Genomic DNA, 54682 nt, shown 5'->3' on the forward strand with positions numbered 1-54682 from the left:
CGTGTTCTGTGTTTCGTGGCTGACGGCCACCACCGCGTGGTCTTCCAGCTCAAGAATATCGCGCTGTAAGGTTTGCAGCAGATTTTCGCCATCAGACTCAACAAAGGCGTCGATCTCCTGCACGTTATCCAGTTCAGCTAGCAGATAAAGATTATCGCGCCCCAGCTTTCCCCACGATGCCAGCAGCGGATTATTAATCGACTGTTTACCGTCATCGTTGAACAGCGTTTCTGCCTGTGAGGGATCGCGAAAGAGCAGACGAGTTTCCTCAACCGAGTCGCCGTCAAAACGATGTAAGCGGCGGCTGCGAGCTTTTAGCTTCGCCAGAAACTTATAGTCCTGAATGTCACTCCAGTAATGGCGGCAAGGGTTGGTAAATAGCAGATGCACGTCAATGTGCCGCGCCAGTGCGTTCAACGCCTGTAGATAGATGGGAGGTAACGCCGAGATACCACAGATAAAAACGCGTGGCGGCAGGCCTTTCGGACAGGTTTTTGCCTGCTCTAACGCATTAATAAAGCGTTGATACAGAATCGCATGGTGCCATTCGGGCTGCGCCAGTTCACGCGTGTAGTCCACCAACGCACGCCACAGCGCGGACTGCCACAGTTGGTTCCCGCCGAGATCGTCAACCTGTTTCCCTTCTTGCCATGCCTTGATCCACTCGGGGCGATAAATCAGGTATTGATCGAAAAGATCCGCTACGCGCCCGGCAAGCTGATGCAGCTTACGCTGGTTATCATCATCCTGCAGATAGTGGTTAAGTGCCGAAAAATCAGGTTGTTCCAGTAAATCGGGCAGCAAATGCATGAGCTTCCACGTCATCGCATCCTTGCTGAAGGCGCTTTCTTTTGGAATATCAGGCAGCACGTGGCGACACATATTCCACAAGAAAACACCGGGCAGCGGGAATTGGATATTGGCGGCAATACCGAAGTGCCCAGCCAATTCAATTTGCAACCACTGCGCCATCCCCGGACTTTGCACCAAAATCACTTCCTGCTGGAAGGGATCGGCAAGCGGCTGACGTTTTATCAACTCAACCATCAGTCTTTTCAAGATATCCAACTGATTGGAGTGATAGATTCTAAACATTCTGGCTCCTGCTCGCCGCGGCTTACGATTGATAATTCATAGTTTACCCAAGCACGCCGACTAAACAGGCGGCGTTCGGCAAAACCAACGGTTTAGTGTAGCCTGATAGCGACGTGGCGTCATGACTCTTGCCGTTACCTGACGGCATTCTGGGCTCTGTAACTGCTCTGACACACTAAACTGCCAGTGTTTACTCAAAAGAGACGCCGCATTATCAAGAGCGAACGGATGATATGGTACACCCGCTTCATAGGCCTCCAACTGCTGTATCGCAAACCGCCAGGCCTGACGCTGCTGCCACTGATGCTGAAATGACTGCTGTAAAATCTGGTGATATTGCAGCAACCCCATCAGCGACACGGCAAACAGCAGCGCCGCCACCAGCGTCTCCGGCAGGCTAAAACCGGATTGGTGACTCACGATTCCCTTGTTCACTGCGCTATTCCGTTGCATCACAGCGAGTCACCTCCTTATCAGGACAAAAATCCAGCCAGCCGTTACCCAAGGGTTGAATAGCGATCTGGCCCGACGACAGCGTCAAAAATGACACCCGCTGGTACAGCCTCAGCGGTCGTGCCGAAGCAGGGAGTATCCCTTCACCGCGCAGTACGCCTTGCCCACCATCCGAGGCCGCCCGCAGGCACACCACGAGCTGTTCTGCCGACAGTTGCTGACACTGCCAGCTTTCTGTTAGTGCACGCCAACGCAGCCCTCTTCCCCAGTTCAGCGAGGACAGTGCCTGATTGAACGCCCGCAGATAATGTCGTTCATCGTTTCCCACCTGAATGGCAGTATCAAGCTGACGTTGCAAACCAGACATCAACAACAGGCCGATAACGGCAATCAGCAACACCATAGGCAGCGTTCCGCTTCCCTTTTGCAATCCTTGCTTCATTGGTTACGTCCCAGTATCAGGCGGACGATATGTTGCTTAACCGCAGGGCGTTTCGCCCAGTATCCCGCCAGTTGCAATTCATACAGCGCCACATCATTTTGCGCAGTCAAACGCTGTAACCGGAACAGCGTAAGGACGACTTCCTGCGGATCAAACAGCTTTTCCCATCGGTCTCCCTGACAATTGTGCGCCCCGCTCTGAATTTCCAGTGACCGAGCACGCAGGCGATAGCCAAAAGATTCCGCATCCTGCTGTTCCCCGCCATCCCAAGCCCCATTCCGGTTCAGATCGTAAGAGACATTCAGACAGCTGTTTTCTGCCTCGCCCGGATAATTCCCCATACTGATCGCCTTGCCCTGACAGGCACCCGCACAAAAACCAGCCCGGCGGATGTCTTTCTCAATCCCCATCGCGACCTGACTAAACAACTGCTCCAGCCGAAAAAGCTGTGCACTGTCCTGACTTTGGCTGCGCAACAGAGGGTAGAGCTGCGCCGCCGACAGCATAATCAAACTACCTAAACTCAGCGCTAACAGGATTTCCGGCAACGTGAAGCCGCGTTGCTTACACCTCGGTCCTGGTTGTCTCAACATCATGGCTATCAACATAGGGGAATCGCCAGAACAACTTGCGATTCGCTGCACAGACGCATACGTCCCCTCACCGAGATGATCAGACGCAGCTGGCCCGCAGAATTCGACAGCGAGATGTGCCCAGCCTGAGCGGCGTTACGCAAGCCAAAGAACGTAAAAACGTTACTGGTGGATTTTACCAGCACGACCTCCTGCGCACGGCGAACGAACTGCCCAGGATGGTTCTCACGGCACGTTTCCTCCGCCTGTTTCTCATTCTGACCTGCCACCATGCACCATAGATCTCCCTACGGTATAAGCTTCGCGGTGCGGGTTTCGTTATGCCAGTAGGCATTCGCCTGAACCCGACTCAAAAAATCCAGCAGTTGCTGCGCACTCTGCTCCAGACGAATAGCCTGCTGATATTGAATCCAGCCATGCAGGCCGCCACCTGCCATCAGCGCCACGATCGTCAGCACCACTAAAAGTTCAAGCAAGGTAAACCCCCGCTGTTGTCGATTCCCTGTTTTCATGGCGTCAGGATAGTGAGTCTTATCTGTAAAAACAGCGTGTTAACGGTGTTATACGTAGCGGCTCGCAATGTTTTACTGCAATGATGTAACAACAGAAAAAACGTGCGGGGAGGTGGGGAAAGTACAATGAAAAACGGCGCCTGCTTGTATGGAAGACACCGTCTGATAGGGTATATAGTTAAATCAATGCTCGATACGCATCCAATTCTTTTACCGTCATAGGTAGCCCCTGACGCAGGAGACAATCCAGATACTCGTCCACATCAAATGGAGGCTTTCTGAAGGCTGTGCGCGAAGTTCGAACGGCTTTAAGCACCAGTGCAGAATTGAGATCAAATAAGTCGGCAATGAATTCGTCTGGGTGCATTGCTTCCACCGCAAACTCGGAAAGTGCCGTTGCTGGAAAATCTTTAAGATTCGCAGTGACGATAACTTCTGCATTAGCGCGTATTGCAGCGGCCAATACATGTCGATCATCCGCATCAGGTAAAACCAGAGCAGGGATAAGTTGTTCGAAACCAGTCACATTGGCATCAGGTAATGCCTTATTCATCAAATGCTCAATGTTCCTGAGTTTATCCATCGTTACGTCTGCATTATTTAGCAACAAATTTCGCTGCCACTCTTCCTGAATTAGTGCCGTCCACTTTGGCTGATATAGCCCTGTTAAACCAAGATGCATGAGCAAATCCCGTAGCAAAGATGGATAAATGACACACGCATCAAGTACCACGGGATAGGGGGAGTGATTCATTAGTAAAACCCGAGTTCCTGACTTCGGTCTGTCAGCTCCTGCATGGCTTGCATACTTTCATTTTCACGCTGTTCTTTGTATTGCATCAAATCAGCAAAAAGCACGCGGCGATGACGACCTGTTTTATGGAAAGGAAGATGGCCTTCTTCCAAAAGCTTCACCATATGTGGCCGTGAAACATTCAGAATATTTGCCGCTTCTTGTGTCGTTAACTCAGCCTGCACGGGGACAATCTGGACAGCATTACCCGCCGCCAGTTCACCAAGGATGCTCATCAAAAGCGTGAGTGCTGAGGTAGGCAACTCGATCTGATGGGCAATATCATGCGCATCCTGAATCGAAATTTCCTGTGTTTCCAGCTTCGTAGACAGGCAGGCTGCAAGCTGCCTTTGTCCACGGATAGCGGCCTCCATTTCTTTTGGAGCCGGAAGGCTCAAACTATTTAGAGGAGTATTTTTCATCAAGTATTCCAGCGTTCTTCGGTTCGTAAGTTTCAGAGTAGCGATATCAGATCCAAGGGCTAACACCGTTAAAACCAATATTAATCGAAATAAACGAAAATCGCAATATTCGAAACGATTGATTTTCACACACGGTAGGTTTAGGAAGCGGTAGGCCCGTTGCACGAAGAGAAATAACAAAAAGGGCCGCATGACGCGGCCCTGAAAAAGGTGGGGAAGTTTTAGATGGCTACGGGCGCTTTGATGGCGGGATGCGGATCGTATCCCTCGATTTCAAAATCTTCGAAGCGGTAATCGAACAGCGTATCCGGGCGGCGCTTAATCACCAGTTTAGGCAGCGCGCGCGGCTCACGACTCAGCTGCAACTGCGTCTGTTCCAGATGGTTGTTGTACAGATGCGTGTCGCCGCCGGTCCAGACGAAATCACCGACGTCCAGATCGCACTGCTGCGCCACCATGTGCACCAGCAGCGCATAGCTGGCGATGTTGAACGGCAGGCCAAGGAAGATATCGCACGAGCGCTGATAAAGCTGGCAAGAAAGCTTGCCATCCGCCACATAAAACTGGAAAAACGCGTGGCACGGTGCCAACGCCATTTTGTCCAGCTCACCCACGTTCCAGGCGGACACGATAATGCGGCGAGAATCTGGATCCTGTCTCAACTGGGTCAGAACATTCTTCAACTGGTCGATCTGACGGCCGTCTGCGGCTCCCCACGAACGCCACTGCTTACCGTAAACCGGCCCCAAATCGCCGTTCTCATCTGCCCATTCATCCCAAATACTGACTTTGTTTTCATGCAGATAAGCAACATTGGTATCGCCGTTCAGGAACCAGAGCAGTTCATGGATAATCGAACGCAGGTGGCATTTTTTGGTGGTAACCAGCGGAAACCCGTCCTGCAAGTTGAAACGCATCTGATGGCCGAAAATGGAACGCGTGCCCGTGCCAGTACGGTCGGCCTTCGGCGTGCCCTCTTCAAGCACTTTTTTCATCAGATCCAGATACTGTTTCATACTACCTCACCACAAATATTAAAGAAGGACAGCGGATTATTGCTGTGCGGGCTGACGGCGATAGGCCCAGACCATCATCAGAATACCGGCGATCACCATCGGCAGCGACAGGATTTGCCCCATGCTGAACAGGTCGCCAAACAGACCCAGTTGCGCATCCGGCTGGCGGAAGAATTCGGTGATAATACGGAACGTGCCGTAACCGATCAGGAAAAGCCCAGAGACGCTGCCCATCGGCCGGGACTTACGAATAAAGAGATTCAGAATAATAAACAGTGCCACGCCTTCCAGCATCATTTGATACAGCTGGGAAGGATGACGCGGCAGCATGCCGTACTGATTGAAAATCGCCTGCCACTGCGGATTACTGACGGCCAGCATCATATCTTCGCTGCGCGAACCAGGGAACAGCATGGCCCACGGCGTATCGGTCGTCACGCGTCCCCACAGTTCGCCGTTGATGAAGTTGCCCAAGCGGCCAGCCCCCAGCCCGAAAGGAATCAGAGGGGCAATAAAATCAGCGACCTGAAAGAAATGGCGTTTGGTGCGATGCGCGAACCACAGCATGACGCAGATCACACCCATTAAGCCGCCATGGAACGACATACCGCCATCCCAGACTTTGAAAAGATAGAGCGGGTTTTCAAGAAATGACGGGAAGGCATAAAACAGGACGTAGCCCAAACGCCCGCCGACGAAGACCCCGAGGAACCCCATGTACAGCATGTTTTCGACTTCATCTTTGGTCCAACCGCTACCCGGTTTATTCGCCCGACGCACCGCCAACCACATGGCAAATACAAAACCCACCAGATACATCAGCCCATACCAGTGCAGCGCCAGCGGGCCAATTGAGAAAATCACTGGATCAAACTGAGGAAACGCCAGATAGCTTGTCGTCATCATTCACCACATATTTTATTGTGTTATCCCTGCTTGCGGGATCGTCATTGATAGGCAAAAGGCAGGAGAATGAATCCGTTCCTGCGAACCGCGGTGGCGAATCATAGCATACGCACCCGCGCTCGTTGACCGCTGAGGGGAAAAGTTCTGTAAAACATTGAGTCGCTATTAAACATTTACTCGCAATTAAAGCTCGATGTATCCGTCAATATCACCCACGTCAAATTAGCGCCCGCCGCGAATTAAGCCGCCTAATCCACGCTCTTCCATGAAGATCGCCGCCCACTGCCTGACTTCCGCCGCGCTTTGTGCACCCAGCAATTGCTGCACTAACGCCTGCGACTCAGCCAGCGTAATTTGACGCAGCAGATATTTAATTCGCGCCACGCTGCGCCCGTTCATACTGAGCGAACGATAGCCCAGGCCGGTCAGCAGCAGTGCGCCGAGCGCCTCTCCCGCCATTTCACCGCACACGGAGAGCGGAATATTATGCCGCTCGCACTCGACGGCGATCATATTCAACGCCTGCAACATGGCAGGATGCAGACTGTCATAGAGCGATGCCACGTGGGCATTATTACGATCTACCGCCAGCAGGTACTGCGTCAGATCGTTGGTGCCAACCGAAACAAAATCAATGCGGGAAGCCAGATGAGGGAGCAGGAACAGCATCGACGGTACTTCGATCATGATGCCGATCCGCGGTTTGGGCTGTGGGAAGCCCAGTAATTCTTCGACCTCGCCCGCAGCCTGATCGATCAGGCGACGCGCTTCACTGATTTCATCCAGACTGCTGATCATCGGCAGCAGAATACTGAGGTTGCCACTATGCGCGTTAGCCCGCAGCATCGCGCGCACCTGAATCAGAAAGATTTCAGGTTGATCGAGCGTAATCCTAATACCGCGCCAGCCAAGACACGGGTTCTCTTCGCTAATAGGCAGATAAGGCAACGGCTTATCCGCGCCGATATCCAGCGTGCGCAGCATCACCGTGCGCGTTGGATAAAGCTGCAACATGCTTTGATATTGCGCCATCTGTTCATCTTCGGACGGAAAACCGCTTTGCAGCATAAAAGGAATTTCCGTACGGTACAGACCCACGCCATCAACCTGATTGATAAAACGCTTTTCGTGTTCGGCACTTAACCCCGCATTCAACATGACCTGAATACGTTCGCCGCTTTTCAACACGGCAGGCTGTTCCATTTCGCCTTCGGCCAAACGGGTTAGCTCATTTTCTTCCGTCAGCAGGCGCTGGTATTCCTGTACCAGCACGGGTTCAGGATCGACCAACAGCTCACCGCGATAGCCGTCGATGATCAGCTGACGCTGGTGCAGCAGGCCGGGCTGAATATCCGCGCCCACCAACGTGGGAATGCCCATCGCCCGTACGAGAATCGCCGCATGCGAGTTGGCGGCGCCGTCATACACAACAACGCCCGCCAGCCGCTCTGGCGGTAGTTCCGCCAACAACGTCGCCGTTAATTCGTCCGCCACGAGGATAAAGCGCTCAGGCCATTGCCCCATGATTTGCGCGTTATCATCAAGGTGAAACAGCAGCCGCTGCCCGAGCGCGCGCAGATCGCCCGCCCGTTCACGCAAGTAGGTATCCTGCAAATTGGTAAACTGCGCGGCAAAACGTTCGATCACCAGCTTCACAGCCCACTCGGCGGCATTGCCCGCATCCACTTCCTGAAAGAGTTCACGCTTGAGTCGCGCATCATTCAGCAAGTGTGAGTACAAATCGAAAATCGCCGCGCTCTCTTTCTGCGCGCTGGCGCTAAACCGCTTGCTGAAACGACGAAACTCCGCCGTTGCCTCTTCCAACGCCTGCGTTAAGCGGGAGCGTTCACGCTCGCTGTCCAGACTCGATGCAGGAAAAACCTGCTCCAGAGAAGGCTGGGTACAATCCTGCCAGCCAGGGGCAATCGCCACGCCGGGGGCGGCCACCAGCGCTTTAACGCGAGTCTGACGGTATTGACCGAAGAGCGTTTTGATCTGTGAAAGGGAAAGAATCGCGGCCATCTGCGTGGCCAGCGTCACCATGAACGACTCTTCGTTTTTATCAAACTGACGATGTTCACGCTGTTGCACCACCAGTACGCCGAGCAGATGGCGACGGTGGATAATGGGAACGCCAAGAAAAGAGCGGAAATGTTGCTCTTTCACCGCGGGGATATATTTGAAACTGGGATGCGCGCGAGCATCGGCTAGATTGATAGGCTCGGCACGTTGCCCGACCAGCCCGACAATACCTTGCCCAAACGCCAGCGTCACCGTGCGCCCGCGCGGCTTTTTCAACCCGCGCGTTGCCATCAGGTAATAACATTGACGATCGTGATCGGCCAGATAAATGGAACAGACTTCCGTGTCCATAGCCTGACAGGTCTCATTGACCAGAATGTCCAGCGCATCACTAAGGCGGGCCGTTGCCGCAACGTTTTCGACAATTTCTCGCAAGCGCGTGAGCATAATGTGCCTGAATTACCCTCTTTTTCGCCGGGGACCGGATGGGGTCGCCACCCGAGCCGCAACACTCTCCTGAAGCAGTATCACCGGGTTGATAAATTCCTTCATCACGCGACGATACACATCTCGCTTAAAAGAGACGACCTGACGTACCGGATACCAGTAACTCACCCAACGCCAGCCATCAAATTCCGGCGTGCCGCTGCTTTGCATATTGATATCCGACTCATTACACATCAACTGTAGCAAAAACCATTTCTGCTTTTGGCCGATACAGACCGGTTTTGTATCCCAACGCACCAAACGCTTTGGTAATTTATAGCGTAACCAGTTTCGGGTAGATGCCAGTACGCGCACATCCTTTTTTCTTAACCCGACTTCTTCAAACAGTTCGCGGTACATCGCCTGCTCAGCACTTTCACCGGGGTTAATTCCCCCCTGCGGAAACTGCCAGGAGTGCTGACCATAGCGCCGGGCCCACATCACCTGCCCCTGCCGATTACAGATTACAATACCAACGTTTGGGCGGTAGCCATCATCATCGATCACCGGACTACCTCAATAAACATCAATGCAAAGATGACCTGATTGTTTCACACTCCCGTCAGGCGGTAAACCACTGCTTAGAAAGCATGTGATACTAATAAAAGTAAGATAACCCACAGATAAGATCAAAGTTATAAACATGTGAAGGCTGAAATTCGTAATTTATTCACTTTTTCTGTGGACATCTTTGTGCAGAACCCATGAAGAAGTGAGTAAAACTCATTTTTCACGAAGAAAAAATATTACTGTAAATTAAAAAATAGTGCTTTTTATTCATAAAATTACAGTCCATCTTATTGGTAATATCGCCCCCTTTATTTTTGTTCAAATGGCATACAACACAAGATTGGCGAAAGATCGCACTATGCCGTTTTTATCCACAGGTAATGCCTCAAAGTCAGGCAATAAATAGGCAAAAACAGCAAAATGACCGCGAGTCAAGGCTGTAAATCGAACCAGTAATTCATGTTTATGTGGGTTATCCAAGAAATCTGTGGATAACCTAGTGTAAGATCCTGTTTATTGTCGGTGGCTATACGTGCACAGTTTGCAAAACGATGTGTAGTGATCGCCATCACACTAAAAAAAAGCGCTACGAATCATGCTATTATTGTTTTTCTCCACAGCCTTACAGACTGTGCATGGGTACGCCCTTCCTGTTGTATTTTTTTTGAGCGGAAAAATATCGAGCGATACGCTATGAATTCACCCACGGTTCACACGACTGCGCCGCCACACGAGCAAGCCTTGCTGGAACGCGCGCAATCCCTCGCAGGTTATAATCTCGCGGAATTGGCGGACATCGCTCGCCTGCCCCTTCCCGCTAACCTGAAACGTGACAAAGGCTGGATTGGCGTTCTGCTGGAGCGTTTTCTGGGGGCAAGCGCTGGCAGTAAGCCCGAGCAGGATTTCCCCGACATCGGCGTTGAGCTAAAAACCATTCCGATTGATGAACAGGGTAAACCGCTGGAAACCACCTTCGTCTGCGTCGCGCCGTTGACAGGCAACAGCGGCGTCACGTGGGAAAGCAGCCACGTACGACACAAGCTCGCGCGGGTACTGTGGATTCCGGTGGAAGGATCGCGGCACATTCCACTAGGGGAACGCCGTATTGGTACGCCGCTGATCTGGAGCCCCAGCGAAGAAGAAGAGGAACAACTGCGCTGCGATTGGGAAGAGTTGATGGATCTGATCGTGCTTGGTCAGGTAGAAAGCATCACCGCCCGACATGGCGAAGTGCTACAGCTACGCCCCAAAGCGGCAAATAGCCGGGCCTTAACGGAGGCCATTGGCGAATTTGGTCAGCCGATTCTGACGCTACCTCGCGGGTTCTACCTGAAAAAAACCTTTACCGCGCCGCTGCTGGCTCGCCACTTTATGCAGCTCAGCAACTGAGTTTCATGAGCGCTATGCTTCTTCAGTACGATACTTCGTCGTACACTGATCTTGTTGTGACAAGGGAATATGACCTGGGAAAAGCCTGACGCCGACCCAGAGCAAAAGGGACGCCAGCACATGGACCACATACGAAGTATGACGAGTATATCTTTACGACATCACACTTTCGCTTGCCTACGCACCGAGCTGGCAGAGTATAATATCGTTTACGTTTCGTTTAAGGTGTATTGATATAATGTTTGATTGGATTGTTGATCCGAACGCTTGGTTGGCATTGGGAACGCTGACTATTCTGGAAATCGTTCTTGGGATCGATAACATTATCTTCCTGTCTCTGGTTGTCGCCAAACTGCCTAAAGCCCAACAAAACAAAGCGCGCCGCATCGGGCTGATGGGGGCGATGTTGATGCGTTTGGGACTGCTCGCGTCTATTGCCTGGGTCATGCGTTTGACTGACCCACTGTTTACCGCGTTCAACAACGAAATTTCCACGCGTGACCTGATTCTGTTCTTCGGGGGGCTCTTCCTGATCTGGAAGTCGAGCAAGGAAATTCACGAAACCGTCGAAGGCGGTTCAGAAGACCACACTTCCAAGGTGTATTCGTTCTTTGGCGCGATTGTGCAGATCATGCTGCTGGATATTATCTTCAGCCTGGACTCGGTGATCACCGCCGTTGGCCTGTCTGACCATCTTTTCATTATGATGGCAGCAGTCATTATCGCCGTTGGTGTGATGATGTTCTCCGCGCGCCCTATCGGCGAGTTTGTCGAACGCCATCCGTCCGTCAAAATGCTGGCCTTGTCGTTCCTGATCCTGGTCGGGTTCACCCTGATTCTGGAAAGCTTCGACGTTCACGTACCGAAAGGCTACATCTACTTCGCCATGTTCTTCTCGATGTCCGTCGAGGCGCTGAACCTGCTGCGCAGTAAAAAAGAGAAAACGGCACACTGATCGCCGCATAGCGAGCAATCAAAACGTCAGACGACCTAGTCAGGCGGCAAGCAGCCGCCTGATTACACAAAATTAACGTCCTCAACACGCATTTTTTCCATTATTCCTACGTTATCCCTCACGACCATTTGCTAGACTCACTTAAGTTTTTGCATTTATGAATGGGTTAATACGATGAAAGTACGGATGAAAATGGCAGTGACACTGGCGTTATTATTTACCCTTGCGGGCTGTTCCAGCGACTACGTGATGGCGACAAAAGAGGGGCAAATGCTTCTGACGCAGGGAAAACCCGTGCTGGATAAAGATACCGGTCTGCTCAGCTATATCGATGAGCAGGGTAATCAGAAACAGATCAACAGCGACCAAGTCTCCCAAATCGTGCAGCGCTAACGGCAACGTTAGCCCGCACTCCCCCCATCGGGCGACGTTCTCTGACAAAATCCCACAAAAGGGTAACAGAAGAGACTTCCCCACTCGCCACGGCTTCGTTATAGTCGAATTCAGGTGTGTTCTCCCAAACTCATTGGAATCGCAGAAAATCATGCGGAAATGAGGAGAAATACGCCTGCTATTTTCAGACATAAGGAAGCTGGCAATGCAATATCACCGTATTCCCCATAGTTCTTTAGAAGTGAGCGTGCTGGGTCTTGGTACGATGACCTTTGGCGAACAGAACAGCGAAGCAGACGCTCATGCCCAGTTAGATCACGCCATTGCCGCAGGTGTTAACCTGATTGACACAGCAGAAATGTACGCCGTTCCTCCACGCCCGGAAACACAGGGGTTAACCGAGAGCTATATCGGTTCCTGGCTGAAATCCCGTGGCGGCCGTGAAAAACTGATTGTGGCAAGCAAAGTCTCCGGCCCTGTGCGCGGAAACGATCACAGCATCCGCCCACAGCAGGCGCTGGACAGAAAAAATATCCGTGCCGCGCTGGATGCCAGCCTACAACGGCTGAACACCGACTATATCGACCTCTATCAGCTGCATTGGCCACAGCGCCAGACCAACTGTTTTGGCAAGCTGAACTATCAATATACTGATAACAAATCGCAATATACTGACGACAAACCGGTCGTTACGCTGCTGGAAACGCTGGAAGCGCTGAATGAACAGGTGCGTGCCGGTAAGATTCGCTACATCGGCGTCTCCAACGAAACCCCGTGGGGCGTGATGCGCTATCTGCATCTGGCGGAAAAACACGATCTGCCACGCATCGTGTCAATTCAGAACCCCTACAGCCTGCTAAACCGCAGTTTTGAAGTCGGCCTAGCGGAAATCAGCCAACATGAAGGCGTAGAGCTGCTCGCCTATTCGTCACTGGCGTTCGGTACGCTGACGGGTAAATACCTGAATGGCGCAAAACCTGCTAACGCACGCAACACGTTGTTTAGTCGCTTCACCCGCTATACCGGCCCGCAGGCGCAGGCAGCGGTTGCTGAGTACGTGGCGCTGGCGCAAAAGCACGGCCTGAATCCGGCGCAAATGGCATTGGCGTTTGTGCGTCAGCAGCCGTTCGTTGCCAGCACGCTGCTGGGTGCGACCACGCTGGAGCAGTTGCAAATCAACCTCGACAGCCAGAACCTGACGCTGGACGGCGAGATCCTTGACGAGCTGGAAGCGATCCACCGTCGGTTCACGTTCCCAGCACCGTAAATGCTCAAAACAGGGGCTGACAAGCCCCTGTTCCCCCCTTTCCCTTTTACCTACAGTCTTTTAGTCACATTTTTATGCAGATGCGGAGACGGTTTCGTGCGCTACAATATCGTCATTTTCATGCTACGTCGTAGCACGCGCCCGACTCAGGGCGCTCAGTCGCCGCCGCCCTGAGAACCCCGGCTTCCGGCTAAATTATGTCGCTACGCGATGCCATCGGTGGTCATGACCGCTAGACGAGCCGCCAGTGACGCGTTCCCGACGCGGCACTTAGCTTTCGCGGCATCCATGCCGCTCACTCGGCGGTCATGACCACCGCTGCATAATTTCTTACGCCGGATAACGGTCAACCCCCTTTGCGCCCTACATTAATTCTGTATAAGAGAAAGCGTCACAACAGAGAGGCAAACACTTAATTATGGGCGTCGCTATCTTTTGGCTGAAAAAGCGGAACGTCTTTGCCGGTGATATAGCGCTTACGCAGCCAGGCTGATATCCCATCCATGATCATCACTATCGCGACTAAAATCAGCGTGATAAACATCACCACATCCCAGTTCCATAAGCGCATGTTCTCCGCATAGACCAATCCAATGCCCCCCGCGCCGACAAAACCTAATACGGCGGCTGAGCGGGTATTCGACTCTATCTGGTAGAGGCTAAGCGCCAGAATAACGGGAAATGATTGCGTGAAAATACCAAAGCGGTGCTTTTGCAGCGCATTAGCGCCTAACGCGCTCAGACCTCGTCCAGGTGAACGCTCAACAGCTTCATGCCCTTCGGCGTAGAGCTTGCCGAGCAGGCCAATATCCTGCATGACGATAGCCAACAGCCCCGCCAGCGGTCCCAGCCCGACGGCTCGCACAAATATCAGCCCCCAAATCGCCATATCAATACCGCGCATCGTGTCCAACAGGCACCGCACCAGCAGCGCAATCGGCCGTAATCCGCGGCGCTGTATGATGTTGCGCGCGGCAAAGAAAGAGAGTAACAGCGCAATGCAGGTCGCCGTTACCGTCCCGGCAAACACAATCGACAGCGTGATAGCAACTTGCGACAGGTAATAACCAAAGGGCCAATTGGCAAAATCATGCCAGACAAACATGCGTAAAAAATAGCGCCCCAACTGCGCAAAGCCATTGATCCACTGCGACCCGCTAATGCCAAAGGTCTGAAAAAAGAACAGGTAATACAGCATGACCGCCAGCACCAGCAGTATGACCCAGCGTAGATAGCGCGACTGTATGCGAAACAGTTCGGGATGCTGCTTTTTCAGCTGTTCGACATCAGGTGCCGTCACCGTTCCCATATCACTTTCCTTCTACCACGCGGTGGCGTAAATAGCCGGAGACGCCATCCAGCAGCGAGACCACCGCCAGAATCAGCAACAAGGTCATGCTCACCTGATCGTAGCGATCGAGCTTAATGTTGGTCATCAGTTCCTGACCAATACCGCCCGCCCCCACCAGACCAAGAATGGTGGAAGAGCGGAAATTAATTTCCATACGCATAAAGCTGTAGGAGAGAAAAATCGGCTTTACCTGTGGCCAAAAAGCAAAGCGTATAATCTGGATCTTGCTGGCGCCACAGCTTGCCAGACCGCGTACCGGCCGATCGGACGCGCTTTCCAGAGACTCATAAAACAGTTTGGTTAAGCTGCCTACGGTGTGCAGCGCCAGCGCAATAAAGCCGGGCATCGCGCCAATACCAAAAGCCATGACAAACATGACCGCCCACCCCAGCTCCGGCATGGTGCGTAAAAAAGCCACCAGCGCGCGAATAGCCACACGCAGCAGCATCGAAGGTTGCGTATTCGCGGCGGCACAAAATGCCAGCATCGTGGCAACCGCCACCGCGATAATTGTGGAAGCCAGCGCCATTTGCAGCGTTTCCCAGATCAGCGGCAGCTGTATGGGCAGCCGATATCCCCAATAAGCCAGAGAGCCTTCGGTGTGAACGTTCGCCAGAAGCTGCTGCCAGTGCAATACAGGCAGCGTATCGCGCACATAGCTGAAAAAATTCGGCAGAGCATGCCAGATGGTTGCGGGACTGAACTCGGCAACCTTGCCCGCCCCCAGAAACAGGCAAGCCAGCAGCAGGGACCACAGCAGCGCCTCGCGCTTTTGTCGTCCTTTAATCTGTTGATAATAGTGCTCAAAGTCATTATTCAAAGCCGTGTCCTGTTTATCGGACGTCATACCCTGACGTTGATTAGCGGACCGAAAATGTTGCCGCCCGTTCGATGTCACGTCCGAACGGGCGTTGAGGGAATAGCGACCCGCCCACTCTCGATCAGCGGTTGCCTTTCATCAGTTCGCGTTTCATGTCGATGATGTGTTTGTAGTCATCCAGGCTTGCCGGGCCGATGTGCTGAGTCCCGCCCATCGCTTTCATAAAACATTCATGCTGTTCTTTATCCAACTTCATCACCGCGGTAATGACCTTCTGCTTGAAATCCGCGGGTAGCTTATTGCTGACCAAAATCGGCCCATTCGGGATCATCGGAGATTTCCAGATAATACGGAGCTGCTGCATCAGGTTCGGGTGATCCATGCGGATCAGACGGGTAAACGCGCCGGCGGTATAGCCCGTGTTGTAATCGCCCACCATCGATGTCCACGCAACGGCACCGTCAAATTGGCCGTTCAGTACGCCCAGAATGTCCTGCTCATGGCCGCCAGAGAACGTCACGCTGGAAAAGAAATTGTTGTATTTGTTGTCATTGTTCCCACCAAATTCCTGTTTGAATACCTGATTCGGCACCAGAAACCCCGAGGTTGAATCGGGATCGGCAAAGCCAAAGGATTTCCCTTTCAGGTCTTCCAGCTTTTTGTACGGGCTGTCGGCTTTAACCACGACTACAGAGTAGTAGCCACGTGACTGGTCTTTATCGTCAACGGCAATACCGACGATGTCCACCGCGTTAGGATCTTTCAGATAGACGGAGGCGAAAGATGATGGCGACATGCTCAGAACCAGATCGACTTTTCCTCCCAGTAAACCCTGAATGACGCCGGAGTAATCAGAAGCATTACGCAACTGGGTTTCAACTCCCAGTTCTTTATCAAGGAACTGTTTGACGCACTGATTATCACCGATCTGCTGTGTCGCATTTTGCCCACCCAAAATACCGAGATTCAGCTCTTTCGGCACTCCCGCCGCCGTGACGCTGAAGACGGTCAGTGAGCTGCTTAACATCATCGCCAAACCAAAGATCTTTCTCATTGTTATCACCTGTTCTCGTGTCAAAGGCCATCGTGTTAAACGCACAAGTGTTAAACGCATATAGCGTTAATGTGCGTTCAGTTCATCGCCATACAGCGTATGAAGCAGCGGCTCATCCAATCGCGTTGGGTGGCCGTCAAAAACAATGCGCCCCTGAGCGATCCCGATGACGCGCGTACAGTAGCGTTTCACCAGATCCACCGAGTGCAGATTGACCATGACGCTAATCCCCTGCTGACTCACTTCCCGCAAGACATCCATAATGCGGCGGGTATTTTTGGGATCGAGCGATGCGACCGGTTCATCGGCCAGCAAAATTCTGGGCTGCTGCATGAGGGCCCGACAGATGGCGACGCGTTGCATCTGGCCGCCAGAGAGGTTTTCCGCACGCTGTAACGCCTGCGGCAGCATGTTTACCCATTGCAGCAGTTCGATGGCGCGAGCGCGGTCTTCGTCGGAAAACACACGAAACAGTGACTTGAGCGTGGAAGTTTGGCTAAGGCGGCCTAACAAGACGTTGGTGAGAACATCCAACCGCGGAACCAGACAGAAATCCTGAAAAATCATGCCGCAATGGGTGCGCCACTGGCGTATCTGGCGCGGGCTGAGCTTGATAATATCCTGCGGCTGCTCACCGCTGTGGCTGATAATTTCACCGCCGGAGGCGGGAATCGTGCCGTTTAACAGATGCAGCAGCGTCGATTTTCCCGCCCCGGAGCGACCAATGACGGCAACGAATTCTCCCGTGTGCAGATCGAAGTTAATGTCGTCTAGCACCCGATGTTGTGGAGACCACGCTTTCCCCACGCCTCGAACGGACAGCACCTTTTGCGACTGAACGGGCTGCAACTGTGTTTTGAATTCAAGGCCGGATTTCAATAGTACCTGTGCCATCTTGGTATCCTCATGCGGTGAGGTAGCCCACTCATTAAGAACAGACGGCGTGATGATTTCATGAATAATTAATGATTAAAAAATGACCAATTGCAACGATTTGCAAACCTCTCCTTATCCTCCCTACTCCCACAACGAAGACAATCAACCGATTAGTACACCTTCTCCCCTTTTGCCCACACATGACGAATATGCACATGGCCGTGCAGCGTATGCGCCAGCACCAAATCAGCACGTTTCCCTTCGGCAATCACACCGCGATCGTGTAACCCAATAGCGCGAGCGGGATTGCGTGTCAGCAAGGTAATGGCGCGCGGCAGGTCATAAGGGTTGCTCTCATCCTGTGCCAGACGAAATGCGGCATCAAGCAGGCTGGCGGGGTAGTAATCGGAAGAGAGAATGTCCAATAGCCCCTGCTGCGCCAGCGCGCTGGCCGACACGTTGCCCGAATGCGAGCCGCCGCGTACCACGTTGGGGGCCCCCATCAACACCAGCAACCCGTGTTCGTGTGAGTACCTCGCCGCCGCCTCGGTGGTGGGAAATTCAGCAATCGCGCTGCCCACCTGAAGGGATTCATTAACGTGCTCTAGCGTGGCGTCGTCATGGCTAGCTAACGTGATCCCTTTTTCACGGCAGAGTGCTGCAATGGCGAAGCGATTGGGCTGAGACCAGCGAGCGGCCAGCGCCATCTGTTCCTCCTCAAACGCGGCCATCTGCCGATTGTTGAGATGATATTTTCCCTGAAAATACTCACGGTATTTCTGCAACGAGGTGTACTGGCGCTGGCCGGGCGAGTGGTCCATCAATGACACCAGCAAGAGATCGGGCGTATTCATCAGTTGTTCAAACAGCGGAACCGTGGCGTCATACGGTAACTCACAGCGCAGATGCAATCGGTGCTCGGCACGGTTTAGCCCTTTTTCCTGCCCCTGACGGATCGCCTCGATCATGTTATTGAGATTATCAAAACGGTGGCCGCCGTCCCGCACATCCCCCACGGCAATCGCGTCCAGTACGGTGGTGATGCCATTCGCCACCATCAGCGCATCGTGGCTGCTCATCGCCGAGTAGGCTGGCCAATCCACTTTTGGCCGCGGGGTAAAAAATTTATCGAGATTATCGGTATGCAGTTCTACCAGCCCCGGCAGCAGAAACCCGCCTTCGCCATCAACAGCCTCAGGCAGTTGACAGCATGCGCTGCTGACGTGAAGAATGACGCCGTTTTGCACGTCCAGCGACCCGTAAACCACCTCATTTTCCAACACCAAATGCACATTATTGATAATCATGTTGCCGCACCCCGGGATAAGGTTGCATAGCGTGTAAATGTGTGGCGAGCCGGTTACGCACCGCACTGTCATGGAAAATACCGACAATCGCCGCTCCGCGCTCACGGGCTTCTTCAATCAGTTGAACCACCACATGGCTATTGCCACTGTCCAGCGACGCAGTCGGTTCATCCAGCAGGAGAATCGGATAGTCGGCGATAAATCCCCGGGCGATGTTCACCCGCTGCTGTTCACCACCGGAGAAGGTCGATGGCGGCAGCGACCATAGCCGTTCTGGCACGTTGAGCCGGGCGAGCAGTTGTCTGGCACGCGCTTCACCTTCGCCCCGCGCAATCCCGCGCTCCAACAGGGGTTGAATGACGACATCCAGTGTGGAGACGCGGGGAATTACCCGTAAAAACTGGCTGACCCAACCAATGGTGTCGCGGCGAATGGCAAGGATTTGCCGTGACGAGGCGTTCACCAGATCGATCCAGTGCTGCTGATGCTTGACCCAGATATGGCCGCGGTTAGGCTGATAGTTGGCATACAGCGAGCGCAGCAGCGTGGATTTACCACTGCCGGAATGCCCATCCAGCACCACACATTCCCCTGATTTGACCTCAAAATTGGCATCATGCAACACGGGCAGCGATGCTCCGTGCTGATTGTGTAACACGAAGACTTTATAAACATGTTCAACGCGCAGTTGTGTATTCATAGCGTGTTCCGATTGATTACAACCTGATTCACCCGCGATGACGCGGGATTCATAGGGCTTCGGTCAGTTCAGGACTGACGAAACCAGCAGTTGCGTATAAGGGTGTCTGGGATCGTCCAGCACGCGGTCAATCAGGCCGCTTTCGACAACCCGCCCTTGTTTCATCACGATCAGGTGGTGGGCCAACATCCGCGCGACGCCCAAATCATGCGTCACGATCACCACCGCCAGATTCAGTTCACGCACCAGCGTCCGTAAGAGATCCAGCAGGCGAGCCTGCACGGAAACATCAAGGCCGCCGGTCGGTTCATCCATGAAGACCAATTTGGGACGCGTCACCAGACTACGGGCAATTTGCAGGCGCTGCTGCATCCCGCCAGAAAAGGTGGTGGGCAGATCGTCAATCCGCGCTACCGGGATCTCCACATCCTGCAACCACTGGCTGGCCTGCTGGCGAATCTCGCCGTAGTGGCGCTGCCCGGCGGCCATTAGCCGTTCACCAATATTGCCGCCGGCCGAAACCTGCGGACGCAGGCCATCAAGCGGATACTGATGCACGACGCCCCATTCGGTGCGCAGCAGGCGTCGCCGCTCACTTTCGCTCAGGCGATATAAATCGCGCCCCTGATACTCAATCGTTCCCTGCTGTGGCGTTAAACGTGCCGAGATAGCCTGTAATAAGGTCGTTTTCCCCGACCCCGACTCCCCGACAATCCCCAGCACTTCACCCGGAAAAAGTTCAAACGAGACGTCTTCAAAACCCTTTTCCGGCGCATAAAGGTGCGTCAGATTATTGACCGCCAGCAGCGGCTGTTCACTGCGGTTCATGGCTGTTTTTCTCCTGCTGCTGACGGCAGTAGTCGGTATCGGAGCAGACAAACAGACGCGATCCTTCATCATCTATCACGATTTCATCAAGGTAGCTGTCATGTGAACCGCACAGCGCACAGGGCTGTTCCCAGCGTTGAACGCAAAACGGGTGATCGTCAAAATCCAGACTTTTCACGTCACAGTAGGGAGGCAGGGCGTAAATGCGCTTTTCTCTGCCTGCGCCAAACAGTTGTAACGCCGGCATCCTGTGCATTTTGGGGTTATCAAATTTGGGAATAGGCGACGGATCCATCACGTAACGGTCATTCACCTTCACCGGATACGCATAGGTTGTCGCAATATGACCATAGCGGGCGATATCTTCGTACAGTTTCACCTGCATGATGCCGTACTCTTCCAGCGCATGCATTTTGCGCGTCTCGACCTCGCGCGGCTCAATAAAACGCAGCGGTTCAGGGATAGGAACCTGATAGATCAGGATCTGATCTTCTTTCAGCGGCGTTTCAGGAATGCGGTGACGTGTCTGAATCAGCGTGGCCTCGGCGGTACGTTCGGTGGTCACCGCCCCGCTCACGCGCTGGAAGAAACGCCGGATGGATACGGCATTGGTTGTATCGTCCGCGCCCTGATCGATCACTTTCAGTACATCGTTTTCACCAATCAGGCTCGCGGTAAGCTGAATGCCGCCGGTTCCCCAGCCATAGGGCATCGGCATTTCCCGTCCGCCAAACGGCACCTGATAGCCGGGAATCGCTACCGCCTTCAATATGGCGCGCCGGATCGTGCGTTTAGTTTGCTCATCAAGATAGCCAGGGTTATAGCCGCTTAACTCATGCATCGTTGCCCTCCTGATACTCCTGACGCAGACGTTTCAGGAGTTCCAGTTCCGCCTGAAAATCGACGTAATGAGGCAGTTTGAGGTGAGAGACAAATCCCGCCGCCTCGACGTTATCCGCATGCGACAGCACAAACTCCTCGTCCTGTGCCGGGCTGGTCACCCGTTCGTGATGCTCTGCGGTTTGCAGCGCACGATCCACCAACGCCATCGACATGGCCTTACGTTCCGCACGACCAAACACCAATCCATAGCCTCGGGTAAAGTGTGGTGCTTCCTCATCTCTGTCGGTAAACCCGTTGACCATTTCGCACTCGGTCAGCAGGATTTCGCCGATTTCCAGCGCAAACCCCAGCTCCTCCGGCACAATCTCTACCGTGACAAAACCGGTGCGGATCTCTCCGGCAAAGGGATGGGTGCGGCCATAGCCGCGTTGTGTCGAATAGCTCAGGGCCAGCAGGAACCCTTCATCCCCCCGCACCAGCTGTTGCAGACGTGCCGAACGCGGGGCCGGATAACTCGGGGGATCGCGGGTGATATCACAGGGTTCGCTGCCGTCATCCTCTTCCCTGACGGCAAACCCTTCGCGAGTCATCAGATCAAATATCCGTGGGCACGCGGCTTCCAGCGGCATATCCGCACTCGACGGCGCAGGTGTGTCACCGCTGGCAAGCAGCGTGAAATCCAGCAAGCGGTGGGTATAATCGTAAGTTGGGCCGAGAACCTGACCGCCCGGCACATCTTTGTAGACTGCCGAAATACGTCGCTCAATCCGCATGTTCGCCGTCGTTAACGGCAGGCTGTCGGCCAGACGTGGCAACGTCGTGCGATACGCACGCAGGAGAAAAATGGCTTCCACCACATCCCCACTGGCCTGTTTAATCGCCAGCGCCGCCAGTTCACGATCGTAGATACCGCCTTCGGTCATCACGCGATCGACGGCCAGACCGAGCTGCTGTTCAACCTGCTGGCAGTCAATTTCCGGGATGTCACGATCCCCACGGCGCAAATCGTCCTGTAAGCGATGGGCATTTTCGATCGCTTTCTCTCCCCCTTTCACGGCGACGTACATCAGCAGACCTCCACATAAGTGGTGCGCGGTAACGCCATCATGGCATCGGCACAGGTGAACATCAGATCGATACCTTGCGGAAAGGGCTCGGGACGCTGGCAGAGATAACGCACGATGTCCGGCGGCAACGACGGGTCAACGATACGTGAGGTTTCCAGCCCCGGTCCGCTCAGGCGCAGCGGCGTGCCGCCGCTCAGAGAGGAAACGTCGATGATGACCGTGGTACTCTTTTCCGGCGACATGTCATCCCCCGCCGAAAACCGGGACAGCGAGATTGCCGATGAGGCACGAAGCAAGGCGAAAACCGCCGATTCATCTCCGGTCAGTATCGCACCGGTATGAAAACGCAGGTTGCTGCGGAGGGTTTCATCATTCAATGCGTCATCCAGCCAGAGCGGCGTATCGCGATCGACCAGCGTCAGCATCACCGCCGTCGCGGCAGGAGACAACTTTCCCCACCCATGTTGTAACGGCAAAGTCACCGTTACGCCCGGTTCGCTAACCGCTTTGAGGATGCGCCGAAAAGCACATTGCGCGTCAGCCACCGGCTGCGCAAAGCTCGCCTGTATAGACATCAGTTATCTCCGCGAACCAGCGTGAAGAAATCGACCTTGCTGCTGGCAATTTGACGTGCGCGCCGTTGGCACAAATCGGCGCGCTGCGCTGCCAGAGGTTGGATGAGGTGCTCCTGCAACCGATCGTAGTTTTCCGGCAGTTGCAATAGCCCATCGATGAGGGCGCAGCGCTCAGCATGGGCTTTATCGCGCCCAGCGACATAGCTGTACCCGCACGTACCGTCAGCCAAGCGCACCACGGCACGCGTCATCGTCATATCCCCCAGCACAAAGCGCTTGCCCGTTCCTCCCATTCTCGCCTGTAGACGAGTCAGGCCAATTTCAGCCGCGCGCAGGACGGCATACTGCGGGTGCAGATTGAGCGCGTGCCAGCGCTTCTCCAGCTCGGTAACCGGGCTGAATGCCAGCACCGAGAGCCAGTGTTGACGGCGTGTTTGCGTATCCATCTAGTGCTCCAGCGTCAGTTCGATCATATCGCCACGGGTCAGGCTGATGGAGTACTCGGCGATCTCACCGTTTGCGGTTTTATTCAGCGTGCGTAAACACAGCAGTGGAGACTGCGCATCGATTTCCAACAGTCGGCTTTCCTTAGCCTGAGCCAGCCGCGTGCTAATGCGCGTTTGCGTGCGAACCAGCGCCTGATTTAGCCGCTCGGTAATAAAGCCGTGCAGTGAGCCGCGAGTGAACTGCTGTAGATGCGGCCACCAGGAAAGAGTAGGCAGGAAGTGGTTAATGACACAGACGGGTATGCCGTTCACCCGACGCAGCGTGCGCAAATGGATAATGTTATCGCCTTCGTCACAGCCCAGCGTGGTGGCAATCTCTTGACTCGCCGGACTCAGCATGGCCAGCAATCGTTCGCTGGAAGGGCAACTGCCTTGATCCAACAAGTTCTGGCTAAAGTGAGCCTGCGCATGCAGCGGATAGTCATAAGGCCGCATAAGCACCAAAATCCCCACACCGTGACGGCGTTGAACCAGCCCTTTTTTCACCAGATCATCCACTGCCCGGCGTAACGTATGGCGGTTAACGGCGTAGTGCGTAGCCAGTTGCTTCTCAGAAGGGAGATAGTCGCCACATTTGTAGCGTTCGCGTAGCGCTTCTTCTAGCCGGGCGGCAATCGCCTGATAGAGAGTGGTCGGAGGTCTAGACAACGGCATCATAAAAAATCTCCCATAAGCAGGGGGCATTAATACGATTCGGAAGGAGAACGCTGGAGTGCATAAATATTGAACAATACTGGCGGGAAAATATGTCGGTATCGTTAATCAGACGTGGCACAAAAATGAACTTTTTTCGATAGGCAGCTACCGATAAGCATGATTCATGGTGTAACCGTCATGCGCCCAGATAGGAGAATAAGGGGGCTGGTCGAGAAGGAAAATGGAGAGAAAAACGAAAAAACGGGCCTCAGCCCGTTTCCTTAAGCAACTTCAAGCTGCTTCAATTTACTTCAGCGTCTGCAGCAGGCTCTTGCGCTGGTTTTCTAACGACGTGACGCGGCTGCATACATCGTTGCCAAAGCGCTGGAACTCCAGTTCCTGATTATTCCACTCGGCCTGAATCGCTTTCTGCAAACCACCGAGGTTGCCCATCATCGCCTGTAGCGGGTTACCGCCGCTGGACATCTGTTTTACGCCCATCTCGTTCAGGCTATCCTGCAAGACGCCGCCCATGCTTTGCTGCACGATCTGCTTGCCATCTTGCTCGACCTGCTTAATCGCCTGATGGTGGAACGTCAGGCCATCGCTACGATGTTCGATAATACGGTTCATCTGCTGCTTGAGCTGTTTATCCAGCGTAGTCAGACGATTGCGCACATTGCTGTCGCTGCCGAGCTCCTGCACGATCACGTTATCCAGCGCGACTCGCGCTTTTTCCAGATGCTGCTGCGCGCCCTGATCGATCCACGGCAGTTGCTGGCGTATATCCGCCTGATAGGCTTTGGCTTTCTGGCGCTGTTCGGCGTTCAGGGTCAGCGGCGTACCGTTACGGACGATATCGCCCTGTGGGGAAAGCTGTAAATTGCCGCTGGCACCCACGACCTGTACGTGCTGCGGACTGATAATGATGTCGTCCTGCGGGTTCACGTTGCACTGGTAGGCCGCCTGCGCTTGCCAGGACAGCAACATCAATAAACCCAAGGTCATTTTACGCGACATATTTTCTCCTGAAGAAAACAACGGCAGTGGCGGGAAAGCGGCAATGTGCCCTTTGATGAGGCGGATAACGCCTGAGCCACAATCAGCTCAGGCATTTTTTTGCTTAGATCAAGGCGTTGGCGTAAACCAAGGCCTTTCCGTTTTTACTTAAGCAAAAATTACAGCAGGTTTTCTGGCAGATCCCACCAGATATCGAACAGATCGCTGACTTTCACATCCGTCAGTTTCTGTTCTTCCAACCAGCGGCTAACCAGTTGGCGATGCTCTTCGGTACAGTGACCCAGTTTTTGCAGGCAGATGAGACCTTCCCAGTGCAGATAACCGCTGCCTTCAAATGCCAGACCCTGTGGTTCAATCACTTCATCGACGAACTTATCCATCAGTCGATCGATGTCTTCCACGTTAGTGCCTTCAGGAAAGCGGAAGCTGACCGAAAAACCTAATTCCTGAAACTCATCAATGTGCAGTTTTTTACGTAAACGACGGCTACGAGTTTGTGCCATTTTATTTTATCCTCTCAAACATCAGATCCCATACGCCATGCCCCAAACGCTGGCCGCGCGCTTCAAATTTCGTTAGCGGTCGGGAATCCGGCCGCTCAACGTAGTCATTCTTATCGGAAAGGTTGCGGTACCCGGCGACAGACGTCATCACTTCGAGCATATGTTGCGCATAAGGTTCCCAATCTGTTGCCATATGGAACACACCGCCGACTTTCAGCTTACTCTGTACCAGTTCGACGAAAGGCACCTGGACGATACGGCGTTTATTATGGCGGGCTTTGTGCCACGGATCGGGGAAGAAAAGTTGAACCATAGACAGTGATCCCTCGGGGATCATCTTCATCAGCACTTCAATCGCATCGTGACACATCACGCGCAGATTGCTGATTCCCGCCTCCTGTGCGGAAGCGAGGCACGCCCCCACGCCCGGCAGGTGAACTTCAATACCGAGGAAATTCTGCTCAGGATGCTGTGCCGCCATCGTCACCAGCGAGGCGCCCATCCCAAAACCAATTTCCAGCACCACTGGCGCGTCACGACCAAATAGTGCGTTAAAATCTACCTGTTCGGTCTGATATTCCACGCCCATCACCGGCCAGTAGTTATCCAGCGCCAACTGTTGCCCGTTGGTCAAACGCCCCTGACGGCGGACAAAACTGCGGATACGACGCATCGGGCGCCCATTTTCATCAAATTCCGGTGAAATGACGTTGTTAATCATAAAGAGTGCTTACTTGCTGTCCGATTTCGTTAAGGAAACGCGCATTATGCAAGGATACCGTGGTTTAGCAAGCCCACCGCCTCGGAAAGTTCCGGTTTACAGCACATTCACTCTGTGCTGGAATCGCTGTCAAACTTTTTACCTATCGGATAGTGACCCCATTTTATGATGCAAGCGCAACAGTTCGCCCATCAGGTGCTGGACTGGTATCAACGCTATGGCCGCAAAACCCTGCCGTGGCAGCTTGAGAAAACTCCCTATAAAGTATGGCTATCCGAAGTGATGTTGCAACAAACGCAGGTCACCACGGTTATTCCCTATTTCCAACGCTTTATGGAACGTTTTCCAAATGTGAGCGCGCTGGCGGCAGCGCCGCTGGACGAAGTGCTCCACTTATGGACCGGGCTGGGCTACTACGCCCGCGCGCGCAACCTGCACAAAGCGGCCCAGACCATCGTGTCACGCCACGGCGGTGAATTCCCCACCACGTTTGATGAAGTCGCGGCGCTGCCGGGCGTCGGGCGCTCCACCGCTGGCGCCGTGCTGTCGCTCTCTCTCGGCCAGCATTACCCGATTCTCGACGGCAACGTGAAGCGCGTGCTGGCACGCTGCTACGCCGTTGACGGCTGGCCGGGAAAGAAAGAGGTCGAAAAGAAGCTGTGGGCGCGGAGTGAAGAGGTCACGCCAGCCGAGGGTGTCAGCCAGTTTAATCAGGCGATGATGGATCTCGGCGCAATGGTCTGTACCCGCAGCCGCCCCAAGTGCGAACTGTGCCCGCTCAACACCGGCTGTATTGCTTACGCCAACCACAGCTGGGCGCAATACCCCGGCAAGAAACCGAAGCAGACGCTGCCGGAGAAAACGGGCTGGTTCCTGTTGATGCAGCAAGGCTCTCAGGTCTGGCTACAGCAGCGCCCTGCCGTGGGCCTGTGGGGCGGGCTATTTTGCTTCCCGCAGTTCAGCGAGCGTCGGGAATTGGAACTCTGGCTGCAACAACGTGGTCTGAATCCTGATGGATTGCAACAGCTTGTCGCGTTCCGCCATACATTTAGCCATTTTCATCTGGATATCGTTCCGCTCTGGCTGGACGTATCGCAGAGCGATCGCTCACAAAACCGGTCCTGCATGGATGACGATGCGGGTCTCTGGTATAACTTAGCGCAGCCGCCGTCTGTCGGACTGGCCGCCCCGGTAGAACGCCTGCTGAGGGAGCTGGCTCACCCGCAATCTACACGTTTGAATGCCTGCGCAATTGATGAGGAAGAAGCATGAGCAGAACGATTTTTTGTACTTTTTTACAACGCGACGCCGAAGGGCAAGATTTCCAGCTTTATCCCGGCGATCTGGGCAAGCGCATCTATAACGAAATATCTAAAGAAGCCTGGGCGCAGTGGCAAACCAAGCAAACCATGCTGATCAACGAGAAAAAACTCAGCATGATGAATGTTGACGACCGTAAGCTGCTGGAACAGGAAATGATCAAATTCCTGTTTGAAGGGAAGGACGTACACATCGAAGGCTATACGCCTCCGAGCCACTGAGATGGCGGGCTTTCGGGCCCGCTTACGTCCCAATTCCGACACGGCTTGTTATATGAAGAAAATGTTAGCGCTGCTGGTCATTGCACCACTGCTGGTTTCCTGTTCGGGAAACAAAGGGAATGCCGACAACGAAGAGTTTATCAAGGATACCAACGCCTTCGATATTTTGATGGGCCAGTTTGCCAACAACATCGAAAATATCTGGGGTATGAATGAAGTTCTGATCGCCGGCCCGAAAGACTACGTCAAATACACCGATCAATATCAGACGCGTAGCCACATCAACTTTGATGCCGGTTCAATCACGATTGAAACCATTTCGGCGACCAATTCCGTCGCCAGCCTGCGCCAGGCGATTATCACCACCCTGTTAATGGGCGATGACGCCAGTAACACCGATCTGTATTCCGACGCTAATGATATTCAGATCAGCCGCGAACCGCTGCTGTATGGTCAGGTGCTGGATAACACCGGACAGCCGATCCGCTGGGAAGGCCGTGCCGCCAGCTTCGCGGATTATCTACTCCAGAACCGTCTGCAAAAACGCACTTCCGGCCTGCACGTTATCTGGTCGGTCACGATGCAGCTTGTCCCTAACCATCTGGATAAGCGTGCGCACAAATACCTGCCGCTGGTGCGAAAAGCCTCCGAGCGTTATGGCATTGAAGAGTCGCTGATTCTGGCGATTATGCAGACAGAGTCGAGCTTCAACCCCTACGCCGTCAGCCGTTCCGATGCGCTGGGCCTGATGCAGGTGGTACAGCACAGTGCGGGACGCGACGTCTTCAAGATGAAAGGGAAATGGGGACAGCCGAGCCGTAGTTACCTGTTCGATCCAGAACAAAATATCGACGCGGGTACCGCCTACCTGTCGATTCTGAAAAACAGCTATCTGGCCGGTATTGAAAACCCGACGTCGAAACGCTACGCCGTCATCACCGCGTATAACGGTGGCGCAGGCAGCGTGTTGCGCGTCTTCTCCAGCGACCGGGATCGCGCCGTGGGCATTATCAACAGTATGTCACCGAGCGATGTCTACCAAACGCTGACGACGAAGCACCCGTCTGGCGAATCCCGCCGCTATCTGTACAAAGTGAACACGGCGCAGAAAAATTATCGCCGCTAATTCACGCGCACCACAGAACGCCGCGCTACCGGAATAAACTCGGTAGCGCGGTTTCATCAGACGAACCTGCACGCCCGCAGGCAGGGCTTGCCGCGCCGCCTGACCAGAAGCCTGAAGCCGAACCCGCCACCGAAGACGAACACCAGCTCGCAAAAGCGTTAGATGATTTCATCCGCACTCACGCGCTATACACCGATCCGGGCATGACGCTTCAACGTCTGAGCAGACGCATGGGCATACCGCTCCGGCGCTTGTCCGAAAATATCAACCGCGTTCACGGTCGTAATTTTTCGCAGGTGATGAACGAATATCGCATTGAGGAGGCTAAGCGCCTCCTCGGTGAAACAGATGACCGAATTACGGATATCATGCTAGCCAGCGGGTTTCAGACCAAATCAAACTTCAACCGCGAATTTCTGCGGCTAACGGGAATGAGCCACAGCGTCTGGCGTAGTCAGTACCCACTTCGTGAACAGGTTACGGATTCCGCCACGCCGCCTGAAGAAACTCGCTGACATCCTTCGCGACTTCCTGATGAATCAGCTCACGCGAACGTTCCCCGCCGTCGAGACAAATCATGCCGTCGCCTGGGTTCTCAGCGTTGATAATCTCAACAGCGCCCGGTTTGCAAAGTTGCATAAAACTAAAATGCGTTGCGTCGGCAATGTCCTTATACGCTGAATGCGCTGGCGGCAGCCTCCGCGCCAGATCGTGAGACTCCAGCTCGGCAGGCAGTTCTTCATTGGGATACCCCGCCGCCATGATCAAGACGGGAATATTGATTGCCGCCAGACTCTCTGCGGTAATCCCTCTCGCCAGCCCCATATCCAACGAAATCACGGCGCTAATACGTGGATCTGCGAGTAATTTATCAAGCTGTGTACGCGATGCGGCATTTTTTGCAACCTGCATCTTTTCATACACCTTGCAGGACGCCAGCCCGGCGTGTGTCAGACAATCCTTCTCAAATTGCTCCGTATTGAAACGCCCACCAGCCAGCGCCAACACCGTCCATCCCCCCAGTGAGTGCCCCACGGCGGCAATGCGCTTCGCATCAACCTGTCCCGTTTTTTCTGGCGCAGCAAGTAATGCGGTGATCACGCGGCTGAGGTCATGAGGCCGTTGCCAAAGCGCCTGAGCGCTCTCAACTCGCATATCTTTAAAGGTGGTTCCGGGGTGGTTGGGCGCGGCAACAATATAGCCTTGTTTAACCAACGCCTGTGCCAGCCAAAGTTGATTAAACCAACTCCCGCCGTAGCCGTGTGAAACGACAATCAAGGGATGTTCACCGGATTCAGGTACGGCATTTTTACTCACCGTTATGCCGGGAAAGACGGCGTTTTCGCCAATGGTCGTGATCGGTGAGGATGACGAAACCGGATAAAAGACGGCGACATCCAACGGTCTGTTATTGGCCTCATCCGCTAACGTGATGTGCTGAAAGCCAATACCCGCATTTGCCATAACGGCAAAGCTGAGCAGTAAGTTCGTGACTAAACCTATCGTGATACGCCATGTCATACCTATTTCTCCGAAGTTTCTGCTTTGTGAAAAATAGCATGTATAACAATAGCTTTCTTCCCTGTGCGACCTAAAACGCTATTTAGTACCTCTCTGTGGTACACAAAAAACTGCGGCCAGCATGTGCTGGCCGTATTCCCTGATATTGACGCAAAATTTACCCACCTTTCTTCCCGCTTTAGGAAGTCCATTAGGTATAGAGCCAAAAAAGTCTATTAACGTTTAATTTTTTTAAATTGCTGTGTTGTAGCCGTTAACGCGGTTTCTGTCGGCAGCCGCTCCATTGAGCTGGCACCGTAAAAACCATCGCATTGCGGGCAGTGATCCATAATGAACTGTGCATCCTGCGGCGTTGAAATCGGCCCGCCGTGGCACAGAACAATCACATCCTTACGTATCGCTTTCGCCTCATCCGCCCAGTGATTAATCAACGGCACGCAATCTGCCAGATTCAGCGCGGTTTCCGCCCCAATGTTGCCACCGGTGGTTAACCCCATATGCGGCACAATAATGTCCGCTCCCGCTTTCGTCATCGCGACGGCATCTGCTGCACTGAACACATAAGGCGTGGTCAGCATGTCTTTTTCATGTGCCAGACGAATCATGTCCACTTCCAGGGCATATCCCATACCGGTTTCTTCCAGATTGGCGCGGAAATTACCGTCGATCAGCCCAACGGTTGGGAAGTTCTGCACACCAGAGAAACCCAGCGCTTTCAGGTCATCCAGAAATTTATCAAACTGACAGAAAGGATCGGTGCCGTTCACGCCTGCCAGCACTGGCGTGTGCTTCACGACTGGCAGAACCTCTTTCGCCATATCCACGACAATCTCATTCGCGTTGCCGTAAGCTAACAGGCCAGCCAGAGAACCTCTCCCCGCCATGCGATAGCGCCCGGAGTTGTAGATCACAATCAGATCGATGCCGCCCGCTTCTTCACATTTTGCAGACAGCCCCGTTCCCGCGCCGCCACCGATAATCGGCTCGCGGCGGGCGATCATTTCGCGGAATTTTGCCAGCAGTTCCTGACGATTCATGCCTGACTTCATACTTTTTCCCTTCTTATTTCACTAAAGCCCGAAACGCATCGACGGCCGCGTGGGCAAATAAAGGATCGTTAATATGGAAAGGCAGACGAATAATCTGTCGTCTTGCCGTTTGCTGCACGACGCTCTCCAGCGTGCTGATAAACGCGTCACGCGCTTCCGGGTGCCAGAATGCCTGTTCCGGCGCATCCAGCGCAGAGAAGCCGCCTTCGGGGATCAGGAAGCGCACCTCACCTTCACAGCGGTTCAGCTTCTCCCCAATCCAGCGCGCCATCGCGATATTTTCGTCTATTGTGGTACGCATCAGAGTGACCTGTGCGTTGTGGTTGTAGAACAGACGATGCGCGTATTTCTCCGGTATGCTGGCGGGTGCGCCAAAATTCACCATGTCCAGCGCACCGCAGGACGCCACGTAAGGCACCTGCGTCTTGGCTATCGCGTCAAACCGTTCCGGCCCGCAAGCCAGCACGCCGTCAAACAGTAAATCGCACACCTCAGTCGTCGTGAGATCGAGCACACCGGTAAGCAAATGGCTGTCCACCAGTTTTTCCATCGCTTTCCCGCCGCTGCCCGTCGCGTGAAAAACCAGACAGTCAAACTCCGCTTCCAGCAATTTACTGGCTTCCTGAATGCACGGCGTCGTTACGCCAAACATGGTCAGGCCAATCGCGGGCTTATCATCATGATATTCCTGAATATGAAACTTCACGGCACCGGCGATCTGGTGCGCGGCGTTGCCAAGAACCTGACGAGAAATGCGATTCAGACCCGCCACATCGGTAACGGAATACATCATGCTGATATCGCTGGCACCGATGTAGCCGGAGATATCGCCGGAAGCCATCGTCGACACCATCAGCTTCGGCATCCCAATCGGTAACGCCTGCATCGCGGGCGTGATCAACGCCGTACCGCCGGAACCGCCAAGCCCAATAACCCCGGCAATATCATCGCGAGACAGCATGAAGTGCTCAAACGCAACGGCCATGGCGCCAATCGCCTGCCCTCTGTCATGGCAAAACACCGCCGACGCGCCCTGCGGGTGGTACGATGCCACCGTGTCTGCGCGGATATCTGTCGCCTCTGACACGCGTGTATCTGCTGACGGCGATGTCGTTGACAGATCGACCGTGACGGTTTTCAAGCCTGTCGCGGCAATCAGATCGCGGACGTAAATCTGTTCTTTCCCTTTAGTATCAGCTGTACTTGCAATATAAACGCTGCCAACTTTACTTCCCACTTGGTCTCCCTCCCACCATTAGTGAAACAATTAACAGATTGATATAAATAACAATTACAAGAAACCAAAAACAGATAAGATTAATTTGTCGCCATATTGAGACTTGAGTATCAGAAAGACAATTCATTAAACACTCAAATGAGACAAAAGTCTCAAAATGTTATGTACGACATTACATTAACAGTAAGAAAGCTTGACGTGGCACAAGAATCACTCAATTTGCTATAGTTCAGGCGACAACGCCGTGCTGCCCGATAGCGTCCGGCCCGAAAATTCAATGAGGTCTATGTGATTGAACGGGATGAAAAACTGACATCAACGCGGGCGAAAACCCGTCGTTTATTGATTGATACCGCTATGAATATGTTCGACCAGGGCATATTTCCCTCCATTACCGATGTTGCCGCTGCGGCTCAGCTTTCACGCGCGACGGCCTACCGCTATTTCCCGACGCAAAGTGCGTTAGTTTCCGCCGTGGTCGGCGAAAGCCTTGGCCCGATTCTGGCGTGGCACCCGACACAGCCGGACGCCAGCGAACGTGTTGCCGAACTGCTGCATTTTGCTTACCCCAGAATGCTGGAACATGAAGGTGCACTGCGTGCCGCCCTGCATCTGTCATTGCAACAATGGGCAGATCGCCGTTCTAATCGTCTCCATACGGATACGCTGACGCGCGGCAACCGTAAACGCCTGCTCAAAATTGCCACCGAACCGCTGGAAGGGAAGATCACACCGGAAGCACAACAGCGGGTGATTTATGCCTTATCACTCATTTATGGTTCGGAGGTTTTCCTGGTGCTGAAAGATATCTGGCATCTGGAAGAAGACGGCATTCAGGATGTCACGCAGTGGGTCGCCAAAGCCATTTTACGGCAGGCTGAAGAAGATGCCGCGCAGGTCGATTCAACGAAAACCTGATGAACACATTCACGCCGCATCCCGCCACGTTGCCGGATGCGCAGCAATGGAAGAACACACGTTGCCAAGGGAACACATGATGCTGAGAGGTAGACGTGCGATTGTCACCGGCGGTGGCCGCGACTTTGGACAAGCAGTCTCCGTCTGGCTGGCTCGCGAAGGGGTAAAGGTCGATCTTTGCGCCCGCAAACTGACCGATGCGCAGGCCAGCGTAGACATCATTCATCAGGAGGGCGGCACGGCTCGCGCCTATCAGTGCGATATCGCCAATCCTGATTCGGTCAGGGATTTTTCCGCACAACTGCTGGAAGACAGCGATCCCGTCGATATTCTGGTGCTAAGCGCCGCACAATGGCTGGAAGGCGCGTTAGGGGAAGAAGACACCGATACGGATATCGTCAGCACCATCAACTCCGGCCTGACCGGATCTATCCTGCTCACCAAAGCGTTATTGCCGAGCTTACGCCGTTCACCGGGCGCTGATATTCTGGCGATGGTTTCGGTCTGCGGCCTACCGCAGTTCCATGATTCTATCGCTCACCCTGCGTTCTTTGCCGCCAAGCACGGCATGAGCGGTTTTAGCCAGAATCTGGCGCACCATGTCGCACAGGAAAACATTCGCGTGACAGGGTTTTATCCGCCAGATTTCGAGGTCACCGGCCTGGATGACTCCCCAACTAGCGAGGAAAAAATGGGCGAGCACCTGCTGAACGCCCGCTCGATATGGGAAGCGATGCGTTTCGTGCTCATCCAGCCGCGCAGTTGCCATATCAACGCCATCCATTTTCAAGGACCCACGCGCGCGGATATCGGCGCGTAAACTGTCGCTTTTTTGCTTTTCCCGTCCCGGTCTTGCTCGCCTAACCGGGGCGGTAGTATTTCCCGTCTGATGCCCCGCCCCCCACACCATCACGCCCTGACACACTTTCCCTTTATCCATTTTTTGCCACAGCACACAGGAAAAGGTAGCATCGCTGCCGTTGTTTTCTGCCATGCGGCTTACCACGCGCAACGCCCCGAAGGGTGGCGGACATAAAAAATGTCGCAGGCGAAAACATAATTTCTTGAATTTGAAATAATAATAGTGAACGCGTCACCATAGGATGCGTGACAGACAGGAAAATACCAACATCAATGACACAACATTCCTCCCCTCATAGCGAACATCATGCCGCCGGGCAACGCCTCCACGAAAAGGGTTATCACCAAAGTATCGGCAACCGCCACGTACAGATGATCGCGATCGGCGGCTCTATCGGCACCGGGTTATTTCTTGGCGCGGGTGCGCGTCTGCAAATGGCAGGACCCGCGCTGGCGCTGGTCTATCTGGTTTGCGGTATCTTCTCTTTTTTCATCCTGCGTGCACTGGGTGAGCTGATCGTTCATCGCCCCACCAGCGGTAGCTTCGTCTCGTATTCACGCGAGTTTCTGGGCGAAAAGGCCTCCTACGTGGCTGGCTGGATGTACTTCCTCAACTGGGCGATGACCGGGATTGTCGATATCACCGCCGTCGCGCTCTACATGCACTACTGGGGCACGTTTGCCGATGTCCCGCAGTGGCTGTTCGCGCTGGGTGCGCTGTCCATCGTCACGCTGATGAACCTGATTGGCGTGAAATGGTTTGCCGAAATGGAGTTCTGGTTCGCGCTGATTAAGGTTGCGGCCATCGCCATTTTTCTGGTGGTCGGTACGGTCTATCTCGGCACGGGCAGCCCGCTGGACGGCAACACACCCGGCCTGCATCTGATTACCGATAACGGCGGCCTGTTCCCACACGGTATTCTGCCCGCGCTGGTGCTGGTTCAGGGGGTGATATTTGCCTTTGCCGGCATCGAGATCATCGGGACAACCGCAGGCGAATGTAAAGACCCGGAGAAAGTGCTGCCGAAAGCGGTCAACAGCGTCATCTGGCGTATCGGCCTGTTCTACGTCGGTTCTGTCGCGCTGTTGGTCTGCCTGCTGCCGTGGAATGCTTACCAGGCAGGACAAAGCCCGTTTGTGACCTTCTTCAGCAAGCTGGGCGTGCCCTATATCGGCACGATCATGAATATCGTGGTGCTGTCCGCCGCGCTGTCCAGCCTGAACTCCGGCTTGTACTCGACGGGGCGCATCCTGCGCTCGCTGTCGCTGGGCGGCTCGGCGCCCGCGTTCCTGTCGAAAATGAGCACGCAGTCTGTGCCCTATACCGGTATTTTGGTCACGGTGGGCATCCACATTATCGGCGTAGTGCTGAACTACGTGGTGCCCTCGCAGGTGTTCGAGATCGTTCTGAATATCGCTTCGCTCGGCATTATCTGTTCCTGGGCGTTCATCATTCTGTGCCAAATGCAGTTGCGCAAAGCGATTCGTCAGGGGAAAGCCAAGCCGGTGGCGTTCAAAATGCCCGGTGCGCCCGTGACATCGTGGCTGACACTGGCTTTTCTGGTAAGCGTGTTGGGATTGATGGCGTTTGATTACCCGAACGGCACCTGGACGGTTGCGACGATTCCGGTACTGACGATCATGCTGATTATCGGCTGGCGCGGGCTGAAAAAGCAGCGTGAAGCCGTAGCGCTCGCCGACCAGCAGGAATCCAGCCTGCGTTAAGACAGAAAAAACTCAGGCTCGTTTCCGAGCCTGAGTGTCTTAGCTTATAGGTATTCGTAATTACTGTTCTACTACGTAACCGTACAGGCGCTTGCTGCCATCTTCTTCCGCGACGCTATAAACGCCCTGCAATTCTGGAGAGAAGCCCGGCAGCAGATTAATGCCCGCTTCCAGCGCCAGAAAATAGCGCTGTACCGCCCCGCCCCAGGTTTCCCCCGGCACGACGCACAGCACGCCCGGCGGATAGGGCAATGCGCCTTCTGCCGCGATACGCCCTTCTGCTTCAGCGATAGGAACCAGTTCGATATTGCCGCGCACAAACTCTCTGTTGGCATCCTGCGGCAACATCACCACGGATGGAAACTCGGTTTTGCGGAACATCGCTTTTTGCAGATCTTTCACGTTGTGCTGAGCGTAAAAATCATGCATTTCCTGGCACAGCCGACGCAGCCGGTAACCGCGATAACGCTCTTTATATTTCTGATACAGGCTGGGCAGCACTTCACTCAGCGGCGCATCGCGGGCGATCAGCGTCTCGAAATGCACCAACGCATTCACCAGCTCCTGCATTTTTGCAGCGTCTTCCGCTGGCGTTAGCAAGAACAGGATCGAGTTCATGTCGCATTTTTCCGGGATAATGCCGTGCTCGCGCAGGTAGTTAGCCAGGATCGTCGCCGGAATACCAAATTCGGTATAATCGCCGCTAATCGCATCAATACCCGGCGTGGTCAGCAGTAATTTGCAGGGATCGATAAAGTACTGATCCTCGGCGTACCCTTCGAACGCATGCCATTTCTCGCCCGGCTCAAAGTTGAAGAAACGCACATCCTGCGCGATCGTCTCCGTATCGTGATCCTGCCAGAGCGCGCCGCCCACCGTCACAGGCACAAACGGTTTGATGAGCGAACAGCGTGTCAGCAGTTGCTTACGCGCCTCAATGCCTAGCTTCACGCAGTCCATCCACATCCGACGCCCGCTTGCCCCTTCGTGCATTTTGGCGTTGATATCCAATGCCGCAAACAGCGGATAAAACGGACTGGTCGAGGCGTGCAGCATAAAGGCGTTATTCAGCTGTTTATGGTTGCAGAAACGACGCTGGCCTTTGATGTGCGTATCTTTCTTGTGGATCTGCGAGGTCTGGGAGAAGCCCGCCTGCTGCTTATGCACCGACTGAGTGACAAAGATGCCCGGATCGTTTTCATTCAGATCCAACAACAGCGGCGAACACTGCTCCATCATCGGGATAAACTGCTCATAGCCGACCCAGGCGGAGTCAAACAGAATGTAGTCGCACAGATGCCCAATGCTATCGACGACCTGACGCGCGTTATAAATCGTGCCGTCATAGGTGCCAAGCTGAATGACGGCCAAACGGAACGGGCGCGGCTCGTTGGCGCGTTCCGGCGCGACTTCCGCGATCAGCTTGCGCAGATAGGCTTCATCAAAACAATGCGCATCCACGCCGCCGATAAAGCCAAACGGATTGCGCACGGTTTCCAGATAAACTGGCGTCGCACCCGCCTGAATCAGCGCGCCGTGATGGTTGGATTTATGGTTGTTGCGGTCAAACAGCACCAGATCGCCACGCGCCAAGAGCGCATTCGTCACCACTTTGTTCGCAGAGGACGTACCGTTCAACACGAAATAGGTTTTATCGGCGTTAAACACGCGCGCAGCATGCTTCTGCGCCTTCTTCGCCGCCCCTTCGTGAATCAACAAATCGCCCAGTTTGACGTCCGCGTTACAGATGTCCGAACGAAACACGTTCTCACCGTAAAACTCAAAAAACTGACGCCCCGCCGGGTGCTTGCGAAAGAACTGGCCGCCCTGATGCCCCGGACAGGCAAACGTCGTGTTTTTCATGTTGACGTATTTGGTCAGCGTATCGAAAAACGGCGGCAACAGGGTATCCTGATAGGCTTTCGCCGCTCGCTCCAGCACGTTGGCGTGCTCGCCGTCGTCATCGAGAACCAGCCATTCGCTGCCCGCAGGCAGAACATCCAGCTCTTTATCTTCGTCAGGCTCTTCGACAAACGCCGGGATACTAAAGCCAGTGTGCTGCAATATCGACAGAATGCCACTACGGGCTTCCTCAATCGAAACCACGACCGCCGCCACATCGGTGAAGTCGGTCTGACTCAACGCGACAATCTCGCGCGTTGTGATTAAACGGGTGGCAACCGCTGCATTCGCCGCAATTTTTAACTGTTTCATGTAACCAAACCCAAACGGTTAAAGGTAAGTGTACGTGCCTGGAAGACACCGTTCAGGGATAACAATCCCGACCAATCACAATGCCAATCAATAACGACAAGCGTATGATCCCTACAGGTCAACTGTAGGCCAAGAATGGAAAAACTGGAGCCAGCACCATCCGATAGACATCAGTAAAAGCAGAGGCGTACTCTATTTTTACTCATGCCTAACAGTGAGCGAACGAACGCCTCACCGCATGGTGAAGGAGGATAATCGACAGGAAGAAAAGTAAACCGCGCAGCGGTGGGAAGAAGAAACGCGCAGTGACGTCATCAGCGAGCTGGCGCGAGCGTTTTGCACCATGAGCAATGAATCTGACATATCGGCGATCCTCTTTAGCTATACGCTAACTACGCTTAAAGGGGCGTTCAGGTGAACGAGACGTTAAAAAACCGCGCAATAGTGGCATTATTCTTCATCAAATTCAACAATCCAGCCCGCACTCAACGCGGTAAAAAGTGCAACGAAACATGCCGAGCGTATACGGGAAGACGCATTACTACGCTATACCCTAAATAATTCGAGTTTCAGGCAGGCGGCAAGGGAAGGAGTCCCGATGAGCTTACTCAGGTAAGTGATTCGGGTGACTGAGCGAAGCCAACGCACATGCAACTTGAAGTATGACGGGTATAAGCGTGCTGAAAGGATCGCCAGAAACTGGCTAGCAAATAATACAATTGCCTGAAAATAGCGCAGGCGCTCCGCTTTGTGACAGAAACCCATTGACGCCACGTGGCCAATACGGTTTAATGCGCCCCGTTGCCCGGATAGCTCAGTCGGTAGAGCAGAGGATTGAAAATCCTCGTGTCCTTGGTTCGATTCCGAGTCCGGGCACCACTAATTCTTAACCCTCGCCTTCGGCGGGGGTTTTTCGTTTCTGGCGTGTGGACTCTTCATCGAACACCGTTCGATTCTCTACGAGCGCGTTATCCCGCCTCCCCTTCCCCATGATTCGGGCTCATACTCCGATAGCGTGACGGCCAGATCTCCTCCGGTTGCTTTCCCAATGCGCAGGCAATTAATCTCTCACCTTTCGGCCAATGTCTTGTTAGTGCGTTAGCAAGTGTTGAAGACGCTAATCCAGATGCTCTTGATACCGCGGCCAACGTTGTTCCTTTCTTCCTTAAGCCAGCAATAATGTCTGCCGGATGCCAATCGTAATTATCCATTTATCGACCTCTCCCTGTGATGAATTGCGCCGATTATCCCATTTTGGGATAAAAAAGGAAATGATTGATATTCGATTTTGGGATATCTATCAAGGTCACCAAAATGGCATCGATTTATTCAAATGAATATCAATCAGTTATAAAAACACTGCGAGAGGCCAGAATCGAAAAAGGCATGACCCAAGAAAATTTGGCGAACGCTTTAGGTCGACCTCAGTCTTTTGTAGCCAAAATCGAGAATGGGGAACGCAGGCTGGATGTTGTTGAATTTGTCCACATCGCTCACCTGCTATCTGTAGACGCTTCCACTGTTTTAGAAAAAATAGCGCATAAAATACAGAAAGATAGCATTAAGTAATCAATACAAAAAACCATTTATCCCGTTTTGGGATAAAGCAGTGAGCGACTGATATTTGATCCCAAATTTTATGGGGTTGAATCGATGGCTTCTGTTTACTCTGATGAATATCAAATCGTTATCAAGGCATTACGTGAAGCACGCATTGCCAAAGGGGTCACGCAGGGAAACCTAGCGCTAGCGCTGGATCGTCCTCAATCGTTTATCGCCAAGGTTGAGAACGGGGAAAGAAGGTTAGACATCGTAGAATTTATCCATATCGCCCGTTTACTCTCTCTAGACCCCGCCAGCATTATTGCTAAGATCCCTGCAAAATATAAAGCGCTTGGTTAAAAAGGAACACGGCAATGAAACGCCGGATTAGCATTGCCGTGGACAAAAACGATAATCAGATTCCCAATGCTACCGGGATACCTATTTCTGGTCTGGTGAATGACGTCATAGGCAAAGAAGCCCACCGTATCAAAACTGAGGTGTGGAAAAAGGAAAACCGCGAAGGGATGGAAAACGTCGCCAGATTTATTACCCAGAATGGTTCTTTTGCTGATGAAAACAGGAACTGGTGATCGTGTAAACGCTCCAGTCATTACAAAACGTTTGTCGATATGTAAAGCGATATTGTCGAGACACCAAAGCGGCGCATGGTCATCCCACTTATTGGATCGCATTACCTGTCTGAGAAAATGAATAAGATGTGGTTCCCTCTGATCCGCATTGACAACGACCATTATCGGTTGATGACGACTGAGGTGATTGGTGAGGCTATTGCGGATCTTGGCGAGTATGCAAATGAGATCAAGGATGCTATTAATCTTATGTTTTGGGGGATTTGAGAGGTGTTCTTGAGCCTTACGCATAGTGAGGGACATAATCAGTACTAAAAATGAATAGTTCGATTCGCTATGATGCTTACATAATGTTTAATTGTATTGAATGCCACGAAAATCATTGCTATCGTAATTGTATCAATTACGCATTTCCTTGGGGAAGGTCAAAATCTACATCTCACCTAGCGAAACATTAACTGTTAGCTTGTAGAGTAGGTGCATATTCATTTCACTGATAGAGCAGCAAAAAGATACTCAACGCTTACCATATACAACGAAAAGAGATATAAAAATGTGGAACAAAATAAAAATATATTACTACATAATCATGTCATCTTTGCGGGCTAAGACAATATATCCTGATGATATCGATATTGATATGAAAAATTTTTTTGACAAACCAAGTAAATTAAAGATCGCGATAATTGATGATAATGATTTTCCTTGGGTCCAAACTTTAGAGAGCAAGGGTCACACAGTTAAAATATTTAAAGACTATCATAAAACAAACACAAAAATTTCACAAAAGAAATTGATAGCATACCAATTTAACACTTTCGATTTAATATTTTGCGATATCGAAGGTGTTGGAACTTTGGCATATCCAGGTTTGGACGGGATCGGTGTAATACAAGACCTACGCGAATTAAATCCCTTACATGTGGTAGTAGCCTTCACAGGAAGCCCCGCTAGACTTTTAGATCCTAAGACAGGGAAACATTTTACTTCTCTAGATGCAGTTTTTCAGCGAGATTGGGGCGTTGATGATTTTTTGCTTAACTTCAGTAATTTGACTAAAATATTTATAGCACCAAAACAAAGGTGGAAATTTATTAGAAGTCGTTTAGTTCATTTAGATCTAAGCGAATCAAAAATCACAAAAGTACAAAAAGCATTTACACAAAACGTATTATTATTGAAATATTTAGGAGAAAGCACAGATATTTCAAAAAATGAGATAAAAGAAATAATTTTAAAGTCTGAAAAGAATGTAGATATTAAGGGTGTTATTGAAGTTGCAGCTATTTCCACTAAAGCAATAAATATAGCAAGTTCATTGTTTATTTTTAATTCATTCAAATAACCTAACGAAGGTATGCATATGTCTAATTCAGTTGAATGGGCACAGATATTCGAAAGATATAGACATCTCTCAAGAGATTTTCAACAAAAATTCCAATCCATCCAAGGGAGATTGTCTATTGAAAAATATGAAAACAGTGACTCTGTAATAAAAAAAGTAAGAACGGAACTTGAAGAACTTGACGAGGTTTTTCAAGATTTCAACTCATGGCTTTATATCAGCTTACTTGAAAATCTAGAAGAAGCAAAAAACAATAATGCCGTCGGACTTTTAGAAATACCATCAAAAATACAAAGAATAAAAATAAAAATGAAGAATAAACTTCAGGACAAAAGAATAAAAATAGAGACTGACTTTGATGAAAAAATAGCCATATCCACTTATATTACATTTTTTGAGCAATTAATAAACCTTATTTTCCAAAATGCTTTTAAATACTCCCCAAGTGGCTCATCAATAAATATTTCAACAACTAACAAAAGTGAATACATTTTACTAGAAATTTCTTCACCTGGCCCTGTAGTTGAAAACTCTGAAATTCATAGCCTCACAACAAAGGGATTCAGAGCTAATGCAGCCATTAATTCGGATATTCCAGGAGAGGGATATGGATTATATAACTGCAAACGCATATCGGACCTTCTAAATATAAATATAGATTTTAAATCCCAATCAACAAAAAGGTATACTTTTAATGAAATTGGATATTGTAACTTTACAGTTACTCTAAAAATCCCCTATGAAATAAATCCATAAAAATCTATTTAAAATACATTCATCTATGCAATATTTTACACCAAAGGCAGACCGATGGGTTTGCCTCAAATAACCAACTTAGCGGCTGATTTTTGCTTTTGGCCACCCCTGAAAAACTAATCCAGACGCTTTTGATACCACCCCCAACAACAACGATCGCTACGATGGCGCATTCACTTCCAATACGATCCCTAACTCTGTTCCCCATCAAACCTCTTCAGGAGCCAAGTTGGTTTCTCGCAGCGTTCCCGGTGCGTGGCCCACGATGCGTTTAAATGCGCGGCTGAACGCCGCCAGCGATCCGTAACCCAGACGTAGCGCCACCGTTTCAATCGGCTGATGTTCATGACGGATGTACTGGACAGCTAAGCGCATGCGCAGCTCGCTGAGATATTTCACGGGCGTGGTGCCGGTTGCGGAGAGAAACCGCTCGGCGAAAACGGAACGGGAGGTGCCCGCCTCTTTTGCCAGTTCCGCGACGCTCCAGTTGACGCCCGGATTCTGATGCATTGCGTAAATCGCTCGGCTTAGCCGCGGGTCGCGCAATACCTGCACCCAGCCCGTCGCTTTACCACAGCCGGCTTCAACCCACCCGCGCACGATGAGCGCCGCGACCACATCGGCCAGTCGCGCCAGAATGCCGGCAAACCCCACCTGACGAGTCATCGACTCACGTTCCATCGCCGCAAGAATCGGATGGATTTCCGGCCAGGTCGACATCAGTCGGCTCACCATCATGACTTCCGGCATCGCTTTGATCAGCGGCTGCATTCCGCCTAGTTCAAAATCCATGCATCCGCTAAAGATGACCGTGTTCTCGGTGTCTGGGCAGGGCTTGCAGTCGATCGCACAGACCGAATTACAGATCGCTTCGCTGGGAAATGCAGACACTGGCGTGACGTCAGCCTTTTCGTCAGAGAGCAGCGCATGCGAATTCCCGTTGGGGATAAACAGCGCATCCCCACTTTTTAGCGCAAACGTCGTGCCACTCTCCATGCGCAGCAGCGCCGTTCCCTGACTGACAAAATGAAACTGCGCCTTGCCGGGCACATAGTGGAACGCCACACCAAAGGGAGCGTGGGTTTCAATTCGGCGATAGGTCACCCCGGAAAGACGCATCCCACGTAGAAGCTCGCTGATCAAATCGGGTGACTGAACGGTCATGGCAACAACTCCGGACGAATAATCAATAAGTGAAGAGTATATGTCATAGATCGTCCATACGGAACACTCTATGCTTCGTGACGGTTGTCACATTTTTCTAACGAGAGAGCAACAGATGAATTCATGTATAGCGGCAAGCGAGGCCATCGCGCCCGCAAAACCCGCCTGGCGAGCCGTTTATTCACTGGGACTGGGGGTATTTGGCCTGATTACGGCTGAGTTTCTACCAGCCAGTTTATTAACGCCGATGGCGACCAGTTTAGGCGTCACAGAGGGAATGGCAGGCCAGGCAGTGACCGCGACAGCGCTGGTCGCGCTGGTGACCGGATTGCTCATCACGCCGGCGACCAAAAGTATCGACCGCCGTTGGGTGTTGATGTTTTTCTCGGTGCTGCAAATCATCTCCAGCCTGTTGGTGGCGTTTGCTCCCAATCTGCATGTGCTGCTATTCGGGCGTTTACTACTAGGCGTTGCCATTGGCGGGTTCTGGGCTATGTCCACCGCCACGGCGATGCGTCTTGTGCCTAAGGATAAAGTGCCAAAAGCACTCGCGGTGATCTTCTCCAGCGTCTCGATTGCCACCGTTGTTGCGGCACCGCTTGGCAGCTATTTGGGGAGTTTGATTGGCTGGCGAAACGTCTTTATTCTCTGCATTCTGCCGAGCGTTGTGGCGCTGTTTTGGCAATTGTGGGTGTTGCCATCGATGAAGCCGGAAAGCAGCGGTAGCCTGGGAACATTGCTTCGCGTGCTGCGTCGTCCGGGCATGATCGGCGGATTGCTGGCAACGGTGCTGATCTTCAGCGGACATTTCGCCTTCTTCACCTACCTGCGACCGTTTCTGGAAACCGTCGGGCAGGCGAGTGTCGAAAGCATTTCCCTGATTTTACTTGGCTTTGGCCTTGCTAATTTTGTCGGAACCTCGATTGCCGGGTATCTACTAGCACGAAACTTACGCCTGACGCTGGCGCTGGTGCCCTTTGTGATGGGCGTTCTGGCGCTAACCATGGTGGCCTTCGGACATCTGGCGATGCTGGACGGCCTGCTGGTAGCAATGTGGGGATTTGCGTTTGGTTTGGTTCCTGTGGGCTGGTCAACCTGGCTTGCGACCACCGTACCGGACGAAGCCGAAAGCGCGGGCGGCCTACTGGTGGCCTCGATCCAATTTGCCATCGGGGCGGGTGCCGCAGGCGGCGGGGTGATATTTGACCTCAACGGAGCCAGCGGTGTGTTTGCGGGCAGCGGATTACTGCTGGTATCGGCAATGGTGATTGTGTTTGCGGGCGTGCGGGTTCGCGCACAGTAAAACGCTATGCCACACCCGAGCACGGGTGTGGCATTTGTCACTTACCCGCTTTTTTGATCCAGTAGCACCGCCAGATCGACCCGATGATTCGAGAATTCTCGATAGAAAATCGCCCTTTCCCTCACCTAGCTATAAATCTTCCAGCAGATTTTTGGAAAGCTGTCGCAGCATATTCAGATCTTCATCGTTCATACGCATAGAGCAACGCATCTGATTTGGCAGGTCGACGATCCGTTCTTTCAACGCAAGCGCCTTGTCAGTCAGCACCACCTTTTTCATGCGCTCATCACCCGCCACCGCCACCCGGTTTAAAAATTCCTTGGCTTCCAGCTTCTGGACAAGCGGCGTCAGCGTCCCTGAATCAAACAGCGTTTTCTCGCTCAGTTCTTTGAGCAAGATATTGTCCTGATCGTACAGGGACAGAAGGACGACAAACTGCGGGTAGGTCAGATCGAATTCTTTCAGCAGCGGTCGATACTGACGAATCAGTGCATTGGCGACCGAATACAAAGAGAAGCACAGCAATTCACCCAATGTACTGTTTTCTTTCATTTTAAATACTCCGTTACTCACAAGCTTAAAAAAAATTATAAATAACGTTTGACCAAAAGTAACTTGTACGCAAGTATTGTTTACACGATTTAATCGCGTGAATATTAAAAGCACCCCGATTGAACCTATCAACCTCACGATTTTAAAAAGGGCCAACATCATGAAAACTGTCTCCACTATCCTGACTTCTGCCGTATTCGCTTCTATGACATCCGTCGCGGCTGCTCAGCCGATCAATGCCCCTGCGCCGACCGCTGGCGTACAGGCATTTCTTGATGTCCTGAATTCCGGTAAGGGCAAACCGATAGAGCAGATGACGCCACAGGAAGCGCGTCAGGTTCTGATCGGCGCACAACAGGGCGTGAAACTGCCAGCCGCGCAGGTGTCTGAAAAAACCATCCAGGTGAACGGTCAGGCTATTAAGCTGAAAATCGTGAAGCCAGAAAATGCATCCGGTACGCTGCCGGTGTTCATGTTTTTCCATGGCGGCGGCTGGGTGTTAGGTGATTTCCCCACTCACGAGCGTTTAATCCGCGATCTGGTCAGGGCGTCTGGTGCCGCAGCGGTGTACGTGGATTACACCCCGTCCCCTGAAGCACGCTTTCCTGTAGCTATCAATCAGGCTTATGAAGCGACGAGGTGGGTGGCCGAGCACGGTCAGGAAATTGGTGTGGACGGCAGCCGTCTGGCGCTGGTCGGCAACAGCGTCGGTGGGAATATGGTCGCGTCTGTTGCTCTACAGGCTAAACAGTTCGGCGGGCCGAAAATTCGTTATAACGTCATGCTGTGGCCAGTAACGGATGCGAACTTCGATAATGCATCCTACAACCAGTATGAAAACGGCTATTTCCTGACGAAAAACATGATGAAATGGTTCTGGGATAACTACACGACCCGCTCGGCTGACCGTAACAACATTCTTGCCTCCCCGCTTCGTGCCAGCATTGAACAGTTAAAAGGCTTCCCGCAGACGCTGATTCAGACGGCAGAACTGGACGTACTACGTGATGAAGGCGAAGCGTTCGGACGTAAGCTGGATGCGGCCGGCGTACCCGTAACCGTGACTCGCTATAACGGTATGATCCATGACTACGGCCTGCTGAATCCACTGAGCAAGGAACCGACCGTTATCACCGCACTGGAACAGGCTGGTGCAGAGTTGCAGAAACACCTGAAATAACGGCTTGATGCAGCAACATCAGAAAAGCACGACTTACGGGTCGTGCTTTTATATACCTTGACTACCTCGGCCTACGACGCAGCGTTTAATTGAATTTCAATAACCGTATGACCCGTCGTTATTTTCTTTGTGCCAACAATGGTTAACCCGCTTAACGTCAGAATATCCTCCATATCTTTCAAGGTTCTGTATCGCGTGCCATCCTGGCAGATAACGGATTGAAAAAGTGCATTCATTAATAACCTTGGGGAGGTTTCTTCTTGCTCCAGAAGAGGTTCAATAATTAATAGCGTCGAATTCCCAAGTGATTGCGCGATGGCTTTTAATATTTTCAGGCAGAATTCATCGTTCCAGTTATGCAATATGTTTTTAAGCAGATAAATATCATAACCAGAAGGAATCGCCTCAAAGAAACTGCCAGGAGTGAAAATCATTCGTTCTTTCAATTCAGGAGAGTGCTTTGCGACACTCTTTTCACTTCGGCTACAGACACCGGTCATGTCGAAAAGACAGCCGGTGAGATTATGATACTGTTTTATAATTTCAATCAGAATAACGCCGCTGCCGCCGCCAATATCGACAACGCTGCCAGCCTTGGTAAAAAGAGAGGCATATTCTTTCGCCAGCACATAGCCGACAGGACGCGATAAATCCCGCATAGCAAGATCGTAAATTTCTGCTCGCGATGCAGAGTTTGCCAAGTGCTCATAGAGTGTCAGCCCAAATACCTGCTTAAACCCTGACGTCCCCGTATTGCACGTATGCAGTAAGCCGTCGAATCCCTGATAGTATTCATTGCCAAACAGCATACAGAAATGCTTCATTGAGCTTGCGTGATCAGACATCAGTAATGAAGAACGTGCATTATTTTTAATAATACTTTCATCTTTCACTTCAAAAAAACCAAAAACCTCAAGCACCTTGATAATATCAAATACGTTTTTTTCACAGACATGACACGCTTTGGCTAATTCAGCAATACTTGAACCTCGATCCCCTATTTTATCGGCTATCCCTATTTCCGCTGCTACGCATAATGCTTTTGCGGCCAAAGGCATCATCATGATTTCTGAAATATTTCTAATATGCTCAGCGGAATTCATATTTTTCCCTTTATTATCTGATTTTTTTGCGAGGATGATTTTACGAGCTGTCTCAGCATTTATACCGATACGCAAAGTATGCTGAAATAGAGCTAAAAACATATCATCCGTTTGGCCGAACGGTAATCCGCCATTTACCGCCCGGCCAGAATCAATAAGGGAGTAAAGCCGCATTATTTAAATGTGCTTTTGTGTTAATCGTATGGTGTGTTAATGATGAATCAATCGCCGCTATTACCGGAAAATACTCCCACCAATACGGCGTGCGCTATCGATACATGCCTCTGGCGTTCCCAACTCCGGCATCAGTAGCATTTCAGACGTCAATACTGAAGCGCCGCAGTAGTCAAAAATCCCGTGAGCGATCTGTGTATGAAAGGCATCGGCGTAGCCACGTTTTTCAAAGGTTCTCTGGTTGGCCGCGCCCAGCGCCACAAGGTGCACCGGTAAATGCCCCAATTTCTTTATTACCTGTCCATCAGCCGTTTCTTCATACGCCCAGCCGTTTGAAAAAACGCGGTCGATCCACCCTTTCAACAGTCCCGGCATGGACCACCAGTAAATCGGGAACACCAGCACCAGCGCATCGGCGCGATCAATACGAGATTGCTCTGCAACAACGTCAGGCGGCGTTGCGCCGGTACGCTGAAAAGCCGCCATATCGGATGCAGAAAACACCGGGTTAAAGCCTTCCTGCGTCAGGTCCGCGATTTCGAACGTATTTTCCGGATTTGACTCAGCGATCCCCTGCGCAATAGCAGCAGCAACACTGTGGGTTAGCGAGGTATGAACAGGATGAGAAACGACAAGTAATGCATGCATTCCGGGTACTCCCTATTGCCATAGAACGACGTCAGTTATAATCTTACATACTAATAGTAACCTACCACCAGTAAGTTACTTTTGGTATATAAGAATGTCAACAGGATAATATCGCTAATGTCCAACCCACAGACTCGACAGCGTTTATCGAGAGAAGCGCGCCATGCACAACTGATCAAAGCCGCCTGGCAGATTATTCGGGAAGAAGGTACGGAAGCGCTGACGCTCGGACATCTGGCGGAACAGGCTGGCGTAACGAAGCCGGTGGTTTACGATCACTTTACTAACCGTTCGGGGCTGTTAGCTGCACTTTACAAGGAGTATGACGCTCGCCAGACGGCGATTATGGATGACATTATTCGCAAGACGGAACCCGTGCTTGATAAGCTGGCCGCAGTGATTGCCACCGCGTACATTGATTGCGTACTGCTTCAGGGTCGTGAAATGCCCAACGTCATGGCAGCACTCACTGGAACTCCTGAGCTTGAGCAAATCAGGCAGGAGTACGATGCCATCTTCACGGAGAAATGCCGCGATCTCTTTGCCCCCTTCTGTGCGGGTAAACCACTTCATGATGCCGCATTACGCGCGATGCTCGGTTCCGCCGAAGGCTTATCTTATGCTGCGGTGAAAGGGATTATTACGGAGCAGCAGGCTAAAGATGAACTGTTCCAGGTGATCGTCTCTATGGTGCAAAGGTGCAACATGGGGCATAACATTACCAACTCCCATTAGAGATAGTCGTAAAGGGTCAGCACGCCCCTCCTGACCACTTTACCAACCCGTTCTCAGAATGATTCGGCAAAGCCAATTGCGCGGTGCCGATAAATCACACCATTCCCTCCGCTATTTTCCCTAGTCCCTTTGGTAATTTACAAACCAGAGTATCAGTTCTATGTTTTTCTGAGCGGGCCATTGTCATTTTCAATGTCTTAGCACGAATATGATTTTATATTCCAACTATTACATACCTCAATATATAAGGAATGTTCATATGCCTAATACTGATGACGCCCTAATAAATGCGATCTTAGCTAAGAATAAACTGATGGCAATAAATGATTGCCCAGGAGTTCCCACTCAAATGAGTCGCGCGGTTTATGGCAAGACACAGGATGACTCAGGCAGTGGCACTGTGATTGAAAATAACAAAGACATGCAGAAAAATATCAATATTGCCATCGGTTTCCCTGGAGCCAATTCAGAGACCGCCGTGTGGCATTTCCTGATGGGGCCGACTGTGCACCACTTTGTCGTCATTCCATGGTACCAACACACAATACCGCAAGGGTGGGTTTATACCGTCTTTATGGCGTATGAAAATGAATATTCCGTTGGAAAATATGTAACACGCACCCCACCTGCACCTTCGGGGGCTAAGAGCTACAAGAAAATATGGACCACCAGTGATCTAAGCAAGATGTTTTCAGATCTATTGACGAGTGATACCGCGTGGGAAGAATATTTTGGCCCAACTGGCAAGCCTAAAGCCAAAAAAATAACATACTGGAAATACAAGGTAATTCCTTTAAACACGGCAATCACTAATGTAAATAATTATAGCTAGCAAAAGCTAAATCATACAGCGATGAGAACAGAAATTATCGCCAGTATTATACTGGCGATAACATTTTGGTTAATATTCTCTAAGCTTTCAGGAAGGGGCCGTCAGACCGGACTTCGAAGAAAACAGCGTAGAGAACACCCATCAATCTTGATTTTCTGTAGGGAAAACAATCCCCCACTGGCGTCTGAGTTCATCCATTGATGCCATAATAGATAGCGTCTCATTCAGAGGCATAATATGACTCTCTGTTTTATTTTCTCTCAGGCACGACATGACTTCTGCGGCTTCATAATTATATCCATTTCCTTCCAGCGGAACCGTTATCGTCACAGGCTCTTCCCCCATGACGGAGAGCGTAGCGGAGGTGGCTTTAGCGAAATCAGGGATTACAATTGAACCTTTATTGCCAACAATTCTGGCTTCTTTCAACGTCGGTGTATTTATCGAACAGGATAATACGGCGAGCTGACCGCTTTCATATTGAAATGTCATCGCAGAAAGCTCATCCACGCCGGTTTCATATAAACTGGCGACCCCTTTAATACAAACAGGCTCTTTTTTTAATACCCAGGATGCGAATGATATAGGGTAAATCCCTACATCCATTAGCGCGCCTCCGGCACGCTGCAAACTGATTTTTCGCTCCTCTGGTTCCCCTTCCCTTCTAAAACCAAAATCAGCGGTCACCATTCTAATCGGGCCAATCAGGTCTGCATCAATCCATTCTTGCACCTTCTGCATGATGGGGAAAAAACGGCTCCACATTCCTTCCATCAGGAAAACGTTTTTTTCTCTGGCAACGCGAATAACCTCCTGTGTTTCCTTAACATTTAGGGTCAAAGGTTTTTCACACAGAACCGGTTTATTATGGTTTAAACACAGTAAAATATTATCTTTATGTGCACTATTAGGTGTCGCGATATAGACAACATCCACCTCGTCATCTCTGACCATTTCCTCATAGCTACCGTAATACTTCTGCGCTTCATAATTCTGACCAAACTGAATAGCACTTTCTATGGAACGCGAGGCGACAGCATAAAGCGCCGCATCGTCTAAGCTTTGCAATCCTTTGGCAAAATTTTTCGCAATAGTCCCGGTACCCATGATTGCCCATCTTATTTTTTTCATATTTTCACTCTTAAAATATCCGGTGGTGGTTTTTTATATTTCCCCAAAAGCGATAAAAAAACATCAAGACCGTTTATTATTTTTATAATAGCTATCCATTCATTCTCAAAAACGCCTACTCACCCCTGAGTCAGGCCATTTCAGGGCTGGCGCTTACGCTGTCCAATACCGTGCCAATACGCAGGCCAGTGACTTTCCTCGGCACAGTTATCGATCACAGCGGCGATCGCCACCAGCATAATACTCCCCAATAACGTTCCTTGGCTGTGTGAATGGCGATGCTGACGCAGCAAATAAAATGACGCAAGTTGCCCCAAAGGGCGCCATCAACCAAAGTACGCCGCTGGACTGTCCCATAATAGCTTAGGATCAAAATCCCTATACTCCCACCCACTAACCCTTTCATTAGCTGGATAAATGTTGGCTTTGGTGGCAAAGCACCACCTCCTTTGAGTCTATTCATGGCCCATCCCCGATAAAAAAATATGCGCGTTATGAAATTGCTGTGCTACATTAAGTGTACAGATCTGTACACTACAAGCAAAAAGTACCGTTCTGTACATACAAAAAACCCCCATCATTGATGACGAAAAACGATGAAAGAGAGCATGGGCAAGAGAGAGCACATTTTAGATACCGCCGAAGCGCTATTTAATGAATTTGGCTATACCGCTGTTGGCGTTGATTTAATTAGAGATAAGGCGGGGGTCTCCAAAACATCCATGTATCGCCATTTCGGCTCAAAGAATAAGTTGATTGAAGCCGTGCTGGCTCGTCGGCATACGCGCTTTGAGGAAGGGTTAGCCAGCGTGGTGTCTGGAGCTAACGACGCGGAAAGCCGTCTGGATGCCGTGATGGACTGGCATTTTTCCTGGTTCCGAACCGTAACCTTTAAGGGATGTATGTTCATGCATGCGCTGGCTGAGTTTAAAGGGCAAGATGAAGCCATTACGTCTCTGGCTCTGCGTCATAAAACCTGGATCAAGTCATTCTTGCTATCGATATTCACTGCCGAAGAACCAGAAAAAGAAGACAAAATCGAAGCTATCATGACTTTTATTGAAGGGATGATCGTGAGAGCAGAATTTACTGGCCTAACCAGCGGAGAGGATGCGTATCGCCGGCACGCCAGACGATTAGCCTTTCCCCACTCTTCTCAGTAATAACTCGGTACCCGTTACACATCGGTAAAGCAAACCGACGAACAAGCAGCCACTATTAACTTTATACTCTCATTGAGGAAGTAACCATGAACTCACCACTCACGCACGGCGTTCACCATATTGGTCTGACGGTATCAGCACTGGAAGAAAGCGCACACTTTTTCACCACGCTTCTGGGATGGAAAGAGGTCAAACGAAAAGAGGATTATCCCGCTATTTTTGTCAGCGATGGAACGGTAATGCTCACACTTTGGCAGACACAAACCACCGAGCCGGTTCAGTTCGATCGAAAACGTCATGTCGGCCTGCATCATCTTGCCATTAAGGTTGATAGCGAAGCGGCGCTGCTTGGGATCGCTGAGAAATTATCAGCGCATAACGTCAACATTGAATTCGCCCCCACCTTGGTTAGTGGTGGCCCGGCAATGCATATGATGTGCTATGAGCCGAGCGGGATCCGTATCGAGTTTTACTGGTCAGGTCAGTAAGTGAGACTTAAGAAAACCTGACTCGTGACTCGCATCAATAAAGGCGCGGATATCTCCGTCATTTAGCGCGGTTTAAAATTGACCAAAATCAATAAAAACAGAGTAAATACATTAATTTACTTTTCTATACACCCCACCTTTTGACCTTCCCGTAGGGGGAAGGTGTAACGTCATAGCCTGTGATTCCAGATGATGACGCTATTAAGGGGAAATGATGGTGAAGATAAAGATGATGGCAGCGCTACTCGCTCTGACGTTGAGTGGTCCGGGTTTCGCCGCGGCGACTGACGCCAACGCGTTCCTGGCCAAACAGGGGCTGGCGGGGAAAACCGTCGAGCAGATTGTCGATACGATCGATCAATCGCCGCAGGCAAGACCGTTGCCCTACAGTGCGTCGGTTACCAGCAAGGAACTGAAATTATCTGATGGGCAGCAGCAGTACAGCTATCCGCTGGGCAATAAATTTTATCTCTCATTCGCACCTTATATTCAGCAAACCCATCCCTGCTTTAACCACAGTTTATCCGGGTGTCAGGGCGAGCTCGCCAATACGGCGTTTGACGTAAAAATCACGGATAAAGCTGGTAATGTTATTGTGCAGAAAACCCTGAGCAGCCATCAGAATGGTTTTGTCGGCGTATGGCTACCGCGCAATATTGAAGGAACCATTAATGTCACCTATCAGGGGCGCGTAGCAAGTTCACCGTTTGCGACCTATGACGACAGCCAGACCTGCATGACGACACTGCCATTGAAAGAACGCGCGTAGTAAAAAAACGCCGTGAGAGGGGACATCACTGAACACCAGCCAAGGTAGTAAACATGTCAGCACGCATACTCGTTTACACTGGTGAAATATTTTCTCACGGCATCATTACCGATAAAAAACACAGATAGGAAAAGGAATACATTGATAAATAAAGGCCCCTGACCGTAGGCAAGAGCCCCAATATTGTCCAGATATGGAATAGGTTATTAATGAGATGTCACTTGCCTCGACATCAGGAAAGGGAGAATACACTGTGCAACAAGGGGAGCCAAAGCAATATCAGGACGATCCGCAATGTCATACCAGAATATTTCTTCAATTTCCGCTGCGGCTTGTACTTCTTCCAGAATATGCACCTCCCAGACCGTTGCATGAACATCGCAATCAGCCTCATTTGCAGCCGGCGCAACCCATTTCCCCAGATAATCGGCTTGACCAGAGACAAGAGATATTCTCAGTTCCTCGTGTAATTCTCTTAATAACGCCGCTTCTCCATTTTCATTAGCCTCAGGTTTCCCCCCCGGGAGCATGAAATATTTCGTTCCTTGTTTGCGAACCAGAAGAAGCTGTTTATCACGATTAAAAATACATGCTGCACAAACGGCAATTTGCGACCTTACTTTTGCGTCCATTTCTTTTCCGGTGGCTGATAAGTATGAAAGAACGTTAATAATTCTTCTGGGCTTTCGGAAAACAACAGCATATCTGCATAATTACTGCGTAAAAAACCAGCATCAACCATGCTTCTAATCATGTCTCGCAGTGGGTCAAAATAGCCAGCAATGTTGAGGAAAGCACAGGGTTTTTCATGAATCCCCAACTGCGCCCATGTCCACTGCTCAAATATCTCTTCAAACGTTCCGGCCCCGCCGGGAAGCGCGATAAAAGCATCAGACAGTTCCGCCATCTTGCTCTTGCGCTCATGCATATTTTCAACAACATGCAATTCAG

62 protein-coding genes, 1 tRNA gene and 2 pseudogenes (2 of these 65 running past the window's edge) are annotated in these 54682 nt (G+C 51.6%); 25 read left to right on the forward strand and 40 right to left on the reverse strand.

Features of this window, described 5'->3' with window-relative positions; translation table 11 throughout:
* The 11 genes and pseudogenes from recC to rppH form a co-directional block, all read right to left on the reverse strand.
* On the reverse strand, positions 1-1095 hold the 5' portion of the coding sequence (gene recC / locus WCT94_RS00690; protein WP_336867279.1) for an exodeoxyribonuclease V subunit gamma. The gene continues 2304 nt to the left of window position 1, outside the view; only the first 1095 of its 3399 coding nucleotides appear in the window; it begins with the start codon at positions 1093-1095; the stop codon falls past the left edge of the window.
* 60 nt (positions 1096-1155) lie between these two features.
* On the reverse strand, positions 1156-1548 hold the full coding sequence (locus WCT94_RS00695) for a prepilin-type N-terminal cleavage/methylation domain-containing protein (protein ID WP_336867651.1): 393 nt from the start codon (positions 1546-1548) through the stop codon (positions 1156-1158).
* Positions 1535-1990, reverse strand: a complete 456-nt coding sequence (locus WCT94_RS00700) for a YgdB family protein (protein ID WP_336867281.1) — start codon at positions 1988-1990, stop codon at positions 1535-1537. Before WCT94_RS00700 ends, WCT94_RS00695 begins: the two co-directional genes overlap by 14 nt.
* Positions 1987-2598, reverse strand: coding sequence for a prepilin peptidase-dependent protein (locus tag WCT94_RS00705; protein ID WP_336867282.1), 612 nt, complete (start codon positions 2596-2598; stop codon positions 1987-1989). The genes WCT94_RS00700 and WCT94_RS00705 overlap by 4 nt, the downstream gene beginning before the upstream one ends.
* Positions 2592-3095, reverse strand: a pseudogene (locus WCT94_RS00710) (prepilin peptidase-dependent protein). The gene WCT94_RS00705 and the pseudogene WCT94_RS00710 overlap by 7 nt, the downstream one beginning before the upstream one ends.
* Positions 3096-3273: 178 nt before the next feature.
* Positions 3274-3849, reverse strand: a complete 576-nt coding sequence (locus WCT94_RS00715; protein WP_039283954.1) for a PIN domain-containing protein — start codon at positions 3847-3849, stop codon at positions 3274-3276.
* Entirely contained in the window at positions 3849-4310 is a 462-nt protein-coding gene (locus WCT94_RS00720; RefSeq protein WP_205559254.1) for a helix-turn-helix domain-containing protein, read from the reverse strand. Before WCT94_RS00720 ends, WCT94_RS00715 begins: the two co-directional genes overlap by 1 nt.
* 221 nt (positions 4311-4531) lie before the next feature.
* Positions 4532-5326 carry a thymidylate synthase gene (gene thyA / locus WCT94_RS00725; protein WP_180778193.1) on the reverse strand — a complete coding sequence of 265 codons (795 nt, stop codon included), beginning with the start codon at positions 5324-5326 and terminating at the stop codon, positions 4532-4534.
* Between the two features lie 36 nt (positions 5327-5362).
* Positions 5363-6229, reverse strand: coding sequence for a prolipoprotein diacylglyceryl transferase (lgt, locus tag WCT94_RS00730; protein ID WP_336867653.1), 867 nt, complete (start codon positions 6227-6229; stop codon positions 5363-5365).
* 225 nt (positions 6230-6454) lie between these two features.
* A complete protein-coding gene (ptsP, locus tag WCT94_RS00735; protein WP_336867284.1) occupies positions 6455-8701 on the reverse strand; it encodes a phosphoenolpyruvate--protein phosphotransferase in 2247 nt (748 codons plus the stop codon).
* 12 nt (positions 8702-8713) lie between these two features.
* Positions 8714-9247, reverse strand: coding sequence for an RNA pyrophosphohydrolase (gene rppH / locus WCT94_RS00740; protein ID WP_012773594.1), 534 nt, complete (start codon positions 9245-9247; stop codon positions 8714-8716).
* Positions 9248-9943: 696 nt separating this feature from the next.
* Here rppH and mutH point away from each other — a divergent pair.
* From mutH to WCT94_RS00760, 4 genes are all read left to right on the forward strand, one after another.
* Positions 9944-10639, forward strand: a complete 696-nt coding sequence (mutH, locus tag WCT94_RS00745) for a DNA mismatch repair endonuclease MutH (RefSeq protein WP_012773593.1) — start codon at positions 9944-9946, stop codon at positions 10637-10639.
* 238 nt (positions 10640-10877) lie between these two features.
* Complete coding sequence (locus tag WCT94_RS00750) at positions 10878-11594, forward strand: TerC family protein (RefSeq protein ID WP_336867288.1); 717 nt, start codon at positions 10878-10880, stop codon at positions 11592-11594.
* A gap of 174 nt (positions 11595-11768) precedes the next feature.
* Positions 11769-11987, forward strand: coding sequence for a YgdI/YgdR family lipoprotein (locus WCT94_RS00755; RefSeq protein WP_225087110.1), 219 nt, complete (start codon positions 11769-11771; stop codon positions 11985-11987).
* Between the two features lie 205 nt (positions 11988-12192).
* Positions 12193-13254 (forward strand): NADP(H)-dependent aldo-keto reductase, encoded by a 1062-nt coding sequence (locus WCT94_RS00760; RefSeq protein WP_180784921.1) that lies wholly within the window; start codon positions 12193-12195, stop codon positions 13252-13254.
* A gap of 412 nt (positions 13255-13666) precedes the next feature.
* Here WCT94_RS00760 and phnE (WCT94_RS00765) read toward each other — a convergent pair whose 3' ends face one another.
* The 15 genes from phnE (WCT94_RS00765) to trmB all read right to left on the reverse strand — a co-directional run bounded on the left by phnE (WCT94_RS00765) (position 13667) and on the right by trmB (position 26061).
* A complete protein-coding gene (gene phnE, locus WCT94_RS00765) occupies positions 13667-14563 on the reverse strand; it encodes a phosphonate ABC transporter, permease protein PhnE (RefSeq protein ID WP_336867293.1) in 897 nt (298 codons plus the stop codon).
* A 1-nt stretch (position 14564) separates the two neighbouring features.
* Positions 14565-15452 carry a phosphonate ABC transporter, permease protein PhnE gene (gene phnE, locus WCT94_RS00770; protein ID WP_336867296.1) on the reverse strand — a complete coding sequence of 296 codons (888 nt, stop codon included), beginning with the start codon at positions 15450-15452 and terminating at the stop codon, positions 14565-14567.
* A 94-nt stretch (positions 15453-15546) separates the two neighbouring features.
* The gene (gene phnD / locus WCT94_RS00775; RefSeq protein WP_336867298.1) at positions 15547-16479 is read right to left on the reverse strand and encodes a phosphonate ABC transporter substrate-binding protein; all 933 of its coding nucleotides are present in this window, start codon (positions 16477-16479) and stop codon (positions 15547-15549) included.
* 66 nt (positions 16480-16545) lie between these two features.
* Complete coding sequence (gene phnC / locus WCT94_RS00780; RefSeq protein WP_336867301.1) at positions 16546-17373, reverse strand: phosphonate ABC transporter ATP-binding protein; 828 nt, start codon at positions 17371-17373, stop codon at positions 16546-16548.
* Between the two features lie 152 nt (positions 17374-17525).
* Positions 17526-18662, reverse strand: a complete 1137-nt coding sequence (gene phnM / locus WCT94_RS00785) for an alpha-D-ribose 1-methylphosphonate 5-triphosphate diphosphatase (protein ID WP_336867303.1) — start codon at positions 18660-18662, stop codon at positions 17526-17528.
* Complete coding sequence (gene phnL, locus WCT94_RS00790; RefSeq protein ID WP_336867305.1) at positions 18649-19362, reverse strand: phosphonate C-P lyase system protein PhnL; 714 nt, start codon at positions 19360-19362, stop codon at positions 18649-18651. The genes phnM and phnL overlap by 14 nt, the downstream gene beginning before the upstream one ends.
* Positions 19363-19425: 63 nt before the next feature.
* The gene (gene phnK / locus WCT94_RS00795) at positions 19426-20190 is read right to left on the reverse strand and encodes a phosphonate C-P lyase system protein PhnK (RefSeq protein WP_180778185.1); all 765 of its coding nucleotides are present in this window, start codon (positions 20188-20190) and stop codon (positions 19426-19428) included.
* Positions 20177-21031, reverse strand: a complete 855-nt coding sequence (locus tag WCT94_RS00800) for an alpha-D-ribose 1-methylphosphonate 5-phosphate C-P-lyase PhnJ (RefSeq protein WP_336867308.1) — start codon at positions 21029-21031, stop codon at positions 20177-20179. The genes phnK and WCT94_RS00800 overlap by 14 nt, the downstream gene beginning before the upstream one ends.
* Positions 21024-22100 carry a carbon-phosphorus lyase complex subunit PhnI gene (locus tag WCT94_RS00805; RefSeq protein WP_336867310.1) on the reverse strand — a complete coding sequence of 359 codons (1077 nt, stop codon included), beginning with the start codon at positions 22098-22100 and terminating at the stop codon, positions 21024-21026. The genes WCT94_RS00800 and WCT94_RS00805 overlap by 8 nt, the downstream gene beginning before the upstream one ends.
* A complete protein-coding gene (gene phnH, locus WCT94_RS00810; RefSeq protein WP_336867313.1) occupies positions 22100-22675 on the reverse strand; it encodes a phosphonate C-P lyase system protein PhnH in 576 nt (191 codons plus the stop codon). The genes WCT94_RS00805 and phnH overlap by 1 nt, the downstream gene beginning before the upstream one ends.
* The gene (gene phnG / locus WCT94_RS00815; RefSeq protein ID WP_336867316.1) at positions 22675-23121 is read right to left on the reverse strand and encodes a phosphonate C-P lyase system protein PhnG; all 447 of its coding nucleotides are present in this window, start codon (positions 23119-23121) and stop codon (positions 22675-22677) included. Before phnG ends, phnH begins: the two co-directional genes overlap by 1 nt.
* Complete coding sequence (phnF, locus tag WCT94_RS00820) at positions 23122-23835, reverse strand: phosphonate metabolism transcriptional regulator PhnF (protein ID WP_336867654.1); 714 nt, start codon at positions 23833-23835, stop codon at positions 23122-23124.
* Positions 23836-24123: 288 nt separating this feature from the next.
* The gene (locus WCT94_RS00825; protein ID WP_336867318.1) at positions 24124-24837 is read right to left on the reverse strand and encodes a DUF2884 domain-containing protein; all 714 of its coding nucleotides are present in this window, start codon (positions 24835-24837) and stop codon (positions 24124-24126) included.
* Positions 24838-24995: 158 nt separating this feature from the next.
* Positions 24996-25340, reverse strand: coding sequence for a YggL family protein (locus WCT94_RS00830; RefSeq protein WP_336867320.1), 345 nt, complete (start codon positions 25338-25340; stop codon positions 24996-24998).
* 1 nt (position 25341) lies between these two features.
* Positions 25342-26061 (reverse strand): tRNA (guanosine(46)-N7)-methyltransferase TrmB, encoded by a 720-nt coding sequence (gene trmB, locus WCT94_RS00835; protein ID WP_181845468.1) that lies wholly within the window; start codon positions 26059-26061, stop codon positions 25342-25344.
* 165 nt (positions 26062-26226) lie between these two features.
* Between trmB and mutY the strand changes: the two genes are divergently transcribed.
* From mutY to WCT94_RS00855, 4 genes are all read left to right on the forward strand, one after another.
* Positions 26227-27333: an A/G-specific adenine glycosylase gene (mutY, locus tag WCT94_RS00840; RefSeq protein WP_336867324.1), complete on the forward strand. Its 1107-nt coding sequence runs from the start codon at positions 26227-26229 to the stop codon at positions 27331-27333.
* Positions 27330-27602 (forward strand): oxidative damage protection protein, encoded by a 273-nt coding sequence (locus tag WCT94_RS00845; protein WP_005975842.1) that lies wholly within the window; start codon positions 27330-27332, stop codon positions 27600-27602. Before mutY ends, WCT94_RS00845 begins: the two co-directional genes overlap by 4 nt.
* 52 nt (positions 27603-27654) lie before the next feature.
* A complete protein-coding gene (gene mltC, locus WCT94_RS00850; protein WP_336867326.1) occupies positions 27655-28728 on the forward strand; it encodes a membrane-bound lytic murein transglycosylase MltC in 1074 nt (357 codons plus the stop codon).
* 230 nt (positions 28729-28958) lie between these two features.
* Complete coding sequence (locus WCT94_RS00855) at positions 28959-29243, forward strand: helix-turn-helix domain-containing protein (RefSeq protein ID WP_336867328.1); 285 nt, start codon at positions 28959-28961, stop codon at positions 29241-29243.
* Here the strand turns inward: WCT94_RS00855 and WCT94_RS00860 are convergent.
* The 3 genes from WCT94_RS00860 to WCT94_RS00870 form a co-directional block, all read right to left on the reverse strand.
* A complete protein-coding gene (locus WCT94_RS00860) occupies positions 29206-30249 on the reverse strand; it encodes an alpha/beta hydrolase family protein (protein ID WP_336867331.1) in 1044 nt (347 codons plus the stop codon). The two genes, WCT94_RS00855 and WCT94_RS00860, sit on opposite strands and share 38 nt — an antisense overlap.
* Positions 30250-30464: 215 nt before the next feature.
* The gene (locus WCT94_RS00865; protein ID WP_180743634.1) at positions 30465-31298 is read right to left on the reverse strand and encodes a phosphoenolpyruvate hydrolase family protein; all 834 of its coding nucleotides are present in this window, start codon (positions 31296-31298) and stop codon (positions 30465-30467) included.
* A 13-nt stretch (positions 31299-31311) separates the two neighbouring features.
* On the reverse strand, positions 31312-32535 hold the full coding sequence (locus tag WCT94_RS00870) for a Tm-1-like ATP-binding domain-containing protein (RefSeq protein WP_336867336.1): 1224 nt from the start codon (positions 32533-32535) through the stop codon (positions 31312-31314).
* A gap of 288 nt (positions 32536-32823) precedes the next feature.
* On the opposite strand from WCT94_RS00870, the gene WCT94_RS00875 reads away from it, so the two are divergent.
* The 3 genes from WCT94_RS00875 to ansP all read left to right on the forward strand — a co-directional run bounded on the left by WCT94_RS00875 (position 32824) and on the right by ansP (position 36039).
* Entirely contained in the window at positions 32824-33453 is a 630-nt protein-coding gene (locus WCT94_RS00875) for a TetR/AcrR family transcriptional regulator (RefSeq protein WP_336867338.1), read from the forward strand.
* Positions 33454-33532: 79 nt separating this feature from the next.
* Positions 33533-34273, forward strand: a complete 741-nt coding sequence (locus tag WCT94_RS00880; RefSeq protein WP_336867655.1) for an SDR family oxidoreductase — start codon at positions 33533-33535, stop codon at positions 34271-34273.
* Positions 34274-34587: 314 nt separating this feature from the next.
* The gene (gene ansP / locus WCT94_RS00885; protein WP_320703028.1) at positions 34588-36039 is read left to right on the forward strand and encodes an L-asparagine permease; all 1452 of its coding nucleotides are present in this window, start codon (positions 34588-34590) and stop codon (positions 36037-36039) included.
* 60 nt (positions 36040-36099) lie between these two features.
* Here the strand turns inward: ansP and WCT94_RS00890 are convergent, their stop codons facing one another.
* Positions 36100-38253, reverse strand: a complete 2154-nt coding sequence (locus WCT94_RS00890; protein ID WP_336867341.1) for an ornithine decarboxylase — start codon at positions 38251-38253, stop codon at positions 36100-36102.
* A gap of 231 nt (positions 38254-38484) precedes the next feature.
* Positions 38485-38616 (reverse strand): hypothetical protein, encoded by a 132-nt coding sequence (locus WCT94_RS00895; protein WP_257981536.1) that lies wholly within the window; start codon positions 38614-38616, stop codon positions 38485-38487.
* A 440-nt stretch (positions 38617-39056) separates the two neighbouring features.
* Here WCT94_RS00895 and WCT94_RS00900 point away from each other — a divergent pair.
* Positions 39057-39132 (forward strand) — tRNA-Phe (locus WCT94_RS00900).
* Between the two features lie 89 nt (positions 39133-39221).
* Here the strand turns inward: WCT94_RS00900 and WCT94_RS00905 are convergent.
* The gene (locus tag WCT94_RS00905) at positions 39222-39464 is read right to left on the reverse strand and encodes a helix-turn-helix domain-containing protein (RefSeq protein ID WP_181829817.1); all 243 of its coding nucleotides are present in this window, start codon (positions 39462-39464) and stop codon (positions 39222-39224) included.
* Between the two features lie 103 nt (positions 39465-39567).
* On the opposite strand from WCT94_RS00905, the gene WCT94_RS00910 reads away from it, so the two are divergent.
* From WCT94_RS00910 to WCT94_RS00935, 6 genes and pseudogenes are all read left to right on the forward strand, one after another.
* Positions 39568-39822, forward strand: coding sequence for a helix-turn-helix domain-containing protein (locus WCT94_RS00910; RefSeq protein ID WP_039285388.1), 255 nt, complete (start codon positions 39568-39570; stop codon positions 39820-39822).
* An 84-nt stretch (positions 39823-39906) separates the two neighbouring features.
* Positions 39907-40155, forward strand: coding sequence for a helix-turn-helix domain-containing protein (locus tag WCT94_RS00915; protein ID WP_094432189.1), 249 nt, complete (start codon positions 39907-39909; stop codon positions 40153-40155).
* Positions 40156-40169: 14 nt separating this feature from the next.
* Complete coding sequence (gene ccdA, locus WCT94_RS00920) at positions 40170-40388, forward strand: type II toxin-antitoxin system antitoxin CcdA (protein WP_336867343.1); 219 nt, start codon at positions 40170-40172, stop codon at positions 40386-40388.
* 39 nt (positions 40389-40427) lie between these two features.
* Positions 40428-40655 (forward strand): annotated as a pseudogene (locus tag WCT94_RS00925) (CcdB family protein).
* A 286-nt stretch (positions 40656-40941) separates the two neighbouring features.
* Positions 40942-41733, forward strand: coding sequence for a hypothetical protein (locus tag WCT94_RS00930; protein ID WP_336867346.1), 792 nt, complete (start codon positions 40942-40944; stop codon positions 41731-41733).
* Between the two features lie 18 nt (positions 41734-41751).
* Positions 41752-42489 carry a sensor histidine kinase gene (locus tag WCT94_RS00935; RefSeq protein ID WP_180784514.1) on the forward strand — a complete coding sequence of 246 codons (738 nt, stop codon included), beginning with the start codon at positions 41752-41754 and terminating at the stop codon, positions 42487-42489.
* Positions 42490-42696: 207 nt separating this feature from the next.
* Here the strand turns inward: WCT94_RS00935 and WCT94_RS00940 are convergent, their stop codons facing one another.
* Entirely contained in the window at positions 42697-43653 is a 957-nt protein-coding gene (locus WCT94_RS00940; protein WP_336867350.1) for an AraC family transcriptional regulator, read from the reverse strand.
* A 115-nt stretch (positions 43654-43768) separates the two neighbouring features.
* Here WCT94_RS00940 and WCT94_RS00945 point away from each other — a divergent pair, with 115 nt between their 5' ends.
* Positions 43769-44956 carry an MFS transporter gene (locus WCT94_RS00945; RefSeq protein WP_336867352.1) on the forward strand — a complete coding sequence of 396 codons (1188 nt, stop codon included), beginning with the start codon at positions 43769-43771 and terminating at the stop codon, positions 44954-44956.
* 129 nt (positions 44957-45085) lie between these two features.
* Here the strand turns inward: WCT94_RS00945 and WCT94_RS00950 are convergent, their stop codons facing one another.
* Entirely contained in the window at positions 45086-45508 is a 423-nt protein-coding gene (locus tag WCT94_RS00950) for a MarR family winged helix-turn-helix transcriptional regulator (RefSeq protein ID WP_039283843.1), read from the reverse strand.
* Positions 45509-45668: 160 nt separating this feature from the next.
* On the opposite strand from WCT94_RS00950, the gene WCT94_RS00955 reads away from it, so the two are divergent.
* Positions 45669-46688: an alpha/beta hydrolase gene (locus WCT94_RS00955; protein WP_336867355.1), complete on the forward strand. Its 1020-nt coding sequence runs from the start codon at positions 45669-45671 to the stop codon at positions 46686-46688.
* Between the two features lie 71 nt (positions 46689-46759).
* Here WCT94_RS00955 and WCT94_RS00960 read toward each other — a convergent pair whose 3' ends face one another.
* Positions 46760-47965, reverse strand: a complete 1206-nt coding sequence (locus WCT94_RS00960) for a methyltransferase (RefSeq protein ID WP_336867357.1) — start codon at positions 47963-47965, stop codon at positions 46760-46762.
* 60 nt (positions 47966-48025) lie between these two features.
* The gene (locus WCT94_RS00965; protein ID WP_336867359.1) at positions 48026-48613 is read right to left on the reverse strand and encodes an NAD(P)H-dependent oxidoreductase; all 588 of its coding nucleotides are present in this window, start codon (positions 48611-48613) and stop codon (positions 48026-48028) included.
* Positions 48614-48730: 117 nt separating this feature from the next.
* Here WCT94_RS00965 and WCT94_RS00970 point away from each other — a divergent pair, with 117 nt between their 5' ends.
* Together WCT94_RS00970 and WCT94_RS00975 are read left to right on the forward strand one after the other, a co-directional pair.
* Positions 48731-49348, forward strand: coding sequence for a TetR/AcrR family transcriptional regulator (locus tag WCT94_RS00970; RefSeq protein WP_336867362.1), 618 nt, complete (start codon positions 48731-48733; stop codon positions 49346-49348).
* Between the two features lie 259 nt (positions 49349-49607).
* Positions 49608-50180, forward strand: coding sequence for a hypothetical protein (locus tag WCT94_RS00975; protein ID WP_336867364.1), 573 nt, complete (start codon positions 49608-49610; stop codon positions 50178-50180).
* A gap of 141 nt (positions 50181-50321) precedes the next feature.
* Here the strand turns inward: WCT94_RS00975 and WCT94_RS00980 are convergent, their stop codons facing one another.
* A complete protein-coding gene (locus WCT94_RS00980; protein WP_336867366.1) occupies positions 50322-51311 on the reverse strand; it encodes a Gfo/Idh/MocA family protein in 990 nt (329 codons plus the stop codon).
* Between the two features lie 207 nt (positions 51312-51518).
* Positions 51519-51668: an HPP family protein gene (locus tag WCT94_RS00985; protein WP_336867368.1), complete on the reverse strand. Its 150-nt coding sequence runs from the start codon at positions 51666-51668 to the stop codon at positions 51519-51521.
* A 239-nt stretch (positions 51669-51907) separates the two neighbouring features.
* On the opposite strand from WCT94_RS00985, the gene WCT94_RS00990 reads away from it, so the two are divergent.
* The 3 genes from WCT94_RS00990 to cueP all read left to right on the forward strand — a co-directional run bounded on the left by WCT94_RS00990 (position 51908) and on the right by cueP (position 53731).
* Positions 51908-52474 (forward strand): TetR/AcrR family transcriptional regulator, encoded by a 567-nt coding sequence (locus tag WCT94_RS00990; RefSeq protein WP_336867371.1) that lies wholly within the window; start codon positions 51908-51910, stop codon positions 52472-52474.
* Positions 52475-52560: 86 nt separating this feature from the next.
* On the forward strand, positions 52561-52962 hold the full coding sequence (locus tag WCT94_RS00995; protein WP_336867374.1) for a VOC family protein: 402 nt from the start codon (positions 52561-52563) through the stop codon (positions 52960-52962).
* Between the two features lie 214 nt (positions 52963-53176).
* On the forward strand, positions 53177-53731 hold the full coding sequence (gene cueP, locus WCT94_RS01000) for a copper-binding periplasmic metallochaperone CueP (RefSeq protein WP_336867376.1): 555 nt from the start codon (positions 53177-53179) through the stop codon (positions 53729-53731).
* 206 nt (positions 53732-53937) lie between these two features.
* On the opposite strand, the gene WCT94_RS01005 is transcribed toward cueP, so the two are convergent.
* Positions 53938-54363, reverse strand: coding sequence for an NUDIX hydrolase (locus tag WCT94_RS01005; protein WP_336867379.1), 426 nt, complete (start codon positions 54361-54363; stop codon positions 53938-53940).
* A protein-coding gene (locus WCT94_RS01010; protein WP_336867657.1) for a TIGR00730 family Rossman fold protein crosses the window boundary here: on the reverse strand, positions 54348-54682 show its 3' portion. It continues 235 nt past the right edge of the window; only the last 335 of its 570 coding nucleotides appear in the window; its start codon lies beyond the right edge, outside the window — the gene reads right to left on this strand; its stop codon occupies positions 54348-54350. The genes WCT94_RS01005 and WCT94_RS01010 overlap by 16 nt, the downstream gene beginning before the upstream one ends.

Source organism: Pectobacterium sp. 1950-15 (assembly GCF_037136835.1).
Lineage (GTDB): Bacteria > Pseudomonadota > Gammaproteobacteria > Enterobacterales > Enterobacteriaceae > Pectobacterium.

What these genes read in the sequence shown, in the direction of transcription:
- phnG (WP_336867316.1), bottom strand. Translation starts at nt 23,121, where the DNA reads ATGGATACGCAAACACGCCGTCAACACTGGCTCTCGGTGCTGGCATTC.
- ansP (WP_320703028.1), top strand. Translation starts at nt 34,588, where the DNA reads ATGACACAACATTCCTCCCCTCATAGCGAACATCATGCCGCCGGGCAA.
- WCT94_RS00995 (WP_336867374.1), top strand. Translation starts at nt 52,561, where the DNA reads ATGAACTCACCACTCACGCACGGCGTTCACCATATTGGTCTGACGGTA.
- WCT94_RS00865 (WP_180743634.1), bottom strand. Translation starts at nt 31,298, where the DNA reads ATGAAGTCAGGCATGAATCGTCAGGAACTGCTGGCAAAATTCCGCGAA.
- phnC (WP_336867301.1), bottom strand. Translation starts at nt 17,373, where the DNA reads ATGGCACAGGTACTATTGAAATCCGGCCTTGAATTCAAAACACAGTTG.
- WCT94_RS00980 (WP_336867366.1), bottom strand. Translation starts at nt 51,311, where the DNA reads ATGAAAAAAATAAGATGGGCAATCATGGGTACCGGGACTATTGCGAAA.
- mltC (WP_336867326.1), top strand. Translation starts at nt 27,655, where the DNA reads ATGAAGAAAATGTTAGCGCTGCTGGTCATTGCACCACTGCTGGTTTCC.
- WCT94_RS00895 (WP_257981536.1), bottom strand. Translation starts at nt 38,616, where the DNA reads ATGTCAGATTCATTGCTCATGGTGCAAAACGCTCGCGCCAGCTCGCTG.
- lgt (WP_336867653.1), bottom strand. Translation starts at nt 6,229, where the DNA reads ATGACGACAAGCTATCTGGCGTTTCCTCAGTTTGATCCAGTGATTTTC.
- phnK (WP_180778185.1), bottom strand. Translation starts at nt 20,190, where the DNA reads ATGAACCGCAGTGAACAGCCGCTGCTGGCGGTCAATAATCTGACGCAC.
- WCT94_RS00940 (WP_336867350.1), bottom strand. Translation starts at nt 43,653, where the DNA reads ATGACCGTTCAGTCACCCGATTTGATCAGCGAGCTTCTACGTGGGATG.
- WCT94_RS00975 (WP_336867364.1), top strand. Translation starts at nt 49,608, where the DNA reads ATGCCTAATACTGATGACGCCCTAATAAATGCGATCTTAGCTAAGAAT.
- WCT94_RS00695 (WP_336867651.1), bottom strand. Translation starts at nt 1,548, where the DNA reads ATGCAACGGAATAGCGCAGTGAACAAGGGAATCGTGAGTCACCAATCC.
- WCT94_RS00990 (WP_336867371.1), top strand. Translation starts at nt 51,908, where the DNA reads ATGAAAGAGAGCATGGGCAAGAGAGAGCACATTTTAGATACCGCCGAA.
- WCT94_RS00825 (WP_336867318.1), bottom strand. Translation starts at nt 24,837, where the DNA reads ATGTCGCGTAAAATGACCTTGGGTTTATTGATGTTGCTGTCCTGGCAA.
- WCT94_RS00905 (WP_181829817.1), bottom strand. Translation starts at nt 39,464, where the DNA reads ATGGATAATTACGATTGGCATCCGGCAGACATTATTGCTGGCTTAAGG.
- mutY (WP_336867324.1), top strand. Translation starts at nt 26,227, where the DNA reads ATGATGCAAGCGCAACAGTTCGCCCATCAGGTGCTGGACTGGTATCAA.
- cueP (WP_336867376.1), top strand. Translation starts at nt 53,177, where the DNA reads ATGGTGAAGATAAAGATGATGGCAGCGCTACTCGCTCTGACGTTGAGT.
- phnD (WP_336867298.1), bottom strand. Translation starts at nt 16,479, where the DNA reads ATGAGAAAGATCTTTGGTTTGGCGATGATGTTAAGCAGCTCACTGACC.
- WCT94_RS00930 (WP_336867346.1), top strand. Translation starts at nt 40,942, where the DNA reads ATGTGGAACAAAATAAAAATATATTACTACATAATCATGTCATCTTTG.
- WCT94_RS00855 (WP_336867328.1), top strand. Translation starts at nt 28,959, where the DNA reads ATGGGCATACCGCTCCGGCGCTTGTCCGAAAATATCAACCGCGTTCAC.
- WCT94_RS00800 (WP_336867308.1), bottom strand. Translation starts at nt 21,031, where the DNA reads ATGCATGAGTTAAGCGGCTATAACCCTGGCTATCTTGATGAGCAAACT.
- phnM (WP_336867303.1), bottom strand. Translation starts at nt 18,662, where the DNA reads ATGATTATCAATAATGTGCATTTGGTGTTGGAAAATGAGGTGGTTTAC.
- WCT94_RS00955 (WP_336867355.1), top strand. Translation starts at nt 45,669, where the DNA reads ATGAAAACTGTCTCCACTATCCTGACTTCTGCCGTATTCGCTTCTATG.
- WCT94_RS00750 (WP_336867288.1), top strand. Translation starts at nt 10,878, where the DNA reads ATGTTTGATTGGATTGTTGATCCGAACGCTTGGTTGGCATTGGGAACG.
- phnE (WP_336867296.1), bottom strand. Translation starts at nt 15,452, where the DNA reads ATGACGTCCGATAAACAGGACACGGCTTTGAATAATGACTTTGAGCAC.
- WCT94_RS00950 (WP_039283843.1), bottom strand. Translation starts at nt 45,508, where the DNA reads ATGAAAGAAAACAGTACATTGGGTGAATTGCTGTGCTTCTCTTTGTAT.
- WCT94_RS00965 (WP_336867359.1), bottom strand. Translation starts at nt 48,613, where the DNA reads ATGCATGCATTACTTGTCGTTTCTCATCCTGTTCATACCTCGCTAACC.
- WCT94_RS00860 (WP_336867331.1), bottom strand. Translation starts at nt 30,249, where the DNA reads ATGACATGGCGTATCACGATAGGTTTAGTCACGAACTTACTGCTCAGC.
- WCT94_RS00830 (WP_336867320.1), bottom strand. Translation starts at nt 25,340, where the DNA reads ATGGCACAAACTCGTAGCCGTCGTTTACGTAAAAAACTGCACATTGAT.
- WCT94_RS00705 (WP_336867282.1), bottom strand. Translation starts at nt 2,598, where the DNA reads ATGTTGATAGCCATGATGTTGAGACAACCAGGACCGAGGTGTAAGCAA.
- WCT94_RS00715 (WP_039283954.1), bottom strand. Translation starts at nt 3,849, where the DNA reads ATGAATCACTCCCCCTATCCCGTGGTACTTGATGCGTGTGTCATTTAT.
- WCT94_RS00970 (WP_336867362.1), top strand. Translation starts at nt 48,731, where the DNA reads ATGTCCAACCCACAGACTCGACAGCGTTTATCGAGAGAAGCGCGCCAT.
- mutH (WP_012773593.1), top strand. Translation starts at nt 9,944, where the DNA reads ATGAATTCACCCACGGTTCACACGACTGCGCCGCCACACGAGCAAGCC.
- WCT94_RS00755 (WP_225087110.1), top strand. Translation starts at nt 11,769, where the DNA reads ATGAAAGTACGGATGAAAATGGCAGTGACACTGGCGTTATTATTTACC.
- WCT94_RS01005 (WP_336867379.1), bottom strand. Translation starts at nt 54,363, where the DNA reads ATGGACGCAAAAGTAAGGTCGCAAATTGCCGTTTGTGCAGCATGTATT.
- WCT94_RS00845 (WP_005975842.1), top strand. Translation starts at nt 27,330, where the DNA reads ATGAGCAGAACGATTTTTTGTACTTTTTTACAACGCGACGCCGAAGGG.
- ccdA (WP_336867343.1), top strand. Translation starts at nt 40,170, where the DNA reads ATGAAACGCCGGATTAGCATTGCCGTGGACAAAAACGATAATCAGATT.
- phnH (WP_336867313.1), bottom strand. Translation starts at nt 22,675, where the DNA reads ATGTCTATACAGGCGAGCTTTGCGCAGCCGGTGGCTGACGCGCAATGT.
- phnF (WP_336867654.1), bottom strand. Translation starts at nt 23,835, where the DNA reads ATGCCGTTGTCTAGACCTCCGACCACTCTCTATCAGGCGATTGCCGCC.
- WCT94_RS00960 (WP_336867357.1), bottom strand. Translation starts at nt 47,965, where the DNA reads ATGCGGCTTTACTCCCTTATTGATTCTGGCCGGGCGGTAAATGGCGGA.
- WCT94_RS00760 (WP_180784921.1), top strand. Translation starts at nt 12,193, where the DNA reads ATGCAATATCACCGTATTCCCCATAGTTCTTTAGAAGTGAGCGTGCTG.
- thyA (WP_180778193.1), bottom strand. Translation starts at nt 5,326, where the DNA reads ATGAAACAGTATCTGGATCTGATGAAAAAAGTGCTTGAAGAGGGCACG.
- WCT94_RS00915 (WP_094432189.1), top strand. Translation starts at nt 39,907, where the DNA reads ATGGCTTCTGTTTACTCTGATGAATATCAAATCGTTATCAAGGCATTA.
- trmB (WP_181845468.1), bottom strand. Translation starts at nt 26,061, where the DNA reads ATGATTAACAACGTCATTTCACCGGAATTTGATGAAAATGGGCGCCCG.
- ptsP (WP_336867284.1), bottom strand. Translation starts at nt 8,701, where the DNA reads ATGCTCACGCGCTTGCGAGAAATTGTCGAAAACGTTGCGGCAACGGCC.
- phnL (WP_336867305.1), bottom strand. Translation starts at nt 19,362, where the DNA reads ATGAATACACAACTGCGCGTTGAACATGTTTATAAAGTCTTCGTGTTA.
- phnE (WP_336867293.1), bottom strand. Translation starts at nt 14,563, where the DNA reads ATGGGAACGGTGACGGCACCTGATGTCGAACAGCTGAAAAAGCAGCAT.
- WCT94_RS00910 (WP_039285388.1), top strand. Translation starts at nt 39,568, where the DNA reads ATGGCATCGATTTATTCAAATGAATATCAATCAGTTATAAAAACACTG.
- WCT94_RS00890 (WP_336867341.1), bottom strand. Translation starts at nt 38,253, where the DNA reads ATGAAACAGTTAAAAATTGCGGCGAATGCAGCGGTTGCCACCCGTTTA.
- WCT94_RS00700 (WP_336867281.1), bottom strand. Translation starts at nt 1,990, where the DNA reads ATGAAGCAAGGATTGCAAAAGGGAAGCGGAACGCTGCCTATGGTGTTG.
- WCT94_RS00935 (WP_180784514.1), top strand. Translation starts at nt 41,752, where the DNA reads ATGTCTAATTCAGTTGAATGGGCACAGATATTCGAAAGATATAGACAT.
- WCT94_RS00880 (WP_336867655.1), top strand. Translation starts at nt 33,533, where the DNA reads ATGCTGAGAGGTAGACGTGCGATTGTCACCGGCGGTGGCCGCGACTTT.
- WCT94_RS00805 (WP_336867310.1), bottom strand. Translation starts at nt 22,100, where the DNA reads ATGTACGTCGCCGTGAAAGGGGGAGAGAAAGCGATCGAAAATGCCCAT.
- WCT94_RS00720 (WP_205559254.1), bottom strand. Translation starts at nt 4,310, where the DNA reads ATGAAAAATACTCCTCTAAATAGTTTGAGCCTTCCGGCTCCAAAAGAA.
- WCT94_RS00945 (WP_336867352.1), top strand. Translation starts at nt 43,769, where the DNA reads ATGAATTCATGTATAGCGGCAAGCGAGGCCATCGCGCCCGCAAAACCC.
- WCT94_RS00985 (WP_336867368.1), bottom strand. Translation starts at nt 51,668, where the DNA reads ATGGGACAGTCCAGCGGCGTACTTTGGTTGATGGCGCCCTTTGGGGCA.